At 71.2% G+C, this 56,236-nt stretch carries 53 protein-coding genes and 1 pseudogene (2 of these 54 cut by a window edge); 36 read left to right on the top strand and 18 right to left on the bottom strand.

From position 1 onward, the window contains the following. From FIP57_RS08940 to FIP57_RS08930, 3 genes are all read left to right on the top strand, one after another. On the top strand, positions 1-392 hold the final stretch of the coding sequence (locus FIP57_RS08940) for an amino acid ABC transporter permease (RefSeq protein WP_238993369.1). It extends 466 nt beyond the left edge of the window; only the last 392 of its 858 coding nucleotides appear in the window; the start codon falls outside the window, past its left edge; it ends in the stop codon at positions 390-392. Next, a complete protein-coding gene (locus tag FIP57_RS08935; protein WP_148573190.1) occupies positions 389-1,123 on the top strand; it encodes an amino acid ABC transporter ATP-binding protein in 735 nt (244 codons plus the stop codon). The genes FIP57_RS08940 and FIP57_RS08935 overlap by 4 nt, the downstream gene beginning before the upstream one ends. 159 nt (positions 1,124-1,282) lie before the next feature. Then, positions 1,283-2,722: a calcium-binding protein gene (locus FIP57_RS08930; protein ID WP_162529731.1), complete on the top strand. Its 1,440-nt coding sequence runs from the start codon at positions 1,283-1,285 to the stop codon at positions 2,720-2,722. A 201-nt stretch (positions 2,723-2,923) separates the two neighbouring features. Here the strand turns inward: FIP57_RS08930 and FIP57_RS08925 are convergent, their stop codons facing one another. Continuing rightward, positions 2,924-3,814, bottom strand: a complete 891-nt coding sequence (locus FIP57_RS08925) for an ArgP/LysG family DNA-binding transcriptional regulator (protein ID WP_238993368.1) — start codon at positions 3,812-3,814, stop codon at positions 2,924-2,926. Between the two features lie 78 nt (positions 3,815-3,892). Between FIP57_RS08925 and FIP57_RS08920 the strand changes: the two genes are divergently transcribed. Then, positions 3,893-4,522: a LysE/ArgO family amino acid transporter gene (locus tag FIP57_RS08920; RefSeq protein ID WP_148573187.1), complete on the top strand. Its 630-nt coding sequence runs from the start codon at positions 3,893-3,895 to the stop codon at positions 4,520-4,522. A gap of 36 nt (positions 4,523-4,558) precedes the next feature. On the opposite strand, the gene FIP57_RS08915 is transcribed toward FIP57_RS08920, so the two are convergent. The 3 genes from FIP57_RS08915 to FIP57_RS08905 are packed head-to-tail and all read right to left on the bottom strand — an operon-like array spanning position 4,559 to position 6,267. After that, a complete protein-coding gene (locus tag FIP57_RS08915; RefSeq protein ID WP_148573186.1) occupies positions 4,559-5,182 on the bottom strand; it encodes a hypothetical protein in 624 nt (207 codons plus the stop codon). Further along, positions 5,179-5,616, bottom strand: coding sequence for a MarR family winged helix-turn-helix transcriptional regulator (locus tag FIP57_RS08910; protein WP_148573185.1), 438 nt, complete (start codon positions 5,614-5,616; stop codon positions 5,179-5,181). The genes FIP57_RS08915 and FIP57_RS08910 overlap by 4 nt, the downstream gene beginning before the upstream one ends. Positions 5,617-5,646: 30 nt before the next feature. Continuing rightward, a complete protein-coding gene (locus tag FIP57_RS08905) occupies positions 5,647-6,267 on the bottom strand; it encodes a class I SAM-dependent methyltransferase (RefSeq protein ID WP_148573184.1) in 621 nt (206 codons plus the stop codon). 89 nt (positions 6,268-6,356) lie between these two features. Between FIP57_RS08905 and FIP57_RS08900 the strand changes: the two genes are divergently transcribed. The 3 genes from FIP57_RS08900 (at position 6,357) to FIP57_RS08890 (ending at position 11,166) form a co-directional block, all read left to right on the top strand. After that, positions 6,357-7,529, top strand: a complete 1,173-nt coding sequence (locus FIP57_RS08900) for a CaiB/BaiF CoA transferase family protein (protein WP_148573183.1) — start codon at positions 6,357-6,359, stop codon at positions 7,527-7,529. 177 nt (positions 7,530-7,706) lie between these two features. After that, positions 7,707-8,924, top strand: coding sequence for an acetyl-CoA C-acetyltransferase (locus tag FIP57_RS08895; protein WP_148573182.1), 1,218 nt, complete (start codon positions 7,707-7,709; stop codon positions 8,922-8,924). A gap of 40 nt (positions 8,925-8,964) precedes the next feature. Further along, a complete protein-coding gene (locus FIP57_RS08890) occupies positions 8,965-11,166 on the top strand; it encodes a 3-hydroxyacyl-CoA dehydrogenase NAD-binding domain-containing protein (protein WP_148573181.1) in 2,202 nt (733 codons plus the stop codon). A gap of 437 nt (positions 11,167-11,603) precedes the next feature. On the opposite strand, the gene FIP57_RS08885 is transcribed toward FIP57_RS08890, so the two are convergent. After that, positions 11,604-12,179: a hypothetical protein gene (locus FIP57_RS08885; RefSeq protein WP_148573180.1), complete on the bottom strand. Its 576-nt coding sequence runs from the start codon at positions 12,177-12,179 to the stop codon at positions 11,604-11,606. Positions 12,180-12,320: 141 nt separating this feature from the next. Here FIP57_RS08885 and FIP57_RS08880 point away from each other — a divergent pair, with 141 nt between their 5' ends. Together FIP57_RS08880 and FIP57_RS08875 are read left to right on the top strand one after the other, a co-directional pair. Further along, positions 12,321-13,037 (top strand): ABC transporter ATP-binding protein, encoded by a 717-nt coding sequence (locus tag FIP57_RS08880; RefSeq protein WP_148573179.1) that lies wholly within the window; start codon positions 12,321-12,323, stop codon positions 13,035-13,037. Continuing rightward, positions 13,012-14,562, top strand: a complete 1,551-nt coding sequence (locus FIP57_RS08875) for a hypothetical protein (protein WP_148573178.1) — start codon at positions 13,012-13,014, stop codon at positions 14,560-14,562. The genes FIP57_RS08880 and FIP57_RS08875 overlap by 26 nt, the downstream gene beginning before the upstream one ends. Positions 14,563-14,629: 67 nt before the next feature. On the opposite strand, the gene FIP57_RS08870 is transcribed toward FIP57_RS08875, so the two are convergent. Further along, positions 14,630-15,160 (bottom strand): hypothetical protein, encoded by a 531-nt coding sequence (locus tag FIP57_RS08870; protein ID WP_148573177.1) that lies wholly within the window; start codon positions 15,158-15,160, stop codon positions 14,630-14,632. A gap of 137 nt (positions 15,161-15,297) precedes the next feature. Further along, a complete protein-coding gene (locus FIP57_RS08865; protein ID WP_148573176.1) occupies positions 15,298-16,311 on the bottom strand; it encodes a zinc-dependent alcohol dehydrogenase in 1,014 nt (337 codons plus the stop codon). Between the two features lie 40 nt (positions 16,312-16,351). Between FIP57_RS08865 and araB the strand changes: the two genes are divergently transcribed. The 3 genes from araB to FIP57_RS08850 all read left to right on the top strand — a co-directional run bounded on the left by araB (position 16,352) and on the right by FIP57_RS08850 (position 19,706). Continuing rightward, complete coding sequence (gene araB / locus FIP57_RS08860) at positions 16,352-18,010, top strand: ribulokinase (RefSeq protein ID WP_148573175.1); 1,659 nt, start codon at positions 16,352-16,354, stop codon at positions 18,008-18,010. 131 nt (positions 18,011-18,141) lie between these two features. After that, positions 18,142-18,549, top strand: coding sequence for a YciI family protein (locus FIP57_RS08855; protein ID WP_148573174.1), 408 nt, complete (start codon positions 18,142-18,144; stop codon positions 18,547-18,549). Next, positions 18,546-19,706, top strand: a complete 1,161-nt coding sequence (locus FIP57_RS08850; RefSeq protein ID WP_238993367.1) for an RNA polymerase sigma factor — start codon at positions 18,546-18,548, stop codon at positions 19,704-19,706. The genes FIP57_RS08855 and FIP57_RS08850 overlap by 4 nt, the downstream gene beginning before the upstream one ends. 7 nt (positions 19,707-19,713) lie before the next feature. On the opposite strand, the gene FIP57_RS08845 is transcribed toward FIP57_RS08850, so the two are convergent. Then, positions 19,714-21,081: a GntP family permease gene (locus FIP57_RS08845; RefSeq protein ID WP_148573173.1), complete on the bottom strand. Its 1,368-nt coding sequence runs from the start codon at positions 21,079-21,081 to the stop codon at positions 19,714-19,716. 181 nt (positions 21,082-21,262) lie between these two features. Between FIP57_RS08845 and FIP57_RS08840 the strand changes: the two genes are divergently transcribed. The 4 genes from FIP57_RS08840 to FIP57_RS08825 are packed head-to-tail and all read left to right on the top strand — an operon-like array spanning position 21,263 to position 25,234. Next, positions 21,263-22,309, top strand: a complete 1,047-nt coding sequence (locus FIP57_RS08840) for an iron-siderophore ABC transporter substrate-binding protein (protein WP_148573172.1) — start codon at positions 21,263-21,265, stop codon at positions 22,307-22,309. Further along, the gene (locus tag FIP57_RS08835; protein WP_148573171.1) at positions 22,306-23,370 is read left to right on the top strand and encodes a FecCD family ABC transporter permease; all 1,065 of its coding nucleotides are present in this window, start codon (positions 22,306-22,308) and stop codon (positions 23,368-23,370) included. Before FIP57_RS08840 ends, FIP57_RS08835 begins: the two co-directional genes overlap by 4 nt. Before the next feature lie 29 nt (positions 23,371-23,399). Continuing rightward, positions 23,400-24,437, top strand: coding sequence for a FecCD family ABC transporter permease (locus FIP57_RS08830; protein ID WP_238993366.1), 1,038 nt, complete (start codon positions 23,400-23,402; stop codon positions 24,435-24,437). Then, a complete protein-coding gene (locus FIP57_RS08825; protein WP_148573169.1) occupies positions 24,434-25,234 on the top strand; it encodes an ABC transporter ATP-binding protein in 801 nt (266 codons plus the stop codon). Before FIP57_RS08830 ends, FIP57_RS08825 begins: the two co-directional genes overlap by 4 nt. Before the next feature lie 76 nt (positions 25,235-25,310). Here the strand turns inward: FIP57_RS08825 and FIP57_RS08820 are convergent, their stop codons facing one another. Genes FIP57_RS08820 through FIP57_RS08810 form a run of 3 tightly spaced genes read right to left on the bottom strand, consistent with a single transcriptional unit; the run spans position 25,311 to position 28,060 of the window. Further along, complete coding sequence (locus FIP57_RS08820) at positions 25,311-26,162, bottom strand: CPBP family intramembrane glutamic endopeptidase (RefSeq protein ID WP_148573168.1); 852 nt, start codon at positions 26,160-26,162, stop codon at positions 25,311-25,313. 55 nt (positions 26,163-26,217) lie between these two features. Beyond that, complete coding sequence (locus tag FIP57_RS08815; RefSeq protein ID WP_148573167.1) at positions 26,218-27,390, bottom strand: RtcB family protein; 1,173 nt, start codon at positions 27,388-27,390, stop codon at positions 26,218-26,220. A 19-nt stretch (positions 27,391-27,409) separates the two neighbouring features. Continuing rightward, the gene (locus FIP57_RS08810) at positions 27,410-28,060 is read right to left on the bottom strand and encodes a TetR family transcriptional regulator (protein WP_203231142.1); all 651 of its coding nucleotides are present in this window, start codon (positions 28,058-28,060) and stop codon (positions 27,410-27,412) included. 155 nt (positions 28,061-28,215) lie between these two features. Here FIP57_RS08810 and FIP57_RS08805 point away from each other — a divergent pair, with 155 nt between their 5' ends. The 5 genes from FIP57_RS08805 to FIP57_RS08785 are packed head-to-tail and all read left to right on the top strand — an operon-like array spanning position 28,216 to position 31,590. Beyond that, complete coding sequence (locus tag FIP57_RS08805) at positions 28,216-29,277, top strand: ferredoxin reductase (protein ID WP_203231141.1); 1,062 nt, start codon at positions 28,216-28,218, stop codon at positions 29,275-29,277. 14 nt (positions 29,278-29,291) lie between these two features. Next, positions 29,292-30,473, top strand: coding sequence for a fatty acid desaturase family protein (locus FIP57_RS08800; protein ID WP_148573165.1), 1,182 nt, complete (start codon positions 29,292-29,294; stop codon positions 30,471-30,473). A gap of 40 nt (positions 30,474-30,513) precedes the next feature. Beyond that, positions 30,514-30,768 (top strand): hypothetical protein, encoded by a 255-nt coding sequence (locus FIP57_RS08795; protein WP_148573164.1) that lies wholly within the window; start codon positions 30,514-30,516, stop codon positions 30,766-30,768. Next, a complete protein-coding gene (locus FIP57_RS08790; protein ID WP_148573163.1) occupies positions 30,765-31,115 on the top strand; it encodes a TfoX/Sxy family protein in 351 nt (116 codons plus the stop codon). The genes FIP57_RS08795 and FIP57_RS08790 overlap by 4 nt, the downstream gene beginning before the upstream one ends. Positions 31,116-31,137: 22 nt before the next feature. Then, complete coding sequence (locus tag FIP57_RS08785; protein ID WP_148573162.1) at positions 31,138-31,590, top strand: GNAT family N-acetyltransferase; 453 nt, start codon at positions 31,138-31,140, stop codon at positions 31,588-31,590. On the opposite strand, the gene FIP57_RS08780 is transcribed toward FIP57_RS08785, so the two are convergent. After that, positions 31,587-33,206, bottom strand: coding sequence for a sensor histidine kinase (locus tag FIP57_RS08780; protein ID WP_148573161.1), 1,620 nt, complete (start codon positions 33,204-33,206; stop codon positions 31,587-31,589). The two genes, FIP57_RS08785 and FIP57_RS08780, sit on opposite strands and share 4 nt — an antisense overlap. A gap of 156 nt (positions 33,207-33,362) precedes the next feature. Between FIP57_RS08780 and FIP57_RS08775 the strand changes: the two genes are divergently transcribed. From FIP57_RS08775 to FIP57_RS08740, 8 genes are all read left to right on the top strand, one after another. Then, positions 33,363-33,983 carry a TetR/AcrR family transcriptional regulator gene (locus tag FIP57_RS08775; RefSeq protein ID WP_148573160.1) on the top strand — a complete coding sequence of 207 codons (621 nt, stop codon included), beginning with the start codon at positions 33,363-33,365 and terminating at the stop codon, positions 33,981-33,983. Beyond that, entirely contained in the window at positions 33,980-34,780 is an 801-nt protein-coding gene (locus FIP57_RS08770; protein ID WP_148573159.1) for a TIGR03084 family metal-binding protein, read from the top strand. The genes FIP57_RS08775 and FIP57_RS08770 overlap by 4 nt, the downstream gene beginning before the upstream one ends. After that, positions 34,780-36,585 carry an acyclic terpene utilization AtuA family protein gene (locus FIP57_RS08765; protein ID WP_148573158.1) on the top strand — a complete coding sequence of 602 codons (1,806 nt, stop codon included), beginning with the start codon at positions 34,780-34,782 and terminating at the stop codon, positions 36,583-36,585. Before FIP57_RS08770 ends, FIP57_RS08765 begins: the two co-directional genes overlap by 1 nt. After that, positions 36,582-37,724, top strand: coding sequence for an acyl-CoA dehydrogenase family protein (locus FIP57_RS08760; protein ID WP_148573157.1), 1,143 nt, complete (start codon positions 36,582-36,584; stop codon positions 37,722-37,724). The genes FIP57_RS08765 and FIP57_RS08760 overlap by 4 nt, the downstream gene beginning before the upstream one ends. A 94-nt stretch (positions 37,725-37,818) precedes the next feature. Continuing rightward, positions 37,819-39,390 carry an acyl-CoA carboxylase subunit beta gene (locus FIP57_RS08755; protein WP_420846684.1) on the top strand — a complete coding sequence of 524 codons (1,572 nt, stop codon included), beginning with the start codon at positions 37,819-37,821 and terminating at the stop codon, positions 39,388-39,390. 159 nt (positions 39,391-39,549) lie between these two features. Then, positions 39,550-41,568: an acetyl/propionyl/methylcrotonyl-CoA carboxylase subunit alpha gene (locus FIP57_RS08750; protein ID WP_148573156.1), complete on the top strand. Its 2,019-nt coding sequence runs from the start codon at positions 39,550-39,552 to the stop codon at positions 41,566-41,568. Then, complete coding sequence (locus tag FIP57_RS08745; protein ID WP_203231140.1) at positions 41,565-42,731, top strand: acyl-CoA dehydrogenase family protein; 1,167 nt, start codon at positions 41,565-41,567, stop codon at positions 42,729-42,731. The genes FIP57_RS08750 and FIP57_RS08745 overlap by 4 nt, the downstream gene beginning before the upstream one ends. An 11-nt stretch (positions 42,732-42,742) precedes the next feature. After that, complete coding sequence (locus FIP57_RS08740; RefSeq protein WP_148573155.1) at positions 42,743-43,489, top strand: enoyl-CoA hydratase family protein; 747 nt, start codon at positions 42,743-42,745, stop codon at positions 43,487-43,489. 37 nt (positions 43,490-43,526) lie between these two features. Here the strand turns inward: FIP57_RS08740 and FIP57_RS08735 are convergent, their stop codons facing one another. The 5 genes and pseudogenes from FIP57_RS08735 to FIP57_RS24490 form a co-directional block, all read right to left on the bottom strand. Next, positions 43,527-44,030: a cupin domain-containing protein gene (locus FIP57_RS08735; RefSeq protein WP_148573154.1), complete on the bottom strand. Its 504-nt coding sequence runs from the start codon at positions 44,028-44,030 to the stop codon at positions 43,527-43,529. 70 nt (positions 44,031-44,100) lie between these two features. Then, complete coding sequence (locus FIP57_RS08730; RefSeq protein ID WP_148573153.1) at positions 44,101-44,406, bottom strand: AzlD domain-containing protein; 306 nt, start codon at positions 44,404-44,406, stop codon at positions 44,101-44,103. Further along, on the bottom strand, positions 44,403-45,089 hold the full coding sequence (locus FIP57_RS08725) for an AzlC family ABC transporter permease (RefSeq protein ID WP_148573152.1): 687 nt from the start codon (positions 45,087-45,089) through the stop codon (positions 44,403-44,405). The genes FIP57_RS08730 and FIP57_RS08725 overlap by 4 nt, the downstream gene beginning before the upstream one ends. A 675-nt stretch (positions 45,090-45,764) precedes the next feature. Then, positions 45,765-46,538 (bottom strand): Lrp/AsnC family transcriptional regulator, encoded by a 774-nt coding sequence (locus FIP57_RS08720; RefSeq protein WP_238993365.1) that lies wholly within the window; start codon positions 46,536-46,538, stop codon positions 45,765-45,767. 132 nt (positions 46,539-46,670) lie between these two features. Continuing rightward, positions 46,671-46,790: pseudogene (locus tag FIP57_RS24490) on the bottom strand (AsnC family protein); the annotation flags it as partial. A 101-nt stretch (positions 46,791-46,891) separates the two neighbouring features. On the opposite strand from FIP57_RS24490, the gene FIP57_RS08715 reads away from it, so the two are divergent. Genes FIP57_RS08715 through FIP57_RS08690 form a run of 6 tightly spaced genes read left to right on the top strand, consistent with a single transcriptional unit; the run spans position 46,892 to position 52,958 of the window. Next, positions 46,892-47,641, top strand: a complete 750-nt coding sequence (locus FIP57_RS08715; RefSeq protein ID WP_148573150.1) for an ABC transporter ATP-binding protein — start codon at positions 46,892-46,894, stop codon at positions 47,639-47,641. Continuing rightward, positions 47,586-48,326, top strand: a complete 741-nt coding sequence (locus FIP57_RS08710) for an ABC transporter ATP-binding protein (RefSeq protein WP_238993364.1) — start codon at positions 47,586-47,588, stop codon at positions 48,324-48,326. The genes FIP57_RS08715 and FIP57_RS08710 overlap by 56 nt, the downstream gene beginning before the upstream one ends. A gap of 25 nt (positions 48,327-48,351) precedes the next feature. After that, positions 48,352-49,596: an ABC transporter substrate-binding protein gene (locus FIP57_RS08705; RefSeq protein ID WP_148573149.1), complete on the top strand. Its 1,245-nt coding sequence runs from the start codon at positions 48,352-48,354 to the stop codon at positions 49,594-49,596. Positions 49,597-49,618: 22 nt separating this feature from the next. Then, complete coding sequence (locus tag FIP57_RS08700) at positions 49,619-50,491, top strand: branched-chain amino acid ABC transporter permease (RefSeq protein ID WP_148573148.1); 873 nt, start codon at positions 49,619-49,621, stop codon at positions 50,489-50,491. Then, a complete protein-coding gene (locus tag FIP57_RS08695; RefSeq protein WP_148573147.1) occupies positions 50,488-51,552 on the top strand; it encodes a branched-chain amino acid ABC transporter permease in 1,065 nt (354 codons plus the stop codon). The genes FIP57_RS08700 and FIP57_RS08695 overlap by 4 nt, the downstream gene beginning before the upstream one ends. Beyond that, positions 51,549-52,958, top strand: a complete 1,410-nt coding sequence (locus tag FIP57_RS08690; RefSeq protein WP_203231139.1) for an amidase — start codon at positions 51,549-51,551, stop codon at positions 52,956-52,958. The genes FIP57_RS08695 and FIP57_RS08690 overlap by 4 nt, the downstream gene beginning before the upstream one ends. A gap of 203 nt (positions 52,959-53,161) precedes the next feature. Here FIP57_RS08690 and FIP57_RS08685 read toward each other — a convergent pair whose 3' ends face one another. Then, on the bottom strand, positions 53,162-53,956 hold the full coding sequence (locus tag FIP57_RS08685; RefSeq protein ID WP_203231138.1) for an aldo/keto reductase: 795 nt from the start codon (positions 53,954-53,956) through the stop codon (positions 53,162-53,164). 69 nt (positions 53,957-54,025) lie between these two features. On the opposite strand from FIP57_RS08685, the gene FIP57_RS08680 reads away from it, so the two are divergent. Further along, on the top strand, positions 54,026-56,236 hold the 5' portion of the coding sequence (locus FIP57_RS08680) for a HelD family protein (RefSeq protein ID WP_338039899.1). Its footprint extends 21 nt past the window's final position; only the first 2,211 of its 2,232 coding nucleotides appear in the window; the start codon lies at positions 54,026-54,028; the stop codon falls past the right edge of the window.

Raw genomic sequence — 56,236 nt, 5'->3', positions numbered from 1 at the left:
TCGCACTGGTGCTCTCCTACGGCGCCTACGTCGCCGAGGTGTTCCGCGCCGGCATCGAGTCGGTGCACCCCTCCCAGGTCGCCAGCGCCACGGCGCTCGGGCTCACCCGCGCCCAGGCGCTGCGCCACGTCGTCGTACCGCAGGCCGTGCGGCGCGTCCTGCCGCCGCTGCTCAACGACTTCGTCTCGCTGCAGAAGGACACCGCGCTGGTCGCCGCCGTCGGGCTCCTCGACGCCCTCGGCTCCGCGTCGGACACCGCGAACTTCACCTTCAACTACACGCCGTACGTCGTCGCCGCCGCCCTCTTCGTCGCGCTGACCGTGCCTCTCGCGCGGCTCACCGACTGGGTCGGCCGGCGGATGTACGAGCGCGAACGGGCAGGTGCCCGATGACCGCCCCGGTGCTGCAGGTCGACGGGCTGCGGAAGGCGTACGGCGACCGCGTCGTCCTCGACTCTCTGGACCTCGTCGTCGAGCCGCACGACGTGGTCTGCCTCATCGGCGCCTCGGGGAGCGGCAAGTCCACGCTGCTGCGCTGCATCGACCTGCTCGAGCAGACCGACGACGGCACCATCTGGTTCGAGGGCGAGGACATCTCCGACCCGCGCGTCGACGCCCGCCGGGTCCGGAGCCGGATCGGCGTGGTCTTCCAGGCGTACAACCTCTTCCCGCACCTCACCGTCCTCGACAACATCACGCTGGCCCCGCGGAAGGTGCACGGCGTCGGTGCCGCCGAGGCGCGCGACCGTGCTTTGGGGTTGCTGGCGGAGTTCGGGCTCGCGGACAAGGCGGGGGTCCACCCCGACCGGCTCTCCGGCGGCCAGCAGCAGCGCGTCGCCGTCGTGCGCGCCCTGGCGACCCGGCCGTCGCTGTTGCTCCTCGACGAGGTGACCGCCGCCCTCGACCCCGAGCTCGTCGGCGAGGTCCTCGACATCCTGCGCCGGCTCGCGGAGGAGGGGACCACGATGCTCCTCGCGACCCACGAGATGGCCTTCGCACGGGACGTGGCGACGAAGGTCTGCTTCCTGGACGGCGGGAAGGTGCTCGAGGAGGGTCCGCCGGCCGAGATCTTCACCGCCCCGGCGAGCGAGCGCACCCGCCAGTTCCTCCGCCGCGTCCTCTGACGCCGAGCCGTCGCATCTTCCCGCCGAAATAGCGCCAAGCCGGCTCGGGTCAACCAGGGTCTGGACCGGTCGACCACGGGCCCTCGCCAGTCCTCTGCGTCTCGTGCCAGCATGCCCGACCAGAGGGTGGGTTCAGTGGGATGCAGCACGGGGGCAGCCATGGAGATCGGCATCGGGTCATCTGCCACCTCGCGGTGGGGTCGCAGGGGCGGAACAGGTCGGCTAGGCGCCGGCGGCGCTATCGGCGCGCTCGTGTTGGGTGCGGCGATGCTGGCGCCGGAAGGTGGGGCTACGGCTACCGTCGCCAGCTCAGGCGGCTTGCCGCGTACGTCGACGAGCGAAGCCGCGAAGCCGAAGTGCATGGGCAAGCGCGCCACGGTCATTGGCGACGGTCGTGACAACGTGCTCCGGGGCACCAACCGCTCCGACGTCATCGTGGCCGGTGGTGGGGACGACACGATCTACGGCAAGGGTGGCAACGACCTGGTCTGCGCGGGTGGCGGGAGCGACACGGTCGTCGCAGGCGCCGGCCATGACCGGGTCCGAGCAGGCGCGGGCAGCGACATCGTCATCGGCGCGGCCGGCAACGACATCCTCGCCGGCCAGGGTGGGCCCGACGGGATGATCGGTGACGCTGGCGCTGACCGGATCAATGGGGGCGGCGGGGTCGACCTGCTGGCCTATCTCGGCACTCGCAAGGGCGTGCGCGTCGACATGGCAAAGGGCCGCGCGTCCGGTGGCGCCGGCAAGGACCGGTTCTCGGGATTCGAAGGACTCGTCGACACCCCGCGCGCTGACACGCTCCTGGGCAGCAAGCGCAACGAAGCGTTCTTCCCCAGCGGAGGCGCTGACAGGATCGACGGGCGCGGTGGCCGCGACTACCTCATCCACACGCTGTCCCCACGCGGTGTCACCGTGGACCTCAGCAAGGGAACGGCCACGGGCCGCGTCAAGCTGTCCAGCATCGAGAACGTGTTCGGGTCCCCGCACCGCGACACCATCACCGGTACCCGCGGCTTCAACGAGCTCGACGGTCAGGCCGGCCAGGACACGATCCGCGGGAACGGTGGCGGGGACATGTGCTTCGCGGAGCAGGTCACCGGATGCGACCGGCTGACCTTCGCGGGGACGCCGCCGACGCCGACGCAGCCACCGCCGGGCCAGCGGACCCGCGTCGGAGCCTTGGGCGCCGCGATGCTCCGCTACCAGGGCTCCCCGGATCGCCCGGGAGAGATGACGACCCGACGTGCTGGCGGGCAAGCCGTCCAGTACGGGCGGGTCGAGTGCCCGGCGATGAGTCGAGCCGCATGGGCGACGTCGTTCGTGCGCGGCGTCGGTTTCATCCAGGCTGAGCAGGCGGACGGCAATGTCTGGAACTCGATCTGGATGTACTACAACGGCCTGTCCACGTGGCTGTGGGATGCCGTCAGCGGCCGGTGGATCGGCCCTGTCGTCGGAGAGCAGCCCACCGTTGACGGCATCTTCGTCGGCGAGCGGGGCCGTGCGCGAGCCTGGTGGTGGTCCTCGGAGTGGGGGCAGTGGTACCCGCTCGGCGCCTGTATCGGCAACGGCGTCCCCCTTGGCTTCAACTTCTCCTAGTCCGTGCCACGGGCTTCTGGGAAGGGCCGCGAGCGCCGGACCGGTGTTCCACAGGCGTTCGGTTCGAAGAAGCTCCCCGAGTCCGGCGGCCTCTGCACCGTCGTGGTCACCATCCCACTGCACGTCCTGGAACAAGGGGTGAGTGTCGCGACCCTGTCCACCGGCGGCACCATCAGCGTGGGCGCAGCCCGCCGGCCCCGATCAGCCCCGGTCGATCCGAGGCGGCGGCCGGAGCGACTCCTTCGCGGCATCCCGCACGGCGGTGGTGAGCTCGTGCAGCGCGGGACTCTCCAGCCGCCACCGCTGCCAGTGCAACGCGACGCCGAGCGGCTTCGCGCCGGGCAGGCGAGCGAGCCCGAGCGCCGCCGCCGACGCCAGCTGCGGCTCCGGCACCAGCCCCCAGCCGAGCCCGGCGACGACGGCCGCGAGGAAGTCGTCGCTGCTCGGCACCCGGTGCACCACCGGCGGGCGGCCGACGCCGTGCGCCCCGAGCACCCGGTCCTGGAGCCGGTCCTTCTCGTTGAAGACGACGACCGGCGCCGCAGCCCAGTCGAAGCCACGTCCGCGGCGGTACCGCTCCGCGAATGCCGGCGCCGCGGCCGGGAGGTACCGCAACGTCCCGAGCGGCTCGACCGAGCACCCCTGCACCGGCTGGGGTTCGGCCGTCACGGCGGCCAGCACCTCGCCGCGACGCAACAGGTCGTGCGAGTGCCCCTCGTCCTCGACGTACAACCGCAACGCGACCGCCGGTGTCGCCGCGACCGCCTGCAGCACCGGGCGGAACCACGTCGCCAGCGAGTCGGCGTTCACCGCGACCGCGAGCTCGACGACCGACTCGGTCCCGACCTCGCTCGCCGCCTCCTCGGTCAGCAGCCGCAGCTGGCGACCGAGCCGCAGCAACGGCGCGCCGGCGTCGGTCACCTCGGCGGGGCTCGTACGCCGGACCAGCACCTGCCCGGCCGCGCGTTCGAGCGCCCGCACCCGCTGGCTGACCGCGCTGGGCGTCAACGCCAGCCTTCGTGCGGCCGCGTCGAAGGACCCCTCCTCCGCGATCACGACGAGGGTCTCGAGCTGGTCGGCCGGGAAGCGCACCTCGCCAGTGAAGCACGGCTGAAGAGAGTGAAGAAACATTCGTTGGCCTTCACACGGCGACCGACCTACCGTCGAAGGGTGCTCACCCCTGTCGTCGCCGGGTTCCTGACCGGCGGTTCGCTCATCGTCGCGATCGGCGCCCAGAACGCCTTTGTGCTCCGTCAGGGGCTGGTACGCCACCACGTCGCGGCCGTCGTGGTCGTGTGCGCGCTGTCGGACGTCGTGCTCATCTCGGCCGGTGTCAGCGGGATCGGCGCGATCGTCGACCGGGCCGGCTGGGTCGTCGACGTGGTGCGGTGGCTGGGTGTTGCGTTCCTTCTCTGGTACGCCGCCGGCTCGCTGCGCCGGGCGTTCCGGCCGGAGTCACTGGAGGGCGGGGCCGCCGAGGCGGCGCGGCGCGAGCCCCGCGGCGTCGTCGTCGGGAAGGCCGTCGCGCTGACGTGGCTGAACCCGCACGTGTACCTCGACACCGTCCTGCTCATCGGTTCGATCGCGGCGACGCACAGCCACGTCTCCGACCAGCCGCTCGACGGCCGTTGGTGGTTCGCGATCGGTGCGGTGCTGGCCAGCATCGCCTGGTTCAGCGGACTCGGCTTCGGCGCCCGCGCGCTCGCGCCGGTCTTCGCCCGGCCGCGCGCGTGGCAGCTGCTCGAGCTCTTGATCGCCGCCACGATGGTCGCGATCGCCCTGAAGCTCGCCCTCGGCTGACCCGGGACGGTCAGCCCGACGCGCGCCCCCTGCAGCTCAGCCCCGCGCACCCGACCGGGGCTTGAGCACCGCCGCGACCTCGCGCGGGTCGTCCACCCAGAGCCCGACCCGGCTCACCGTGAGCTCGCCGGCCGAGCTCGGCACGGTCGTCGGGCCGGTCAGCACCAGCTCGAGGTTCGTGCGGCTGCTGACCCCGACGAGCGCGGTGCCGTCCTCGACGTGGAGCGACCGGACGACGCCGGGCAGCTCGTGCTCGACCAGCCGCGTGGCGACGACCGCGTGGAGCGGGACCGCGAGCCGGGTGCGTGCGCCGCTCCGGGCGTGCAGCTCGGTGGGAGTGAGCAGGTGCGGCCGGACCCGGTACGACGCCAGCATCCCGAGCATCCAGAGGACGCCCCAGACGCCGAGCGCCAGCAACGGGAGCCGGATCGCCTCAGCCCAGGGCTGGTCCACCTGGCGGAGCACGACCTCGACGACGACCACCTCCGTGGCCGAGCCGAAGATCCACAGCCACAGCATCGGGCCGGCCAGCCGTGAGTAGCCGATGGCGGTCGCGCCGGCAGGCACGTCGGGACGCCGGGCGACCCACCGGACGAGCGAGCGGTACAACGCCAGCTCCAGCAGCACCGCCTCCCGCAGCAGCCGGACGCCCCGGGTCACGATGCCTCCTCCATCAGCCGCGTGAAGGTCGCGATGGTCTCGTCGAGGACGTCGCTGAACACCGCGAGCCGCTCCTCCGGCAGGTGACCGAAGAGCTGCTGGGCGAGCTTGTCGTGGCCCTCCACCAGCTCCCGGATCGCCGCCTCGCCCTTCGGGGTCGGCGTGACCAGCGTGGCCCGGCGGTCGGTGGGGTGCGGCTCGCGGCTCACGTGGCCGGAGGCGACCAGCCCGTCGACCAGCCCGGTCACGTTGCGCGGCGAGACGTCGAGTGCGGCGGCCAGAGCCTGCTGGGTGCTGGGACCGGCGGAGCCGAGGACCCAGAGCAGGTGGGTGCGGGCGGTCGTCAGCCCTGTCTCCTCCTGGAACCGCGCGAGGTCGGCGTTCACCAGGGTCGCCAGGTGGAGCACCTTGTCGAGCGCGGCGGTCGTGGTCATGTAGTGAAGGTACTGCACAATCTGCCTGCTTCACGAACTGGACGCGACCAGGTGGCAGTCGGCGAACCGGCGCACCGCATCACGCTGGGTGACCAGCCGCCACCGCTCCTGCAGCCCCACCGCCTCCAGCGTCGACGCCATCGCGTCCGGGTGCCACCGCCAGGCCGGGGCAACCTTGTGGTCGAACTCGACCACGGGCGGCTCGCCGTCGTCGGCGCACTGGAACGCGACCAGCACCAAGCCGCCCGGCGCGAGCCGCGCCACCCAGGCCGCCAGGACCACGGGCACCTCGTCGGGCGGCACGTGGATGAGGCTGAAACGAGCGAGGACTCCGCCGAACGACGAGCCGGACAGCGTCGACGGCAGGGCGTCCCCCTGCACCCACCGCAGCGACGGGTAGCGCCGGCGGGCGATCGCCAGCATCCCCTCGGACGGGTCGACGCCGACCACGTCAAGACCGCGCGAAGCCAGGTCGGCGGTGACGTGGCCGGTGCCGCACCCGACGTCGACGACCGGCCCGGACAGGCCCGCCGCGAGGAGCTCGTCGGCGAACGCCCCCACCGCATGACGCTCCACCGCGGACACGTAGCCCGACGGGAACGCCTCGTCGTACGCCTCGGCCAGCGCGTCGTACCCCGGTTGCTCGACCACGCCCGGGATCGTTCCAGGCGGCTCCGACAAGGCACGAGAGACCGACCTGCCCTCGCGACCCTGACAGCATCACTGTCAGAATCCGCGCCATGGCAACCACGGGCAACGCGTACGCGCTGGGGCAGGGCACCGGACCCCTCAAGGGGATCAAGGTCGTCGAGATCGCCGGGATCGGCCCGGGGCCGCACGCGGCCACGATCCTCGCCGACCTCGGCGCCGACGTGATCCGCGTCGAGAAGCCCGGCGGCGCGGCCAGCGCCGGCCCGCGGGAGGCGGACCTCCTCACCCGCGGCCGCCCGAGCGTCGCGATGGACCTGAAGAACCCCGAGGCGCTCCCGGCGCTGCTCGAGCTGATCGACCAGGCGGACGTCCTCATCGAGGGGATGCGGCCCGGCGTCACCGAGCGGCTCGGCATCGGCCCCGACGAGTGCCTCGCCCGCAACCCGCGGCTGGTGTACGGGCGGATGACCGGCTGGGGCCAGGACGGCCCGCTCGCGCGCGCCGCCGGCCACGACATGAACTACATCTCGGTCGCCGGCGTCCTCCACGGGCTCGGCCAGGACGAGGGCCGGCCGCACTTCCCGAGCAACCTCGTCGGCGACTTCGGTGGCGGCTCGACGTACCTCGTCATCGGCGTCCTCGCCGCCCTCCTCGAGGCGCGCACCAGCGGCCGCGGCCAGGTCGTCGACGCCGCGATCGTCGACGGCGCCGCGCACCTCAACCTGATGTGGTCCTCGATGCTCGCCGCCGGGTTCGGGCAGGAGCGGCGGGCGTCGAACCTGCTCGACGGCGGGATGCCGTACTACGACCTCTACGAGACCGCCGACGGCAAGCACATGTCGGTCGGCGCGCTCGAGCCGCAGTTCTACGGCGAGCTCGTCGAGCGGCTCGGGATCGCCGACGTCGCGCCGGACCGCAACGACTTCTCCCGGCTCGGCGAGCTCCGCGAGCTGCTCGCCGCGACGTTCAAGCAGCGCACCCAAGCCGAGTGGACCGAGGTCTTCGGCGACAGCGACGCCTGCTGTGCGCCGGTGCTGCCGGCGACCGAGGCGGCCGAGCACCCGCACATGAAGGCGCGGGAGGTGTACGTCGAGCGCGACGGCCTGCTCCAGCCGGCCCCCGCCCCGCGGTTCTCCCGGACGCAGCCCACCCTGACGACCGGCCCCTCGAAGCCCGGCGACGGCACCCGTGCGGTCCTCGAGGCGTGGGGCGTCGGCGGCGTCGACGCGCTGCTCGAGTCGGGCGCGGTCGTGCAGTCCTGAGTCCAGGATCACAGCCGTTCCACCGTTGACCCCGGACACCGGAACCGTGACAGTGATGGTGTCAACGTCGGGTGGGCGAGCGGTTTCCCACCCGGATGGCAGGATCGATCACGCAGGGATACTCGCAAGTAACCTTCCGCGCGGCCCGCGCGGCACGCTCGTCGAAAGTTGGGACCCATGGCAGACGCGCCACAGGCAATCGTGTACGACGCAATCCGGACCCCGCGGGGGAAGGGCAAGAAGGACGGCTCCCTCCACGAGGTGAAGCCGGTCGACCTCGTGGTCACGCTGCTGGACGAGGTCCGCAAGCGCCACGACAACTTCGACATCGAGCGCGTCGACGACGTGGTCCTCGGCGTGGTCTCGCCGATCGGCGACCAGGGCGGCGACATCGCCAAGACCGCCGCGCTCAAGGCCGGCTACCCCGACACGACCGCCGGCGTGCAGCTCAACCGGTTCTGCGCCTCCGGCCTCGAGGCGGTCAACCAGGCCGCGGCCCGGATCCGCTCCGGCTGGGAGGAGCTGATCCTCGCCGGCGGCGTCGAGTCGATGAGCCGCGTCCCGATGGGCTCCGACGGCGGCGCCTGGGCGGCCGACCCGACGACGGCGTTCGACACCTCGTTCGTCCCGCAGGGGATCGGCGCCGACCTGATCGCCACCATCGAGGGGTTCACCCGCGCCGACGTCGACGCGTTCGCCGCCGAGTCCCAGGCGCGCGCCGCCAAGGCGCAGGCCAACGGCTACTTCGACGGCTCGGTCATCCCGGTCAAGGACCTCAACGGGCTCACGGTGCTGGAGAAGGACGAGTTCATCCGTCCCGGGACCACGGTCGAGAGCCTCGCCGGGCTCAAGCCGTCGTTCGCGATGCATGGTGACATCGGCTTCGACAACGTGGCGCTCGAGAAGTACCACTGGGTCGAGAAGATCGACCACGTCCACCACGCCGGCAACTCCTCCGGCATCGTCGACGGCGCCGCGCTCGTCGCGATCGGCAGCGAACGCGTCGGCCAGGAGCTCGGCCTCCGTCCCCGCGCGCGGATCATCTCCGCCGCGGTCTCCGGCGCCGACCCGACGATCATGCTCACCGGCCCCGCGCCCGCGTCCCGCAAGGCGCTCGCCAAGGCGGGGCTCACCGTCGACGACATCGACCTTTTCGAGATCAACGAGGCGTTCGCCGCGGTGGCGCTCCGCTTCATGCGCGACCTCGACCTCGACCCGGAGAAGGTCAACGTCAACGGCGGCGCGATCGCCATGGGCCACCCCCTCGGCGCGACCGGCGCGATGATCCTCGGCACCCTGCTCGACGAGCTCGAGCGGCGGGACCTCCAGCGCGGCCTCGCCACGCTCTGCGTCGGCGGCGGCATGGGCATCGCCACCATCATCGAGCGCATCTGACCCGCACCGACCGAGAAGCAGCAAAGGGAAACGCGAACACATGACTGACACCAGCCCTGCTACCGAGACGGTGCGCTACGAGAAGGACGCCGACGGCATCGTCACCCTCACGATGGACGACCCGTCGTCGAGCGCGAACACGATGAACGACGCCTACAAGGAGGCGATGGCCGCCGCCATCGACCGCCTCGAGGCCGAGAAGGACGAGATCACCGGCGTCGTGATCGCCTCCGCGAAGAAGACCTTCTTCGCCGGCGGCAACCTGAACATGCTGGTCCAGGCGCGTCCGGAGGACGCCCAGCGGTTGTACGACGAGAGCATGGGCATCAAGAAGGACCTCCGCCGGCTGGAGACCCTCGGCAAGCCCGTCGTCGCCGCGATCAACGGCGCCGCCCTCGGCGGTGGCCTCGAGATCGCGCTGGCCTGCCACCGCCGGATCGCCGCGGAGGGCCGCTACGAGATCGGGCTCCCCGAGGTCACCCTCGGCCTCCTCCCCGGCGGTGGCGGCGTCACCCGCACCGTCCGGATGCTCGGCATCCAGACCGCGCTGACCGAGGTGCTCCTCCAGGGTCAGCGCTACAAGGCGGACAAGGCCAAGGAGAAGGGGCTCGTCGACGAGCTCGTCCCGGCCGACCAGCTCCTCGCCCGCGCGAAGGCGTGGATCAAGGAGAACGCCGGCAACCCCGACGCCGCGTCGCAGCCGTGGGACCGCAAGGGGTACAAGATGCCCGGCGGCACCCCCTCGCACCCCGGCCTCGCCGCGATGCTCCCGGCGTTCCCGGCCACTCTGCGCAAGCAGCTCAAGGGTGCCGACATGCCGGCGCCGAAGGCGATCATGGCCGCCGCGGTCGAGGGCGCCCAGGTCGACTTCGAGGCCGCCCAGCGGATCGAGGGGCGCTACTTCACCAAGCTGGCGACCGGCCAGAACGCCAAGAACATGATCCAGGCGTTCTTCTTCGACCTGCAGACGATCAACAGCGGCTCGCTCCGGCCCGAGGGCGTCCCGGCGTACAAGGCGTCGAAGGTGGGCGTGCTCGGCGCCGGGATGATGGGAGCCGGCATCGCCTACGTCTGCGCCAAGGCCGGCATGGAGGTCGTCCTCAAGGACGTCTCGCTGGAGTCCGCCGAGCGCGGCAAGGGGTACTCCGCCAAGATCAACGAGAAGGCCGTCTCCCGCGGCAGGCTCACCCAGGAGAAGTCCGACGAGCTGCTCGCCCGGATCACTCCGACCGACAACCCGGCCGACCTCAAGGGGTGCGACCTCGTCATCGAGGCGGTCTTCGAGGACCCGTCGCTCAAGCACAAGGTCTTCGGCGAGGTGACCCCGGTCGTCAACGGCGACGCGCTGCTCTGCTCCAACACCTCGACGCTGCCGATCACCGAGCTCGCCGAGGGGGTGGACCGTCCGGAGGACTTCATCGGGCTGCACTTCTTCTCGCCTGTCGACAAGATGCCGCTCGTCGAGATCATCCGCGGCGCGAAGACCTCCGAGGTCGCCGTGGCCAAGGCGATCGACGTCGTCCAGCAGATCCGCAAGACCCCGATCGTGGTCAACGACAGCCGCGGCTTCTACACCTCCCGCGTCATCGGCACCCAGATCAACGAGGGGCTCGCGATGCTCGGCGAGGGCGTGCGTCCGATGACGATCGAGCGTGCGGCGCTGCAGGCCGGCTACCCGGTCGGGCCGCTGCAGATCACCGACGAGCTCAACATGGAGCTGATGCTCAAGATCCGCAACGCCACCAAGGCCGCGGTCGAGCGCGAGGGCGGCACCTACACCCCGCACCCCGCGGAGAAGGTCATCGACCGGATGGTCGAGCTCGGCCGGTCCAGCAAGCTCAAGGGCGCCGGGTTCTACGAGTACGACGAGAGCGGCAAGCGTCAGGGGCTCTGGGCCGGGCTGGCCGAGCAGTTCCCGGCGGCCGACGAGCAGCCGGCGCTCCAGGAGCTCAAGGACCGGATGCTCTTCATCGAGGCGATCGAGACCGCCCGCTGCTTCGACGAAGGGGTCATCGACTCCACCGCCGAGGCGAACATCGGGTCGATCTTCGGCATCGGGTTCCCCCCGGCCCTCGGTGGCGCGGCGCAGTTCATCGACGGCTACGAGGGCAAGGACGGCGTCGGGATCACCGCCTTCGTCGCCCGGGCCCGCGAGCTCGAGGCGAAGTACGGCGAGCGCTTCGCCGTACCGGCGAGCCTCGTGGCCAAGGCGGAGAAGGGCGAGCCCTTCAAGCAGCGCTGACCTTCGGGGGGGTGCGGTTTCCCAGGGCACCATGGGAAACGGGTGCTCCCCACAGGTTGCAGTCGATGGGGAGCACCAGTTTCCTGTGGGGAGAACGGCTTTCTCCCTGATCGATGATCGCGACGAGCCCACCCGACCCCCGGCCGGGTGGGCACGTTCGCGTCCTGGCCGAGCCGCCCCTCGTGGCCGTGCTCGAGCGGTCCCGCCGGCTCCGAGCTTCCGCCCGGGTACGGCGGGCCGGTGCCGCTCCCGTCGTACGCCGAAGCTCGATCATGTGCGCCCAACGGACCCCGCCATCAGGGGCGGTTCAACACCCCTCGCGCGCCATCAGGGGCGGTTCAACACCCCCCACGCGCGCCACAAGGGGCGGTTCAACACCCCCCACGCCCGCCACGAGGGGCGGTTCAACACCCCCCACGCGCGCCACGAGGGGCGGCTCAACACCAGCGGCGGGCCTCGTCGAGGAACTCCTCGATCGTGGTCGCGTCGCTGATCGCCGGGAGGCACTCGGTCACGCCGGCCACCTCGCGGGCGAGGACGTACCAGACCACACCCCGGTGCTGGACCTTCGCCACCCCGGTCCGATCGCCGACGTACCCCGGACCCAGGTCGAGCCCGGTGCGCTGGGCGAGCAGGGTCGCACCACCGTCGGTCACGGCGAGGGTGCCGTCCGCGGCGAAGGTGACGGTCGGGGCGGGCTGCTCCCCGTGGGCGGTCGCGACGCGGAAGTCGAGCCATTGCTCGAACGTCGCGAACCCGCGGCCCGCCGGGTCGTGCAGGACCGTCTCGGGCCCCCCGAACGGCCCCCCGAGCAGCCACCACTGACGGACGCCGTCGCGCTCGAGGACCAGGGCGACCGAGGTCCCCCGGGGCTCGAGCTCAAGCGGGTCCTCGCGCCGGTCGACCTCACGGACCTCCGGCGCGAGGACCACCTCGCCGTGGTGGAAGGCTGCCCACGGCACCCCCTCCAGCAGGTCGTGGGCGACCGCCACCCCGTGCTCCAGCACCTCCACGTCGGCTCCTCTCGGTCGGTCCACGACAGATCCCCACCTGCCTAGACGCAGCAGCCGCCGGTTCGGTTGCACGGGGGGCCAGATCCCGGTGTTTTGTCCGTTCTGCCTGACGTGTCCGGCGGTCGCGGGGACACTGGACCCATGTCGGTTGCCCCTGCCCCCGTGGTCGACGTCCGCTCCCTCTACGTCCGGTTCGGCGAGGTCGACGCGGTCCGCGGCATCGGGTTCAGCGTCCCGGCCGGGTCGGCCACCGCGTTGCTCGGCCGCAACGGCGCCGGCAAGTCGACGACGATGCGGGTGCTCGCCGGGGTGATCCCGCCCACCGGCGGACTGGTCACCGTCGCCGGCCACGACGTCCGCACCGAGCCGCTGGTGGTCAAGCGGCTGACCGGCTACTGCCCCGACGTCGGCGGGCTGGTCCCGCGCGCGACGCCGTGGGAGCACCTCCAGCTCGCCGCCCGGCTCCGCCGGCTGACCGGCTGGGAGGAGCGGGCCCGCGAGCTGCTGGAGCGGTTCGACCTCGGCGCCGCCGCGCACCGGGTCACCGCCGGGTTCAGCCACGGCATGGGCCGTCGGATGTCGGTGGTGCTCGCCGCGTTCCACCAGCCTCAGGTGCTCCTCCTCGACGAGCCGTTCGACGGCGTGGACCCGCTCGGCGTCGAGGCGACGATGGAGGTCATCGCCGACGCCCGTGCGGCCGGCGCCGCGGTCCTCGTCTCCACCCACCTCCGCGAGCTCGCCGTCCAGGCGTGCCAGGACGCGATCGTGCTGCGCGGCGGCTCGGCCGTCGCCGCGCTGCCCGCCGCCCGGATGACGGGGGAGGAGGGCGCCGGTGTCTACCGCGAGCTCCTCGACTGAGGCTCATGCAGGCCGGGTCGCCGAGGCGGTCCGCGCCGCCGCCGACGTCGGCGCGCTGCTGTCGTTCCGCGCCTCCGGCGTCCGGGGCCGCTCCCGCCGCCTCGCGTACGCCGGCCTCGCCACCGTCCTCACCCTGACCGTGCTCGCCGGCTGGCTTCCGGCGTACCTCCCCGGCGGCGACCGGCGCACCGACGTCCTCTCGCTGCTCCCCTCCGCGATGGTCGGCATCCTCGTGATCGCGATCGTCTCCGCAGCGGCCTCCGGCGGCGGCCGCGAGCTGGTGCCGCGCGACCAGGCGGTCGCCTACCCGGTCAGCACCACGACCGACCACCTCGGCGCGCTGCTGATGGCCCCGCTCAACATCGCCTGGCTGCTCCAGGCCTGGACGCTGCTCGCGGCGATGGCCTACGTCGGCGGCGCCTACTGGGGGCTGGTCCTGACCCAGCTGCTGACGCTGCTCTGGCTGGTCACGGCGACCGCGCTCGCGCAGGTCGTCGGCTGGGCCCTGGAGTGGGTACGCCGCGGTCCGCACGGCACCTGGGCGGCCCGCGGCCTGATGGTGCTGGCCGGGCTCGGCGGCGCCTACCTGGTGGCCGCCGACCGGCTCGTCCCGCTGCTGCAGAAGAGCCCCACGCTCCAGGTCTCGATCGCCGCGCTGCAGGGGCGGACCGGGGTCACGCCTCTCTACGCCAAGACCTTCCTGGTGCTGCTCGTCGTCGCGGCGGTGGCCGTCGTCCTCGGCGCGGTCGCTGCCTCGGCGGTGAACCGCCGACCGGCCCGGGACGAGCTGCGGCTCGAGACGTCGACCCACCAGCCGCGGCCGCACCCCGGCTCCGACCTCGTCGCGATGCTCCGCACCGACCGGGTCGGCATCTGGCGTTCGGTCCCGCTCCGGCGCGGGCTGGCCGTGCTCGCGGTGATGCCCGGACTGGTGGCGATCGCCGGCGGGCTCGAGTGGGAGATGCTCCCGATCCTGCCGGGGCTGGTCGCCTCGGGTGGCGCGCTGCTCTTCGGCGTCAACGCCTGGTGCCTCGACGGCCGCGGCGCCCTGTGGCGCGACAGCCTTCCGGTCGCCCCGGGGCTGGTCTTCCTCTCCCGCGTGCTCGTCCTGGTCGAGGTGCTGCTGGTGGCCAGCGCCGCCACCCTCGTGATGGCGTCGCTCCGCGCCGGGCTGCCGACGGTCGACGAGCTGGCCGCGGTGACCGCGGCCGCGCTCGTGGTCGTCCTCCAGGTCGTCTCGGCGTCGCTGCGCTGGTCGGTCCGGCGGCCGTTCGGCGTCGACCTGCGCTCGGCCCGGGCGACCCCGGCCCCGCCGCTGGTGATGGTCGGCTACTCGGCCCGGCTGGCGCTGAGCACGACGATGGTGGGGCTCGTCTTCTCGCTCCTGGTGCGGCTCTCGTGGGAGTGGTCGGTGGCGGTCGCCGTGCCCTTCCTGCTGCTCTCCGCATGGCGGCTCGTGCGCACCGCCAACGCCTGGGGAGTGCCCGAGGTGCGCTCCCGCGTGGTGGCCACCGTCGCCGCCTGACGACATCCGACAAGGGCCGCCCCTCCGTCGGAGGGGCGGCCCTTCTGCAGTCAGGCGAGAGCGAGCGTCACTCGCTGGGCGTCTCCATGTCGCCCATGACGCAGGCCATCAGCTGCCCGGTCATCTCCTCCATCGGGTTGTCGGTCTCACCCTGGAAGCTGGCGGCGAGCCCGGCCTCGATGGCGTCCTCGTCGATGGCGTCGGTGATGCAGCTCTGCTGCTCCTCGGTGAGCTCGGTGTCCGAGGCGGCGAGCTGCTCCTCGATGAGCTCGGTCATGTCGACGCAGTCGGTCATGACCGCGGCCATCGCCTCGGCGTCGTCCTTCGACATGTCGGTGGGCTCGGCGTTCTCGGCGATCTCGAGGTCGTCGTTGAGGAGCTCGTACTCCTGCAGCTTGTCGACGCCGACCTCGTCGACGATCCCGTCGGCGAAGCAGTCGGCCTGCTCCTCGGTGAGCTCCGCACCCCCGGCGACCGAGGATTCCTCCTGCTCGAGCAGGGAGGCCTTGATGTTCTCCTTGGCGTCGTCGTCCTCACCGCCCCCGCAGCCGGTCAGCAGGAACAGGGCCGCGCAGAGCGCGGCGGCGCTTCTCTTCATTGGTCTCTCCTCGTGCGTGGTCCCGCGTACCCTACGGCCTCCGGTCACCGTCCACCGCGTCGAGCGGCGCCGGACCGCGAGCCGTGCCCCAGGTCGCGGTGCGCGAGGACGAAGGGCCCACCGGAGCCGAGCAGGAGTCAGGAACCGGAGACCGTGACCACCGTCTTGTCGCCCGTACGCCGGACCGCGTGCTCGAACGCCTCCGCCGACCGCTCCAGCGGGAACCGGTCGCTGACCAGGGTGTCGAGGTCGATGCCGGTCGTGGCCAGCCGGATCGCGCGCGGGTAGGTCTCGTGCATCCGCCGGACCATCGAGAACGTCAGCCCCTTCCGGCGCGCGGGTGCCGCCGGGAACGCGCTCAGCGGGGTCGACGGGATGCCTCCGAGCGCCACCCGGGCTCCGGGTCGGGCGCAGGCCACCGCGGTCGCGATCGCGTCGTCGCCGCCGGCCATCTCGACGACGACGTCGACGCCGCGGCCGGCGGTCTCCTCCTTCAGCGCCTGCTCGGCGACGTCGGGGGGCCAGGCGGCGTCCGCGCCGTGCCGCAGGGCCGTGGCGCGCCGGTGCTCGAGCGGCTCGCTGACGAAGACCCGCGCGGCGCCGGCCCGGCGGGCGACGGCGGCGACCAAGACCCCGATCGGGCCGGCGCCGACGACGAGCACGTCGTGGCCGAGCCGGACGTGGGCGTGGTGGACCGCGTGGATCGCGACGCCGAGCGGCTCGAGCAGGGCGCCGGCGTCGTCGCTCAGCCCGTCCGGGAGCGGGAAGAGCAGCTCGTCCGGCCACACCAGCCGCTCCTGCAGCCCGCCGTCGAGGCTCTCGTGGCCGGCGAACCGCATGTCGAGGCAGAGGTTGCCGTGGCCCTCCCGGCACGGCTCGCACCGCCCGCACGGGATCGCCGGGTCGACGGCCACCCGCCTGCCGGCGTACGGCCCGTCGAGCGCGACCCCGGCGAACTCGTGTCCCGGCACGACCGGGTCCCCGATCGACACCTCACCGGTGCCGCCCTCGGCGTACCAGTGCAGGTCGGAGCCGCAGAGCCCGACCGAGGTGACCGCGACCGTCGACCACCCCTCGGGCGGCGGCCCGGGCGCCGGGGCCTCCTCGATCCGGAGGTCTCCGACGGCATGGAGCTTCGCGACACGGTGCACGGGCCCATCATCGCCGGACCAGGTGGAGGACCATCACCCCATGGGTCGTGCTCGCTACGTGGTCGGCGTCGACTTCGGGACGCTCTCGGCCCGTGCGGTCGTCGTGGACGCCGGCGACGGCACCGAGCGGGGCGCGGCGGTCCACGAGTACGCCCGCGGCGTGCTGGACACCGCGCTCCCGGGCGGCCGGTCGCTGCCGCCGTCGTGGGCGCTGCAGGACCCGGAGGACTACCGGGAGGCGCTGCGCCGGGCGGTGCCCGCGGCAGTCGCGGCCGCCGGGATCGACCCGGCCGACGTCGTCGGGATCGGCACCGACGCCACCGCGTGCACGGTCCTCCCTTGCCTCGCCGACAGCACGCCGCTCTGCGAGGTCGACGGGCTCGCCGACCGCCCGCACGCGTGGCCGAAGCTGTGGAAGCACCACTCGACCCAGCCGGAGGCCGACCGGATCACCCGGCTCGCCGAGGAGCGGGGCGAGCCGTGGCTGGGGAGGTACGGCGGCCGGGTCTCCGCCGAGGGCGAGCTCGCCAAGGCGCTCGAGCTGCTCGAGGAGGACCACGAGCTGTACGACCGCGCCGAGCTCCTCGTCGAGGCCGCCGACTGGGTCGTGTGGCAGCTCGGAGGTTCGCTGGTGCGGAGCGCGAGCACGGCCGGCTACAAGGGGCTCCACCAGCAGGGGCGCTACCCGTCGGCGGAGCTGCTCGAGGCGGTCGCGCCGGGGCTGGGGAGCTGGGTCGGCAAGGTCGACCAGCCGGTGCTGCCGCTGGGCGCGCGGGCCGGCTCGCTCACCCGTCAGGCCGCCGCGTGGACCGGGCTACCCGAGGGGATCGCGGTGGCGGTCGGCGGCATCGACGCGCACGCCACCGTGCCCGCGGCCCGCGGTGTCGAGCCGGGGCGGCTCACGCTGATCCTGGGCACCTCCGCCTGCCACATGCTCAACGCCGACGAGGTGCGCGAGGTGCCCGGCATCTCCGGTGTCGTCGAGGGCGGGATCGTCGCCGGGCGGTGGGGCTACGAGGCCGGGCAGAGCGGGGTCGGCGACGTGCTCGCCTGGTTCACGAGGACGGGCGTCCCGGCGTCGTACGAGCGAGCCGCGGCCGAGGCAGGGGAGTCCCTCCACGAGCACCTGAGCCGGCTCGCCGCCGCGCAGGAGGTCGGCGAGCACGGCCTGGTCGCCCTCGACTGGCTCAGCGGCAACCGGTCCGTCCTCGGCGACCACGAGCTTTCCGGCGCCGTCCTGGGGCTGACGCTGGCGACCCGTCCCGAGGACGTCTACCGCGCGCTCGTCGAGGCGACCGCATTCGGGACCCGGGTGATCGTGGAGGCGTTCCGCGGCGGCGGGCTCGCGGTCGACGACGTGGTGGTCGCCGGCGGGCTGGTGCGGAACCCCTGGCTCCTCCAGGTGTACGCCGACGTGCTCGGCCTGCCCCTCTCGGTGATCGGGACCGAGCACGGGGCCGCCCTCGGGGCCGCGATCCACGGGGCCGTGGCCGCCGGTGTGCACCCCGACGTGCCGGCGGCGGTGGAGGCGATGACGACCGAGCACCCGGTCCGCCACCACCCGGACCCGGGTCGCGCCGCGGCGTACGACGAGCTCTTCGGTGACTACCTCGCGCTCCACGACCACTTCGGCCGCACCGTGCCGCTGATGCACCGGCTCCGGGCGAGGCGCCGGGAGGCCCACGCTCGGAGGGGCTGACCCCGCCACCTGCAAGGAATCGAGGAATTTCGTGCAGGATTTCTCCGAGGGCAATGTCGAGGACGCGGCACCGGCTCCGTCCCTGGAGCGAACGCGGCCACCAGAGCCGCACCGCAACGAGGAGGAACCCCATGGCCAAGTACCTGCTTCTCAAGCACTACCGCGGCGCCCCCGCCGCCGTGAACAACGTGCCGATGGACCGGTGGAGCGAGGGCGAGATCTCCGCCCACGTGCAGTACATGCGCGACTTCGCCGCCCGGCTCGAGAGCACCGGCGAGTTCGTCGACGCGCAGGCGCTCGCTCCGGAGGGCACCTTCGTCCGGTACGACGGTGAGGGCCGGCCGCCCGTCACCGACGGCCCGTTCGCGGAGACGAAGGACCTGATCGCCGGGTGGATGGTGATCGACGTCGACAGCCACGAGCGGGCGCTCGAGCTGGCCGCTGAGCTGTCGGCCGCGCCCGGCGCCGGGGGCGAGCCGATCCACGAGTGGCTCGAGGTGCGGCCGTTCCTCACCGAGCCCCCGACCGTCACCGAGTGACCGCCGGTCCCGTGGACGAGCAGGGGCTCCGTGCCCTCATCCCGTCGGTGATCGCCGTCCTCGTCCGCCGCGGAGCCGACTTCGCGGCGGCCGAGGACGCGGTCCAGGAGGCGCTGGTCGAGGCGGTGCGCAGCTGGGAGACCGACCCGCCGCGTGACCCGAAGGGGTGGCTGGTCACGGTCTCCTGGCGGAAGTTCCTCGACGCCGCCCGCTCCGACGCCTCGCGCCGGCGCCGCGAGGAGGTGGTCGAGGAGCAGCCACCACCGCCGCCCGGCTCGTCGACCGACGACACGCTCCAGCTCTACTTCCTCTGCGCCCACCCGTCACTCACCCCCGCCTCCGCGGTCGCCCTCACGCTGCGGGCGGTCGGCGGGCTCACGACGCGACAGATCGCGGAGGCGTACCTGGTGCCGGAGGCGACGATGGCCCAGCGGATCAGCCGGGCCAAGAAGACCGTCTCGTCGGTCCGGCTCGACCAGCCCGGCGACGTCGCGACGGTGCTGCGGGTGCTCTACCTCGTCTTCAACGAGGGGTACTCCGGCGACGTCGACCTCGCCGCCGAGGCGATCCGGCTCACCCGCCAGCTCGCCACGGCGATCGACCACGAGGAGGTCTCCGGGCTGCTCGCGCTGATGCTGCTGCACCACGCGCGGCGCGCCGCCCGCACCCGCGCCGACGGCAGCCTCGTGCCGCTCGCCCAGCAGGACCGCGGCCTCTGGGACACCGGGCTGATCGCCGAGGGGATCGAGGTCCTCCAGGCCGCGCTCGCGCGGGACCGGCTCGGCGAGTTCCAGGCGCAGGCCGCGATCGCCGCGCTGCACGCCGACGCCCTCACCGCCGAGGGGACCGACTGGGTGCAGATCGTGGAGTGGTACGACGAGCTCGTCCGGCTCACCGACAACCCGGTCGTCCGGCTCAACCGCGCCGTGGCGGTCGGGGAGGCCGACGGCCCCCGGGCAGGGCTCGCCGCGCTGGCACCACTCGACCCCGGCCTGCCCCGGCACGCTGCTGTGTCGGCGTACCTCCACGAGCGAGACGGCGACCTCACCACCGCCGCGAAGCTCTACGTCGAGGCCGCTTCCAAGGCGACCAACGCCGCCGAGCGGGACCACCTGACCCGGCAGGCCGCCCGGCTCAACGGGCGCCTGCGCGGGTGACCGGCGCTCAGACGACGGCGGCCACCACGGCGGCCAGCAGGACCAGCGGCAGCGAGACCACGGCGCCGAGCGAGGTCGCCACGGTCAGGGTCTTCAGGCTGCCCTTGGTCGACAGGTCGAGCAGCGTGCTGAACATCCAGAAGAAGTTGCTGTTGACGTGGAGGGCGAACATCGCGCCCGAGGCGATCGCCAGCGCGATGACGACCGGGTCGACGCCGAGCGAGTCGACGATCGGCGAGATGATGCCGGCGGCGGTGATGGCTCCCACCGACACCGAGCCGATCGCGAAGTGCAGCACCGCGGCGATCAGCCAGGCGAGCAGGATGCTCACGATGATCGGCGCCCCCTCGTCGACGGAGAAGAGCTCCTCGAGCGTCTTGTCCATCCCGCTCTCGGCGATGACGGCGCCCAGGGACCCGCCGACCCCGGTGATCAGCAGGATCTCCCCGGTGGTGCGGAAGCCGGTGGTCAGCACCGTGCCCACGCCGTCCGCTCCGAGCGAGGGGCGGATCATGACGTAGGCGATCAGCAGCCCGACGAACAGGGCGATGTTGGCGTCGCCGAGGAAGGCGAGCACCGGGTTCGAGAACCCCGCCACGCCGGCGATCGCGCCGGTCGCGATCAGCACCAGGGGGACCAGGATGGGGAGCAGCCGCACCGCCAGCGGGCGCCTCGCGGTCCCTTCGGCGCGCGGCACGTCCTCCGCCGCGTCGTGCGGGCGTCCCTCCTCGAGCACCGCGTCCTGGTCGAAGTCGCTCTCGTCCTTCCAGTAGCCGCGGCCCAGCAGGAGCCGGAACAGGAACGTCGTCACCAACGCGGTCGCGAGCCCGATCGGGAGGCCGTAGAGCAGGTAGAGGCCCAGCCGCACGTCCATGAGCCCCGCGATCGCCACCGCCGCGAGGCCGGGGACGACGAAGACGTAGCCGGAGAAGATGCCGATCGCCATCGCCCCGGCGAGCCAGGGCAGGCCGTGGTGGCGGTGGACGGCGGGTGCCGACTCCTTCGCCATCGGCGCGGCGAGCACCACCTGCACGTCGACGTAGATGGACGGGAAGATCGTCGAGAGGGTTCCCGCCATGGCGTAGGGCAGCCGGCGCCCGACCTTCCGCGCGAGGATCTCCACCAGGTCGCTGAAGGTGCCCATCGCGTGCAGCGCGGCTCCGATGAGCACGCCGAAGCCGATGAGCAGCCCGACCTCGGCCATGATGTCGCCGAAGCCGCCGGTGATCGTCTCGACGGTCCCTTCGGCGCCCTGGCCGGTCGCCAGCCCCAGGTAGACGCAGGCGAGCAGCAGCGAGATGACCGGGTCGAGCTTGAACCTGATGATGAGGAGGATCGCGCCGAGGATCGCGATCGCGGAGTGCAGGATCTCCATGGACGGCTCCGATCACTCGGGCGGCTGGCGGCCCACGTTAGGCGACGCCGACCACGGACGGGGAGACCGAGCGTCGGCGTCCGGCGGCGAGCCGTCCCCACGGTCAGGCCCCCATGGGGACCAGCGGTCGTCTGCGACTAAGGTTAGGCTGCACTAAGTCGCTACCACCGAAGAGGTTCCCGTGATCCGTACCAGGAAGGTCGCGGCCCCTGCCGCCGCGTTCGTGCTCGCCCTCGGACTCGCCGCCTGCGGCGAGGACGAGCCGAGCGGCAGCAACGACACCGCCTCAGGGGGAGGCGGGTCCAGCGAGTGGGAGCCGGTCACCATCCAGCACGCCTTCGGCGAGACGGTGCTCGAGGAGAAGCCCGAGCGGGTGGCCACGGTCGACTTCGCCAACCAGGAGGTGCCCCTCGCGCTCGGCATCGTGCCGGTCGGGATGTCCGAGATGACGTGGGGCGACGACGACGGCGACGGGGTCCAGCAGTGGACCGAGGACCGGCTCGCGGAGCTCGACGCCGAGACCCCGGTCCTCTTCGACGAGACCGACGGCTACGACTTCGAGGCGGTCGCGGGCACCGAGCCCGACGTCATCCTCGCCGGCTACTCCGGACTGACCGAGGACGACTACAACACGCTGAGCGAGATCGCCCCGGTCGTCGCCTACCCGGACGAGCCGTGGGCGACCGAGTGGCGCGACTCGATCATGCAGAACGCCAAGGGGCTCGGCATGGAGGCGGAGGGCGAGCAGCTCGTCGCCGATCTCGAGCAGACCATCGAGGACGCGGTCGCCGAGCACCCCGAGCTCGAAGGCACCACCGGGATGTTCCTCACCCACGTCGATCCGGCCGACCTGAGCGAGATCAACTTCTACAGCGCGGCCGACACGCGCTCGAAGTACCTCCTCGACCTCGGCATGGAGATCGCCCCGAGCATCGTCGAGGCGACCGGCGACAGCGGCGACTACGCAGGCTCGATCAGCGGGGAGCGGGCCGATGAGCTCGCCGACGTCGACGTGATCATCACCTACGGCGGCCAGGAGCTCATCGACGCCCTGAAGGGTGACCCGGTCCTCTCCCAGCTGCCGGCGGTCGAGAACGACGCGATCGTCGTCCTCGACGGAGCCAAGGCGATCGGGACGGCCGCCAACCCGACCGCCCTGTCGGTGCCCTACCTCGTCGAGGAGTACGTCGGCCTGCTCGCCGACGCCGCCGCCTACACCGCCGAGTGACACCGACCGGCCCGGTCACCAGTGCCGCCACCGACGCGCCCGACGCACCCGCTGCTCCCCTGCGTCGGTCGCGTCGGGCGCGCGGTGCGTGGCTGGTCGCGCTCATCGGCGTCCTCGCGGTCGCGTGCGCGACGTCGATCGTGCTGGGCTCGCGCGACGTCGGCTGGTCCGACATCTGGGCCGGCCTGAGCGGGCAGAGCGAGGGTTTCGCGCAGGCCGCGGTCGCCAAGCGGGTGCCTCGTACGGCGCTCGCGGCCCTGGCCGGAGCCGCGCTCGCGGTCTCGGGGCTGGTCCTCCAGGGGATCACCCGCAACCCGCTCGCCGATCCCGGTATCCTCGGCCTCAACACCGGCGCATCGCTGGCCGTCGTGACCGGCATCGCGTGGTTCGGGCTGTCATCGGCCACCAGCTACATCTGGGTCGCCATCCTCGGAGGCGCGCTCACCGCGGCGTTCGTCTGGGGCGTGGGCTCGCTCGGCCGGGGCGGCGCGACCCCGCTGAAGCTCACGCTGGCCGGCGCCGCGAGCGCCGCCGCGCTCTCCTCCTTCGTGGTCGCCGTGGTGCTCCCGCGTCCCGACATCTCCGAGAACGCCGTCTCCTGGCAGATCGGCGGCGTCGGCGGCGCCAGCGACGACAAGCTCTGGCAGGTGGTGCCCTTCCTCGCCGTCGGCGGTCTGGTGTGCGCCTGGAGCGCCCGCGGCCTCAACATGCTGGGGCTGGGCGACGAGCTGGCCTCCGGCCTGGGCGAGCGGGTCGTGCGCACCCGGCTGCTGGCCGCCGCCGGGGCGGTGACCCTCGCCTGCGCCACGACCGCGATCACGGGCCCGATCGCCTTCATGGGGCTGGTCGTCCCGCACTTCTGCAGGCTCCTCGTGGGCGTCGACCACCGCTGGCTCGTGCCCTTCAGCGCGGTCGGCGGCGCCATCCTCCTGATCGTTGCCGACGTCGTCGGAAGGGTCGTCGCGCCCCCGTCCGAGGTTGACGTCGGCATCATCACCGCCCTGATCGGCGCCCCGATCTTCATCGCCGTGGCGCGCCGGCGACGGGTCCGCGAGCTGTGACCGCGATCGTCCCGTCCCCTCGAGGCGGCGTGGAGGACCGTGACGTCGCACGCGTCCGCGGCGGCCGCCGCGCGCGCAGCCGACGGCGGCGGGTCGTCATCGCGGTGCTGTGCGTGCTCGTCGTGGTGGCGTACGCCGGGAGCCTGATGCTCGGCTCGACCTCCTACACGCTGCGGGAGGTGCTCGCCGTCATCGTGGGCGACGACGCACCGGGCGCCCAGTTCGTCGTCGGCCGGCTGCGGCTGCCCCGTGCCACCCTCGCGGTCGTGGTCGGGCTGAGCTTCGGGCTCGCCGGCGTCACGTTCCAGACCCTGCTCCGCAACCCGCTCGCCAGCCCCGACATCATCGGGGTCACCGAGGGAGCCAGTGCTGCCGCCGCGGTCGCGATCGTGACGTTCTCGCTCAGCGGGCTGGTCGTCTCCGGGGTCGCGGTTGCCGCCGGGCTCGGCATCGCGCTCGCGATCTACCTGCTCGCCTACCGCCGTGGCGTCGCCGCCGGCACCCGGCTGATCCTCATCGGCATCGGAGTCGCCGCGATGATGCAGAGCGTCATCTCCTGGCAGCTCGAACGCGCCACCAACTTCCAGCTCGCCGAGGCCTTGAGGTGGCTGACCGGCAGCCTCAACGGGGCCTTGTGGCGCGACGTCGTCGTGGTGCTCGTCGCCCTGGTCGTGCTGGGCACGCTCGTCCTGGTCCAGACCCGCGACCTCGCCGCGTCGCAGCTGGGGGACGACGCGGCATCGGCGCTCGGCGTCCGCGTGGAGCGGCTGCGCCTGCTCACGATCGTCGCTGCGGTGGGGCTGGTCTGCTTCGCCACCGCGGCTTCCGGCCCGATCGCGTTCCTGGCCTTCCTCTGCGGTCCCATCGCCGCGCGCATCGTCGGGCCACGCGGTTCGCTGCTGGTCCCCTCGGCGCTGGTCGGTGCGCTGCTGACCCTGCTCGCCGACTTCGCGGGCCAGCACGCCTTCGGCACGCGGCTCCCGGTCGGGGTCGTCACCGGCATCCTCGGGGCGCCGTACCTGCTCTACCTCATCGTCCGCATCAACCGGGTCGGAGGCACCCTGTGAACCCGCGCCTGGAGATCGAACGGCTCACGCTCGGCTACGGCGACCGCGACGTCGTCCACGGGCTCGACCTGGTGATCCCGCCGGGCGAGGTGACGGCGATCGTCGGGCCCAACGCCTGCGGCAAGTCCACGCTGCTGCGGTCGATGACCCGGCTGCTGCCGCCCCGGACCGGCCGCGTGCTCCTCGACGGCAAGGCGGTGCACTCCATGCCCGCCAAGCAGCTGGCCCGCCGGCTGGGGCTGCTGCCCCAATCACCCATCGCGCCCGAGGGCATCACCGTCGGCGACCTCGTCGGGCGGGGTCGCCACCCCCACCAGCGCACCTTGGCCAGGTGGTCGCTTGCCGACGACCGGGCCGTGACCTCGGCTCTCAAGGCCACCGACACCCTCGAGCTGGTCGACCGCGCGGTCGACGAGCTCTCCGGAGGTCAACGGCAGCGGGTGTGGATCGCGATGGCACTGGCGCAGCAGTCCGAGATCCTGCTGCTGGACGAGCCGACGACCTTCCTCGACGTCAGCCACCAGGTCGAGGTGCTCGACCTGCTCACGGAGCTCAACCGGTCCAAAGGCACCACGATCGTCATGGTGCTCCACGACCTCAACCTGGCAGCGCGGTACGCCGACCACCTCATCGCGCTGCGAGAAGGGCGGCTGTACGCCTCGGGTCGCCCCAGCGAGATCCTGGAGCCCGGGCTGGTCGAGCACGTCTTCGGCATGCCGAGCAGGGTCATCCCCGACCCGGTCTCCGGCAAGCCGCTGATGATCCCCATCGGCCGGTTCCACGTCACCGAGGGCTGAGCCGGGCGCCGCTCGCCAGGCTGGTCGGTCGAGGGCGCACCTGAACGAGCTCTGACGGAATTCGCCGAGGATCGTTTCAAAGCTCGTTCACGTGCGCGGGGTCCGTCGCCGAGCCCGGCTTCGCGGACGCGACCAGCGGAACCAGCACCACCGCCGCCGTGAACGGCACCGGGCCGAGGGCGACCATCGCGAGCCGCTCGGCGCCCGTGAGCTCGACGACGTCGTGGGTGAGGACGAGCTGCGAGCCGGTCTGGAACGCGGTGTGCAAGCCGATGGTCGTCCACACGCTCCCGGTGACCACCCGGAGGTGGCCGAGGACGACGCCCATGGCGACGAAGAGCGAGAGGTCGAGCGCGCCGACCCCGCCGCGGAGCAGCACTGCGACACCGCTGAAGAGTGCGGCCTGCAGGACCACGGTCGTCCATGCGCCCAGCCGCTCGGCGAGGACCGCCGTCACGTACCCCCGGAAGACGAGCTCCTCGGGGATCGCCTCGGACGCGAGCACGGCAAGGAACAGCAGCGCGAGGATCACCCAGGTCCGACCGCCGGGAGCGACCACCGTCAGCGGCTGGCCGGCGAGTGCCAGGGCCCCGAACGCCAGGGCCGCGGGCAGGAGCCACGCGGCTGCGCCGGTCAGGAAGGCGCGCCAGGCGTCGGCGGGTGCGCCCAGGCCGATGTCGCGCAACCGGCGGCGCTCGTAGCAGCGGGTCAGCAGGAGCAGGAGCAGGACCAGGAGGATCACGGTCGACGCGACGGCCCCGCCCGCGGCCCGCGCCGCGAGCGTCGCCACGTCCGTGGGGCTGCCGCGGACCGCGACGGCGAGGAGGAGCAGTACGCCGGCGCCTGTCCCGGTCGCCACCACGACCCGCGCGAGCACCGTCCAGCCCGGCATCGGCCGTCCGGTGGCCGCGTCGGTCGCCAGTGTCATCGTCCAGGCCTCCCCGCTGGACGGCGAGGCTACCGTCACGGCTGCTGGAGCCTGGTTAGTCGCCCTTGACGTTGACGACCTGGCGGAGCACGTGGCGGACCTCGACGAGATCGCGGGCGTCCTCCATGACGACGTCGATGTCCTTGTACGCGGCCGGGATCTCGTCGATGAACGCCGCGGTGTCGCGGTACTCGATGGTGCCCATGGCCGCGCGCAGGTCTTCTCGGGTGAAGGCCTTCCGGGCTGCGGTCCGGCTGTACTCGCGGCCCGCGCCGTGCGGCGAGGAGTTCAGGGCCTGGGCGTTCCCCTTGCCCACGACGACGTACGACCGGGTGCCCATCGATCCCGGGATGAGCCCGGGAACCCCGTGGCCGGCGTGGATGGCGCCCTTGCGGGACAGCCACACGCTCGTGCCGTAGTGCTCCTCCTTCGCCGTGTAGTTGTGGTGGCAGTTGATCTCCTCGACCCGCTCCACGGCGTCGATCTCGGCCCACTCGGCGAAGCAGGCGGCGACCCGGTCCATCATCTCCTCACGGTTGAGGAGCGCGAACCGTTGCGCCCACCGGAGCTCCCTGACGTAGGCGTCGAACTCGTCGGTGCCCTCCACGAGGTAGGCCAGGTCGCGGTCGGGCAGCCGGACCGAGCGCCGCTTGCAGTCGCGCTGGGCGACGCCGATGTGGTGCTGGGCGATCTTGTTGCCCACGCCGCGGCTGCCCGAGTGCAGGAAGAGCCACACCCGGTCTTCCTCGTCGAGGGAGACCTCGATGAAGTGGTTCCCCGAGCCGAGGCTGCCCAGCTGCAGCCGCCAGTTGTCGGCGTACGTCGACGGGTCGAGCCCCGCGTCCCGGGCCGCCTTCTCGAGGTCGGCGATCCGGGCCTCGGTGTGGTCGCGCGTGACGGCGCGGTTGTACCCGCCGGCGGAGAGCGGTACGGCGTCCTCGACCGCCTGCCGGAGCGGCCGCCGGTCCTCCGGCACGTCGTCGACGCCGAGCTGGGTGCGGACCGCGATCATGCCGCAGCCGATGTCGACGCCGACCGCCGCCGGGATGATCGCCTCCAGCGTGGGGATGACCGACCCGACGGTGGCTCCCTTGCCGAGGTGCGCGTCGGGCATCAGGGCGACGTGCGGGTGGATGAACGGCAGCCGGCTGGTGGTGACGGCCTGCTGGCGGGTCTTCTCCTCGAGGATCGACGCCCAGCTCAGGAGCCGCTCGCTGATCTGCTGCATGCTCCCTGGCGTACCCGGCTCAGTCGGGATCGATCCCCGGCTCCGGGTCGGAGACCCAGTTCGCGGCGCCGACGACGACCATCCGCAGCTGGCGCTCGGCGGTGCGGACGATCTCCCGCTCGAGGTCCGGACGGCCCGGCGGGGCGGTGATGATCGCCTCGGCGGTGGAGACCATCGAGCCGACGATGAGGTTGGCGAGGACGCGGAGGTCCTCCGGGCTCCACTTCTCGACGCCGGGCAGCCGTGCGACGTCCATCGCGAGCTCCCGCTCGAAGAGGCCGAGCTCGTGGCGGACCGCGTCCTGCACGGCGGTGATCCCGCCGACACGCTCCCGGGCGATGAAGAGGAAGTGCGCGCGCCGTTCCCGCACGTTGCGGACCAGGATCGTGACCGAGTCGTCGATCACCCGGGTGATGTCCATCTCCCGGCGGATGTCGCGGAGCACCTGGCGCAGCGACGCGAACGCCTCGTCGACCAGCGCGACGCCGAGCTCCTCGATCGAGTCGAAGTGGCGGTAGAACGCGGTCGGCACGATCCCCACGGCCTTCGCCACGGAGCGCAGCGACAGCCCCGCCAGCCCGGTCTGTGCGCTCAGGGTGAGCGCCGCGTCGAGGATCGCCTGGCGGGTGGCCTCCTTGCGCTCGCTCCGCGTGACGACGCGTTGCTCCATGCCGGTCATCGTATCGGCCGGCGCGGTCCACTCCTGTGGATACGGATGTGCACTCAGGGGCACGGGTGTTGGGCATCACGTGCGCCAGCGGTTGCAGAGCAGAGGAGCCGCCACCAGACTTTGGGTGAACAGTCGTTCACTGAAAGGAGAGCCCCGTGACCCTCGTCCGGAGCATCCTGCGCTCCCCGCTCGTCGGTGCGCTCACCACGCCGCACGGCGTCGACCGCTACCTCGAGCTGGTCGACCCGATGTGGGTGGTCGGCGAGGTCCGCGCGCGGATCGTGGACCGCCGCGTCGAGACCCGCGCCGGCGTCCCGGTCGCCACGCTGACCCTCGAGCCCTCGTCCGCCTGGCGTGGTCACGAGGCCGGGCAGTTCGTGCAGGTCGGCGTGGAGGTCGACGGTGCCCGTCGTACCCGCTGCTTCTCGGTCTCCTCGCCGGAGTCCAAGCCCGGCGACCTGATCACGATCACCATGCGCGCCAACCCCGAGGGCACGGTGTCGAAGCACCTCGTGCACGACGCCCGCATCGGCGACGTCGTCCACCTCTCGCAGGCCGACGGGCAGTTCACGCTGCCGAGCCCGCTGCCGCAGGAGCTGCTGCTGCTCTCCGGCGGCTCCGGCATCACGCCGGTGATGTCGATGCTGCGGACCCTGCTCCGCCGGGGGTACGGCGGCACGATCACGTTCCTGCACTACGCGCAGTCGCCCGACCACCAGATCTTCGCCGACGAGCTCGCCGACCTCCCGCCGAACGTGCACGTCCGGCTGGTCTACCCCGAGTGCGGCGACCCGGTCTTCTCGACCGAGGAGCTCGCCCGGATCCTGCCGCACCACGCCGAGGTGGACGCCTGGGCGTGCGGCCCGGCCGGGCTGGTCGAGCGGGTGCAGGAGACGTTCCGCGACAACCCGCGGCTGCGGGTCGAGTACTTCAAGACCTCCACCCTCGGTGCCGTGGAAGGCGCCGTCGGCCGCACCCGGTTCGCCGGCGCGGGGGTCGAGGCCGAGAACACCGGCGCCACCCTGCTCGAGCAGGCCGAGGACGCGGGGCTCACCCCGGCGTACGGCTGCCGCATGGGGATCTGCTTCACCTGCACCACCCGCAAGACCGAAGGACGCGTCCGCAACGTCGTCACCGGCGTCGAGTCGGACCAGCCGGACGAGGACGTCCAGCTCTGCGTCTCCGCCCCGGTCGGCGACTGCGTCGTCGACCTCTGACGGAAGGAGCCACGATGACCACCCCCACGAAGCCCAGCGCCCGCCTGACCCCCGAACAGCTCGAGGAGTTCGGCAAGGAGATGGACGCGATCCGCCAGAAGGTGGTCGCCCGGCTCGGCCAGGAGGACGCCGACTACATCCGCGGCGTGATCCGGGCCCAGCGCGCCTTCGAGGGCGCGGGGCGCGCGCTCTTCTACCTGCCGCCGGCCTGGCCGCTCGCCGTCGCGAGCCTCAGCATCTCCAAGATCCTCGACAACATGGAGATCGGCCACAACGTCATGCACGGGCAGTACGACTGGATGGGCGACCCCGGCATCAACTCGCGGATGTACGAGTGGGACACCGTCTGCCCGAGCGAGCAGTGGAAGTACTCCCACAACTACATCCACCACACCTACACCAACGTCCTCGGCAAGGACCGCGACATCGGCTACGGGATCCTCCGGATGGACGAGGACCAGAAGTGGCACCCGTACTACCTGGGCAACCCGGTCTACGCGACGCTGCTGATGCTGTTCTTCCAGTGGGGCGTGCTCCTCCACGACCTCGAGGTCGAGAACATCGTGCAGGGCAAGCGGTCCTGGAAGGACACCAAGCACCTGCACCGCGGGATGATCCGCAAGGTCCGCAACCAGACGCTCAAGGACTACCTGCTGTTCCCGCTGCTGACCGGGCCGCTCTTCCCGCTCACGCTGGCGGGCAACGCGACGGCGAACCTGGTCCGCAACATCTGGGCGTTCAACATCATCTTCTGCGGCCACTTCCCGTCCGGCGTCGAGTCGTTCGAGGAGGAGGCGGCGGAGAACGAGACCCGCGGCGCCTGGTACTACCGCCAGCTCCTCGGGTCGGCGAACATCACCGGCGGCCCGCTGTTCCACGTCCTCACCGGCAACCTCTCGCACCAGATCGAGCACCACCTCTTCCCGGACATCCCGGCGCGCCGCTACCCGGAGATCGCGCCGGAGGTGCAGGCGCTGTGCGAGAAGTACGGGCTGAACTACAACACCGGCCCGCTCTGGAAGCAGCTCGGCAGCGTCGCGGCGAAGATCGTCAAGCTCGCCCTGCCCGGCGGCCGGGACGGCACGCGTCGTACGAGCGCGCCGGAGCCGGTGCTTCCCGACCTGCCGAAGGTGAACGTCTCCCACCTGGTGGACGATCCCGAGCCCCAGGTCGAGCGCGAGCTGGCCAGCGCCTGACACACTGGCCCGGGAGCGAGCGGACCCGTCAGGAGAGCCCATGAAGGACCGACTGAGCAAGGGCGAGATCCGCAAGGACGCCTTGCAGAGCACCGTCGAGGCCGGCGCGGAGACCGTCGGCACGGTGACGACGATCCTCACCGGCGCGCTGCGCGACGTGGCCCGGGCGCTCGGCACCTTCGCCACGGAGGTGTTCGAGATCCGCGAGGCGAGCCGCCGGGCCCGGGCTGAGTCCGAGCCCGTGGCCGAGGCGGTGGACGTGCGGGTGGACGAGCCGACGGACACCCCGTCATGACGTACGACGAGGAGCTGGCCGGCCGGATCCGGGCCGCCGTCGAGGCGGCCGCCGGGCCGGACGGCTACCGCGAGATCAAGATGTTCGGCGGGCTCTGCTGGACGGTGAACACGCACATGGCCGTCGGCACCGGGGAGTCCGACCTGATGGTCCACGTCGGCACCGACGGCGTCGACGCGGCGCTCGAGCGCGGCGCCGTCCGGGCGACGATGGGGGAGCGGACGATGGGTGGCGTGGTCCTCGTCCCCGCTGACCAGCTCCCGGACGCCGCCAGCCTCGACGCCTGGGTCGCCCCGGCGGTCGAGCGGGCACGGGCGAAGCCGCCCAAGAAACCGAAGAAGAAGTAGTCCTCCTGCCACACTGGCGCGCGTGATCCGGGTCCGGAGGGCCACCGTGGCGGACGCGCCCGCCATGGCCGACGTCGCCGAGCAGGCCTACGCGCCGTACGTCGAGCGCATGCACGGCGTCCGCCCCGCCCCGATGGACGCCGACTACGCGGGGCTCGTCCGGGACGGTGACGCGTGGGTGGCCGAGGACGAGGGCGAGGTCGTCGGGTTCCTCACGCTCGTGCCGGAGCGCGCGGCGATGCACCTGGACGGGGTCGCCGTGCGCCCGTCGTACCACGGAGCCGGGGCCGGGCGGCTCCTGCTCACCCTCGCCGAGGAGCGGGCGCGGGCCGCGGGTCACGGGCGGATCTGGCTCTACACCAACGAGGCGATGGTGGAGAGCCAGCGGCTGTACGAGCGGATCGGCTACGTCGAGACCCACCGGGCGGAGCAGGACGGCTACCGCCGGATCTTCTACGAGAAGGAGCTCGGCTAGGCGGAGCGGGTGGGGAGCGGGATGTGCCAGGTGAGCTGGGTCCCGCCGCCGTCGGGGGCGCCGATCTCCATCGTGCCGCCGTGGGCCTGCGCGCGCTTGCCGAGGTTGTCCAGCCCGCTGCGCCGGTTGCTGCGGATGCCGATGCCGTCGTCGACCAGCACGAGGTGGAGCCGGCCGCCGTCGATCCAGCCGCGGATCTCCACGGCCTCCGCACGGGCGTGGCGCACGATGTTCGACAGCCCTTCGCGGATGCAGGCCGAGAGGTCGTTGGCGATCGCGCCGCCCACCTCGGCAGCCGGCGGCTCGAGCGCGACCAGCGGCTGGAACCCGAGCAGCGGCGTGGCCTCGCGGGCGATGTTCGCGACCAGCGTGCCGAGGTCGTGGCCGATCTCCTCGGGCGCGCGCAGCGTGAGGATCGTGTTGCGGATCTGCCGGATCGTGTCGTCGAGGGTCTGGATCCCCATCTCGATGCGCGGGCGGATCTCCTCGCCGACCTTGGGGAGCACGAGCTGCAGCGACATCCCGGTGGCGTAGAGCCGCTGGATCACGTTGTCGTGCAGGTCGCGGGCGATCCGGTTGCGCTCCTCGAGCAGCCGCAGCTTCTCGCCGACCTGCCGGGCGGCGGCGAGCTCGAGCGAGACCGCGGCCTGGTCGGCGAAGCTGCTCGCGGGCTCGAGGTCTGCGGCGGTGAACCGCGGCGCCCCGACCTCGCGGCCGAGGAACAGTGCGCCGAGCACGTCGGTCGCGCCGTGCAGCGGGAGCAGCATCGCCGGGCCGAGCCGGGCGCCGCCGAGCTCCTCGAGCACCGGGTCGTCGATGTCCCTCAGCGAGGGGACGACCTGTGCCTGCCCCTCGTGGAGCACCCGGCTGAGCCAGGTCTCGGTGGCGTCGAAGGAGCGGCCGCGCAGCGAGGTCTCGGACTTCAGCCCGCGGGCGTAGCGGATCTCGGCCTGTTCTCCGTCGATGAGCACCATCGCGACCACGTCGGCCTCGGCGAGCTCGCGGGTCCGGTCGCAGATCAGCCGCAGCGGCTCGTTGGCGTCCTCGGAGAAGAGCTCGCGCATCATCGTGTTGGCTGCCCGCATCCACCGCCGGTCGTGCAGGGCGTCGCGGAGCAGGTGGTTGCTCGAGAGCGCGGCGGCGAGGGCCCGCCCCAACGAGGCCGCGAGCGCCTCGTCCTCGTCGGAGAACGGCTTGCCGTCGAGCCGGTCTGCGACGTAGAGCAGCCCCCACGTGCGGCGGCGGCCGATCCGGAGCGCGACCCCGAGGATCGACCCGGCCGGCGTGCCGGGCGCCGCGTCGGGGTGGCTGGACAGGTCGTCGATGCGGAGCAGCCCGCGCTCGCGGAGCGTCTGGGAGATCTGCCCCTTCTCGACCGACAGCCGGGAGAGGGTCGCCCGCTCGGCGGCACCGAGCCCGGAGTAGATCATCGGGCCGAACGAGCCGTCGTGGTCGAGGAAGGTCACCCCGGCCGAGCGCGCGTCGAAGAGCTCGCGGGCCAGGTCGGCGATGCGTGGCAGCGCGGCGGAGGGCGGCCGGTCGGAGCGCAGCAGCTCCGGCAGCTCGTCGAGGACGCGGCAGAGCCGCACGTCGACACCTGTTGACGGCGTGGCCATCGCCGCACCCCGTTCCGCGTCCCCGCAGGTGGCGCCCCCGTGCGCCGCCTCACCCGTTGACGAGGGTACGTGGCGGCTCCGACACCGTCGACGGCTGGAAGCAAAGAGAAACAATCAGGCTTGACTGTTTGTGTTCGAGCCGGTTCGATGAGGGCCATGTCCGCCACCCCCACCCGTGCGCCGCGGGTCCCGCAGGGGGAGCGGAGCCGGGCGATGCGCCAGCGGCTCCTCGAGGCGACGATCGACTGCCTGGTCGAGCACGGCTGGAGCGGCACGTCGACCACGCTGGTGTCCCGCCGGGCCGGCGTCAGCCGGGGTGCCCAGCTGCACCACTTCCCGACCAAGGCCGACCTGGTCCTCGCCGCCGTCGACCACCTCTCCGAGACCCGCCGCGACGACGTGCTGGCCCGGATCGAGGGGCTCCCGCAGGGCACCCGGCGGACGCGGGCCGTCCTCGAGGTGCTCGCCGAGCTGTTCACCGGGCCGCTCTTCGCCGCCGCGCTCGAGCTCTGGGTGGCCGCGCGCACCGACGAGACGCTCAAGCCCGCGGTCTCCGACCTCGAGGCCCGGGTCGGCCGGGCCGCCCACCGGCAGGCCGTCGAGGCGCTCGGGGTCGACGAGTCGCTGCCAGGCAACCGCGAGCTGGTGCAGGCCACCCTCGACCTGGTGCGCGGCCTCGGGCTCGCCAACACCCTCACCGACGACGCTGCCCGCCGCGCGCGGGTGCTGGACCAGTGGGCGGAGACCCTCGACGCCTCCCTGAGGAGGTCTTCGTGACCCCCGACCCCCGGCTCCTCGCCGTCCTCGACGACCTGCAGGCGCAGGGCGGCTGGCTCGAGCGGCTCGTCAGCGGTCTCGACGAGCGCGGGTGGCGACGCCCGACCCCCGCCGAGGGGTGGGACGTGGCGACGACCATCGCCCACCTGGCCTGGACCGACGAGGTGGCGGTGGTCGCCGCGACCGACGACGCCGGCTGGGCGCGGATCGTCGAGGAGGCCGTCGCCGACCCGCAGGGGTTCGTCGACCGGGCCGCGCTCGACGGCGGACGCTCGACGTCCGAGGAGCTCCTCGACCGGTGGCGGCGCTCGCGGCCCCGGCTCGCCGAGGTGCTCCGGGATCGCGACCCCGCGCGCAAGATCCCCTGGTTCGGCCCGCCGATGGGACCCACCTCGATGGCGACCGCCCGGTTCATGGAGACCTGGGCGCACGGCCTCGACGTGGCCGAGGCCCTCGGTGCCCCCGTCCAGCCCGACGACCGGGTCCGGCACGTCGTCCACCTCGGCGTGCGGACCCGTGGGTTCTCGTTCGCCGCGCGCGGGACCGCCGTACCCGAGGGTGAGGTGCGGGTCGAGCTGACCGCACCCAGCGGGGCCCGGTGGACGTACGGGCCCGAGGACGCACCCGAGCGGGTCACCGGCTCGGCATGGGACTTCGCGCTGCTCGTCACCCAGCGCGCCCACCGCTCCGACCTCGACCTGAAGGCCGAGGGGCCGGGCGCCGACGCGTGGCTCGACGTCGCCCAGGCCTTCGCCGGCCCGCCCGGTGCGGGACGCCGGCCGAGGAAGGTGGTCTGATGAGCGACGTGCTGAGAATCGGGAACTGTTCAGGCTTCTACGGCGACCGCGTCTCCGCGATGCGGGAGATGCTCGAGGGCGGCGAGCTCGACGTCCTCACCGGCGACTACCTCGCCGAGCTCACGATGCTGATCCTCGGTCGTGACCGGATGAAGGACGAGGCGCTCGGCTACGCGCGCACCTTCGTGCGCCAGGTCGAGGACTGCCTCGCCCTCGCGCTCGAGAAGGGGGTGCGCATCGTCACCAACGCCGGCGGCGTCAACCCCGCCGGGCTCGCGGAGCGGATCCGCAAGATCGCCGCCGAGCAGGGGCTCGAGTGCAAGGTGGCGTACGTCGACGGCGACAACCTGCTCGACCGGGCCGAGGAGCTCGGGTTCACCGAGGACGGCGCACCGCTGACGGCCAACGCCTACCTGGGTGCCTTCGGCATCGCCGCCGCCCTCGACCGGGGCGCCGACGTCGTGGTCACCGGCCGGGTGACCGACGCGTCGGTCGTCGTCGGGCCGGCGATCTCCGCCTTCGGCTGGGGCCGGACGACGTACGACGAGCTGGCCGGCGCGGTCGTCGCGGGTCACGTCATCGAGTGCGGGACGCAGGCCACCGGCGGCAACTTCAGCGGGTTCCGGGCGCTCGCCCGGGCCGGCCACCTCGACCGCCCGCTCGGCTTCCCGATCGCGGAGATGGCCGCCGACGGCAGCTGCGTGATCACCAAGCACGCCGGCACCGGCGGGCTGGTCACGGTCGACACCGTCACCGCGCAGCTGCTCTACGAGATCCAGTCGACGGTCTACCTCAACCCCGACGTGACCACCCACCTCGACACCGTGCGGCTCACGCCGGACGGCGACGACCGGGTGCGGATCTCCGGCGTCCGTGGCTCCGCCCCGCCGCCGACCACGAAGGTCTGCCTCAACCACCTGGGCGGGTTCCGCAACCAGATGGAGCTGATCCTCACCGGGCTCGACATCGAGGCGAAGGCCGACTGGGTGCGGACGCAGGTCGAACAGGGGTGGGGCGACGCCCGCGCCGCGGAGGTCGACTGGACGCTGGCCCGCACGGATCACCAGGACGCGGGATCGGAGGAGGCCGCGAGCGCACGGCTGCGCGTCGTGATCCGCGACCCGTCGTCCGAGCGCGCCGGGAAGGCGTTCACCGCGCCGCTGGTCGAGCAGGTGCTCGCCTCCTACCCGGGGCTCGCGATGACCACGCCCCCGACGCCGGGCGGCCCCTACGGGGTCTACACGCCGGCGTACGTGCCGCAGGAGACCGTGCCGCACCGCGTCCACCACCACGACGGCACGACGCAGGAGATCGAGCCGCCGACCGAGACCGTCGAGCCGCCCCTCGTGGCGAGCGAGAAGGCTGTCGAGCCGCCCCTCGTGGCGAGCGAGAAGGCTGTCGAGCCGCCCCTCGTGGCGAGCGAGAAGGCTGTCGAGCCGCCCCTCGTGGCGGGGGAGGCGACGCGTCGGGTGGCGCTGGGGACGATCGTGCACGCCCGCTCCGGCGACAAGGGCGGCGACGCCAACGTCGGGCTCTGGGTCTCCGCTCTCGACGAGAAGGCGGAGCAGCGCGCCGCGTGGCTGCTCTCCACCGTCACGCCTGACTGGGTGCGCGACCTGCTCCCCGAGGCGCAGGGGCTCGACGTCGAGGTCTACCCGCTGCCGAACCTCGGCGGCGTCAACGTCCTCATCAAGGGGCTGCTGGGCAAGGGCGTCGCCGCCAGCAGCCGGTTCGACCCTCAGGCGAAGGGGTTGGGCGAGTGGGCCCGGTCCCGGCACGTCCCCATCCCCGAGGAGCTGTTGTGAGTTATTGGTCGGAGGAACAAGAAGCGCTGCGTGCGAGTGCGCGCACCTTCGTCGAGCGCGAGGTCGCGCCGTACCTCCAGCAGTGGGAGGACGACAACTCCATCCCGCGCGAGCTCCACGTCAAGGCCGCCAAGCAGGGGTTCATCGGAGTCTCGTTCCCCGAGGAGATGGGCGGCAGCGGCGGCGGGCTCCTCGAGACCGTGGCGATGACCGAGGCGTTCATCGAGGCCGGCGCTTCGGGCGGGCTGGTCGCCGGGCTCTTCACCAACGGGATCGCGCTGCCGCACATCGCAGCCAGCGGCAACGCCGACCTGGTCGACCGGTTCGTGCGGCCGACCCTCGCCGGTGAGCTGATCGGCTCGCTGGCGATCACCGAGCCCGACGGCGGCTCTGACGTGGCGAACATCCGGACGCGGGCGGTGCGCGACGGCGACCACTACGTGGTCAACGGCGCCAAGACGTTCATCACCTCCGGCGTCCGCGCCGACTACGTCACCACCGCGGTCCGCACCGGCGATGCGGGCCACAAGGGGATCAGCCTCCTGGTCGTCGAGAAGGGCACGCCGGGGTTCGAGGTGTCTCGTCAGCTCGACAAGATGGGGTGGCACTGCTCCGACACTGCCGAGCTCTCGTTCAGCGCCGCGCGGGTGCCGGTCGAGAACCTCGTCGGCGAGGAGAACTCCGGCTTCGTCCGCATCGCGATGGCGTTCGTGACCGAGCGGGTCGGGCTCGCCGTGCAGGGCTACGCCACCGCCCAGCGCTGCCTCGACCTGACGGTGGAGTACGTGCGGCAGCGGCAGACCTTCAAGCGCCCCGTCATCAGCAACCAGGTCGTCCAGCACACCCTCGTCGAGATGCACCGGCGCGTGGAGGCGGCCCGGGTCTACACCCGCGAGGTCGCCCGCCGCTACGACGCCGGCGAGCAGCCGCTGGTGGAGGCGCTGCACGCGAAGAAGCTCGGGGTGGAGGCGGCGTCGTACTGCGTGGACCGGGCGGTCCAGCTCCACGGCGGCACCGGCTACATGCACGGCACCGAGGTCGAGCGCCACTACCGCGACGCCCGGATCCTCGGCATCGGCGGGGGCGCGAACGAGGTCCTCGACGACCTGGCCGCCAAGCTCCTGGGCTTCACCTCATGACCGCCGACCCGTCGCATCTTCACGGCCCTGAGCGGTCGACCCGTCGCATCTTCACTGAAGTTGCGACGACTCGGCGTGGAAAGGGCGTGAAGACGTGACGACTCGGCGGGAGGCGATGCTGGAGAAGCTCGACCAGCTCCGGGCCGCCCAGGCCGAGGCGGTCGCCGGAGGCGGTGAGAAGTACGCCGCCCGGCACAAGAAGCGCGGCAAGCTGCTGGCCCGGGAGCGGATCGAGCTGCTCGTCGACGAGGGGTCGGCGTTCCTCGAGCTGATGCCGCTGGCCGGCTGGGGCTCGGACTTCGCGACCGGCGCGAGCATGGTCACCGGCATCGGGGTCGTCGAGGGCGTCGAGTGCATGATCGTCGCCAACGACCCGACCGTGAAGGGCGGCGCGAGCAACCCCTGGACGCTGAAGAAGGCGTTCCGGGCCGCGCAGATCGCCCAGGAGAACCGGCTGCCGACGATCAACCTCGTCGAGTCCGGCGGCGCCGACCTCCCGACGCAGAAGGAGATCTTCATCCCCGGCGGGAAGCTGTTCCGCGACCTGACCCGGGCCAGCGCCGACCGGCGGCCGACGATCGCGCTGGTGTTCGGCAACTCCACCGCCGGCGGCGCCTACGTCCCCGGGATGAGCGACTACGTCGTGATGGTCAAGGAGGGCGCGAAGGTCTTCCTCGGCGGCCCGCCGCTGGTGAAGATGGCGACCGGCGAGGAGTCCGACGACGAGTCGCTCGGCGGCGCGGAGATGCACGCGCGGACCTCCGGGCTGGCTGACTACCTCGCCGTCGACGAGGAGGACGCGATCCGGATCGGCCGGCGGATCGTGGCGCGGCTCAACTGGCGCAAGGGCGGTTCGACGCCGGCACCGTTCGCCGAGCCGGAGCTCGACCCCGACGGGCTGCTCGACCTGGTCCCGAGCGACCTCAAGGAGCCGTTCGACCCTCGCGAGGTGATCCGCCGGGTCGTCGACGGACCGGGGCCGGGCAACGAGGTCGCGTTCGACGAGTTCAAGCCGTTGTACGGCTCCTCGCTGGTGACCGGGTGGGCGCGGATCCACGGCTGGCCGGTCGGGATCCTCGCCAACGCGCAGGGGATCCTGTTCTCGCAGGAGGCGCAGAAGGCGGCGCAGTTCATCCAGCTCGCCAACCAGGTCGACACCCCGCTGCTGTTCCTGCACAACACCACCGGCTACATGGTCGGCAAGGAGTACGAGCAGGGCGGGATCATCAAGCACGGCGCCCAGATGATCAACGCGGTCAGCAACAGCACCGTCCCGCACGTCAGCGTGATCATGGGAGCGTCGTACGGCGCCGGGAACTACGGGATGAACGGCCGCGCGTACGACCCACGCTTCCTGTTCACCTGGCCTTCCGCCAAGTCCGCGGTCATGGGGCCGCAGCAGCTCGCCGGCGTCATGTCGATCGTCGCCCGCGCCGCCGCCGAGGCGAAGGGGCAGCCGTACGACGAGGAGGGCGACGCCGCCATGCGGGCCTTCGTGGAGGCGCAGATCGAGGAGCAGAGCCTGCCGCTCTTCCTCTCCGGGATGGTGTACGACGACGGGGTCATCGACCCGCGGGACACCCGCACCGTCCTGGGCATCTGTCTCTCCGTCATCGCCAACCAGCCCGTCGAAGGCACGTCGAAGTTCGGGGTGTTTCGACTGTGAGTGTGGTGAGGGCGGCCCGCCCCGCGCGTCCGCTCGACGCGCGCCGATGCTGCAGCGGCGCGTCGGCTTCGCCGCCGCGGCCAGGCTGCTTGATGCATCGCCGCACGCCGACCTACCGCGCGGCAGGCGGTGGCCTCCTCGTGCCGGCCAGGAGGCGCAATGTCGATTCGTAGGTTGCTGGTGGCGAACCGGGGGGAGATCGCCCGGCGGGTGTTCCGGACGTGCCGGGAGCTGGGGATCGAGACGGTGGCGGTGCACTCGGACGCCGACGCGGGGCTGGCGTTCGTGGCCGAGGCCGACTCGTCGGTGCGGCTGCCGGGAAACAACCCGGCGGAGACGTACCTCCGCGCCGACCTCGTCGTCGAGGCCGCGCTCAAGGCCGGGGCCGACGCCGTCCATCCCGGGTACGGATTTCTCTCGGAGAGCGCCGAGTTCGCCCGCGCCGTACGCGATGCCGGGCTGACCTGGGTCGGCCCGGACCCCGAGTCGATCGAGGCGATGGGCTCCAAGGTCGCGGCGAAGAAGCTGATGGCCGACGCCGGCGTACCCGTGCTGGCCGAGCTCGCTCCCGCCGAGGTCGGCGAGGGTGACCTGCCGGTGCTGGTCAAGGCGAGCGCGGGCGGCGGCGGCCGGGGCATGCGTGTCGTCCGGGAGCTCGACGCGCTCGCGGACGAGGTGGCCCGCGCGGAGGCCGAGGCGGCGTCCGCCTTCGGCGACGGCACCGTCTTCCTCGAGCCGTACGTCGAGCACGGGCGCCACGTCGAGGTGCAGCTGTTCGGCGACGCCTCCGGGCGGGTGCTGGTCCTCGGCGACCGGGACTGCTCGGTGCAGCGGCGCCACCAGAAGGTCGTCGAGGAGGCGCCGGCCCCCGGGCTGCCCGACGACGTGCGGACCGCGATGCACGACGCCGCGCGGCGGGCCGGCGAGGCGATCGGCTACCGCGGCGCCGGGACCGTCGAGTTCCTGTACGACGAGGCGCGCGCCCGGTTCTGGTTCCTCGAGATGAACACCCGGCTCCAGGTCGAGCACCCGGTCACCGAGTGCGTGACCGGGCTCGACCTCGTGGCGCTCCAGATCGCCGCTGCCGAGGGCACCCCGGTGGACGTCGAGGAGGGCGCTCCGAGCGGCCACGCCGTCGAGGTCCGGCTCTACGCCGAGGACCCCGCCGCCGGCTGGCAGCCGCAGTCGGGACCGCTGCACCGGTTCGTGGTGCCGGGGGTCGACGCGGAGCTGTCCGTCCCGGCGCGGCACGGGCTCCGGCTCGACACCGGGTTCCGCTCCGGCGACGAGGTGTCGACCCACTACGACGCGATGCTCGCCAAGGTCGTGGCGTGGGGGCCGACCCGGGACGCGGCGCTGCGCAGGCTCGCCGGCGCGCTGCGGCGTACCGAGCTGCACGGGATCCGCACCAACCGCGACCTGCTGGTCGACGTCCTCGAGCACCCCGCCTTCGTGTCCGCCGAGCTGCGGACCGACTTCCTCGTGCGCCACGACCTGCCGCGGGCCGCGACCAGCGACTGCGACCCGGTGGCGCTGTTCGCCGCGGCGGTCGCGGTCACCGAGGAGGCCGCCGCCGCGCGGCCGGTGCAGCGGGCGGTGCCGGCGGGGTGGCGCAACGTGGTGTCCGCGCCGCAGGTCACCGTCTTCGACCGCGCCGGCGTCGAGGAGCGGGTGGGCTGGTTCGGGGGCCGCGACGGCTACCGGTCCGCGGAGCTCGACGCCCGCGTCGTCGAGGTGAGGCAAGGTGACGGCTGGCGGGTCGTCGTCGAGCACGGCGGCGTGCGGCTGCCACACACCGTCCACGTGCACGGCTCCTCGGTCGACGTCCAGACGCCGCGTGATCATGTCAGCCTGACCAGAACACCTCGCTTCACCGACCCCGCCGACCAGCTGGCCGAGGGCTCGCTGGTCGCGCCAATGCCCGGCTCGGTGGTCTCGGTGCGAGCCGCCCAGGGTGACCACGTAGAGGCCGGGGCCACGGTCCTGGTGCTCGAGGCGATGAAGATGCAGCACACCATCACGGCGCCGCACGACGGGATCGTGGAGTCCCTCGGGGTCTCCGCCGGCGACCAGGTGTCCGCCGGCGACGTCCTCGCCGTCATCCACTCCGACCCCGTCCAGCCCGACGACCCCGTCCAGCCCGACGACGTCACCCAGCCCGGCCAGGAGAGCGCATGACCCAGATCCCCTTCGTCGAGTCCCCCGAGCGGCAGTCGCTGCGCCAGGAGGTGCGCAAGCTCGCGTCGTCGTACGGCCGGGAGTACTTCGTCCGCCAGGCTCGCAACGGCGAGAAGACCACCGAGCTGTGGCAGGACATCGCCAAGCACGGCTACCTCGGCGTCTCGATCCCCGAGGAGTACGGCGGCGGTGGCGGCGGGATCGGCGACCTCGCCGCGGTCCTCGAGGAGCTCGCCGCGGCCGGCTCCCCGCTGCTGATGATGGTGGTGTCGCCGGCGATCTGCGGGACGGTGATCACCCGGTTCGGCACCGACGAGCAGAAGCGCCGGTGGCTGCCTGGGATCGCCGACGGCAGCTTCACGATGGCGTTCGCGATCACCGAGCCCGACGCCGGGTCGAACTCGCACCGGATCACCACGACCGCGCGCCGCGACGCCGACGGGTGGGTGCTGAAGGGGCGCAAGATCTACATCTCCGGGGTCGACGAGGCGCAGGCCGTGCTGGTCGTCGCCCGCACCGAGGACGCGAAGACCGGCTCGCTGAAGCCGTGCCTGTTCGTGGTGCCGACCGACGCCGCCGGGTTCGAGTACCAGCCGATCGAGATGGAGATCCTCAGCCCCGAGAAGCAGTTCTCGGTCTTCATCGACGACGTGCACCTGCCCGCCGACGCGCTGGTCGGTGACGAGGATGCCGGGCTGCTGCAGCTGTTCGCGGGGCTCAACCCCGAGCGGATCATGGCGTCCGCGTTCGCGACGGGGATGGCGCGGCTGGCGCTGGAGCAGGCGGTCGAGTACGCGAAGACCCGCCAGGTGTTCAAGACGCCGATCGGCGCGCACCAGGCGATCGCGCACCCGCTGGCCGAGTCGCACGTCGAGGTCGAGCTGGCCCGACTGATGACACAGAAGGCGGCGGCGCTGTACGACGCCGGCGAGGACATGGCGGCGGGGGAGGCGGCCAACATGGCGAAATTCGCCTCCGCCGACGCGGTGTGCAAGGCGGCGGACCGGGCGGTGCAGACTCTGGGCGGCAACGGCCTGACGGTGGAGTACGGCGTCGCGTCGCTGCTCACCGCGTCGCGGCTGAGCCGGATCGCCCCGGTCTCCCGCGAGATGATCCTGAACTTCGTGAGCTCGTTCAGCCTCGGGCTGCCGAAGTCCTACTGAGGGGAGCACCCATGGCCGAGGTCGTCCACTACGAGGTCGAGCGTCCCGTCGCGACGCTGACGCTCGACGCCCCGCACAACCGCAACGCTCTCAGCCGGCAGCTGGTCACCGAGCTGTTCGCGGGGGTGGACCGCGCGGAGGCCGACGACGAGGTCAAGGTTGTCGTGCTGACCTCGAAGGGCTCGGTCTTCTGCTCGGGCGCCGACCTCTCCGAGGCCGCCGGCGGCGGGATGGAGGAGGGAACCCGGCGGATCGTCGAGCTCCAGCGCCGGCTGGTCGCGTCGCCCAAGCCGTTCGTCAGCCGGGTTACCGGCGCCGTACGAGCGGGCGGCATCGGCATCGTGGCCGCGACCGACCTCGCCGTGGCATCCACGACCAGCTCGTTCGCGCTGACCGAGGTCCGGCTCGGGCTGGCCGCCGCGACCATCTCGCTGACCGTCCTGCCGCGGATGACGAGCCGGGCGGCGTCGCGGACGTTCCTCACCGGGGAGACCTTCGACGGTCGCGCGGCCGCGAACATCGGCCTCGTGACGATGGCGGTCCCCGAGAACGAGGTGGACGCCGAGGTCTCCCGGATCGTGACCGACCTCTGCAAGGGGCACCCCCAGGGGCTGCGGGAGACGAAGCGGATCGTCAACCGGGCCATGCTCGAGGGGATCGAGCGGGACGGCGAGGCGGTGGCGGAGCTGTCGAGCCGGCTGTTCGCCTCGGACGCTGCGCGCGAGACGATGCTGGCTTTCCTGAACCGCCAGAAGTAGGTGTCGCCCGGGCCGGGCCGGGCCGGGCCGGGGCGGCTCAGGCGTCGAGGTTGAAGCGGCGTACGACGTCGGCCAGCCAGGGGGTGTCGACGAACGACAGCCCGTGCTGGGCGGCGAGGCGATCACCCTGCTCGGGGTCGTCGTCGCCGGCCTCGAGCAGGTCCACGACGGCACGGAAGAACAGCTCGAACCCGGCCGGGGTGATCACCTCGATCATCCGCGCCGGCTCAGGGCTGGCGTTCCACATCGCGTGGGCCTCTCCGCGAGGCTTGGTGATGTAGCCGCCTGGACCGAGCACGACCTCGCGGTCCCCCGACCGGAAACCGATCTCACCTTCGGTGACGATCGAGTACTCGTCCTCGAGGGTGTGGACGTGCGGGGGCACGAGTGCGCCGGGCGGGAACCCGTGCTCCACGATCGCCAGCGCGCCGCCGGTGTCGGAGCCCATGAGCTTGAAGTCGACGGTGATCGACCCCAGGTCGCCCGTGCGGCCCTCCCCGGGTCGGACGACGGTCAGCGGCGGAGGTCCAGACTTGAGCATCCGGTCAGTGTGCACCCGACCCGACCGCGGGCGCACCCGCCGGAGCGCGCGGACATCCACATCGCGCGCGTCAGAGCACCAGCCGCAGCCCGGCGGTGACGGCCACGGCGACGAGGACGACGGCGAGCATCGACCCGCCGCGCCACGCGACGACGAGGGCCGCGGCGACGCCCGCAGTGTCCGCGCCGATCTCGATGCGGCGGCCGTCGGCGAGGGCGGCGGTGACCACCAGGCCGGCGAGCAGCGCGGGCACCATCGCGGTCACCAGTGACGGGAACCAGCCGGGAAGCTCCCGGCCGCCAAGAGCCCACGGGCCGATCCCTTTGACCACCGCGGTCATGAGCGCGCACGCCCCGATGAGAATCCACAACGTCATGCGGTCCGCCTCCCGCGCAGCCCTACGACGGCCGCGGCGGTCGCGGCGAGCACCGGCACGCCGGCCGGGGCGACCGGTACCAGGGCCAAGGCGATGAGGCCGCCGAGCACCGCCGCAGTCGCGCCGGTGGAGCTCCGCACCTCGGTCACCAGCAACGCGACGAAGAACGCGGGGAAAACCGCGTCGAGGCCCCAGCGCTCGATGTCGCCGAGGAGGTCACCGGAGACGGTGCCGAGCGCGGTGCCGGCCACCCACCCGACGTACTGAGGGGCGGTGGACCCGAAGAGCGCCCACCGGTCGAAGGTCCCGTCCCCGCGGTTGGCGAGCGCCCACGACGCGTCGATCACGGCCTGGCCTTGGAGCGCGCGCCGCACCGGGCCGCCGGGCAAGGACGGTGCGAGCGCGATGCCCATCGCCAGGAACCGCGAGTTCATCAGCGTGGCTGCGGAGAACGCTGCCGGCAGCCCGCCCCCCGCGGCGATGACCGCGATCGACGCGAACTGCGCCGAGCCCGCGAAGACGATCGCCGACATGAGGACCGCCTGCCACGGCGTCATCCCGGCATCGGTGGCCACGACGCCGAAGGAGAGGGACACCAGGAACCCGGGACCGGTGTATCCCCAGCCCGCGCGCAGACCGCGGCGGAACGAATCCTCGTCGAAGTGGTGGTGGGCGACGGTCATGGCGCGAGTTCATCAGACCCGCGAACCACCGATCGGCCGAGCCCACCCATCGAGCAGTGGCGGGCCCGTGTGGACGACGTCGAGCGGCGATCGAGTCGGTGTCGGCCGCCCTGGCACCGAGGGTCGTCCCGTCACACGCGCACGTGACCATCGGAGCTGGAAAAAGGCGGCCGTGGACACCCAGCGGTCGCTTCGGATGGTGGAGCCACCCGCCGGTCTACTACTGGCTCAGTGAAGCCGTCGCGCCCGGCCCACTCCGGCTGGGTTCTGGACGACGTGGGGTGATTCGACGGGTCCGCGTCCTGCTTCGACGTGGACTTCGGCGTTAGGGCGGGCCCGCTCCACTTTGTATGGTCGAGGCGCAGGTGTCGATCTGAGGTATCTCCGCTTCGGAAGCCCCGAGCGGGAGCCGGGTCGCGTCGTCACTGGTTGGTTCCCTAGGTGCCGAGGCCGATCAGCGGCATCTTGCGCCCGAGGGCGTCCACACTCTCGTCAGTTGAGAGATGCGGGACCGAGGAAGAGAAGAGGCCGTCCGCCGACAGATGGGCGCCGAAGGGCTGGCTCTGGGCCAGATCGCCGCGAAGCGGAAACTCGTGGACGTCATCCCACCAATTTGGTGGCGTCCCCTCAAGACCCCGGTGCACGGGTCCGCAGTCAGTGGTGACTGCCAAACCCTCAACGGAGACTGCGGTCAGGGGTCGCCCAGGAAACCGGTGGTCCCTGGTCGAGCAAAATGTCGCTCTGCTTCAAGGCAGACAAGATCATTGACGCCTCGGCCGCCTCGGCCAGTGGCGCCCAGTCGGACGCATTGAGGAAGTCATAAAGAGTGCGTCGATCGGGAACCCGCACGTCAACGACGACGTTCTCGGAACCCAGTACGATCGCGCCGTAGCGCACGTACGGGGACGCCTGGAGGCTACTCACCACCGTGTCGATGTTCCCCGGCTTTACCTTCAACCAGATCAAGGCCCCGATCGGGAAGCCCAGAAGCGCTGGTTCAAGGACCGCCCGGATGCTCAGGATGCCCGCGGCCTGGAGCGCCGCGATCCTTCGCCGGACGGTCTGCACCGACACACCAGCTGCTCGAGCAAGTTCCTCAGCCGACCTTCGCCCGTTCTCGGCGAGTCCGCGGAGGACGGCATCTTCGACGTGATTGAGCGGATACGGTGCGACAGTAGATGGCCACTCCTGCGGAGGACCGTCATCACGGAGCGCATCGATCTGTTGGTCCGAGAGGATTTCCGGCTGCCACTCTCCGAGGGTTCGGAAGTACCGAAGGACCGGATACAGGGTGTAGTCAACGATCCCTGGAGTTCCGGCGAGCTCCTGCAAGAACACCGGACCGAGCCGTTCATCGCTGCAAGCGAGGTCGGCGTAGCAGTCACTCGCTCCGGTGACAACGTAAGTGACCACAGTTTCGACGCGGCGAGCGAGGTAGCTAGCCGACATCCAACTCATCCCCGGAGCCGACTTGGCTCGAAGGACGTACTGTTCTCCGCGACCGGTGCGCCGCGGCTCGCCCAAGCCGCGGATCTGAACGATTCGCTCTTCCAGAAGATGTGTGCCATGTCGGGCTACCGTCCGCTCCGGTAGCTCGAGCACTTCGCCGATGCGTCGCCACGATGCGCGACCGTTCACCTGGAGGCAGGCCACGACCAGTCGGTCGAGATCATCGAGCCTGGCGTTCCCTCGTGATCGCATTTCGCCACATGATCGGCCACTTCCGCCAAACCTGCAAGTCGCCATTGTGGGGTGGCGACCGGCCACAAGAGGCTGTCGCCACTCACCGAAAGGCTCATGGGATGCTGAGGACGGAACGGCTCGTCAAGGAGTTCAGGGGCTTTCGCGCCGTCGGCGGAAAGGACGGGGTGGACCTCGCCGTACGGGAAGGTGAGACCCACGCCCTGGTCGGGCCCAACGGAGCCGGCAAGACGACTCTGTTCAACCTGCTCAGCGGCGCTCTCGCCCCGTCGTCCGGTCGGATATACCTAAGGGAGCGCGAGGTCACTGGACTGCCGGCGCACACGATCGCACGCCTGGGTGTGGCGCGATCCTTCCAAGTGAGCAGCGTCTTCGACGATCGCACCGTCCGCTCGCACGTTGACCTCACGCTGCTCGCACACTCTTCCCTACGCACGCGCTTCCTCACGAGCGTCCGCTCCTTGGGAGCTTTCGCCGAGCGAACGACCGAGGTTCTCGAACTTGTCGGGCTAGGTCATCTCGGTGATCGCCGAGCTGGCGACCTCGCATATGGCCAGAAGCGTGCCCTCGAGCTCGCCATGGTCGTCGCAGCGGATCCAGCCGTCCTGCTCCTCGACGAGCCGACGGCGGGGATGGGGACGGAAGACATCGAGCGAACCATTGATCTCATACAACGGATCAAGGGAGGCCGCACGATCGTTCTGGTCGAGCACAACATGAAGGTCGTCGGCATGCTGGCTGACACCGTCTCCGTCCTGCAGGCGGGCGAACTGATCGCATCAGGGACGTACTCCGATGTCCGTAGTGATCCGCGTGTCGTCGATGCCTACCTGGGGGCGCACCGTGCTTGAACTGAGGCACGTATCCGCGGGGTACGGCGAAGCCACCGTGCTTCATGAAGTGTCCCTCCAGGTTGGCCAGGGCGACGTGGTCACTCTGATCGGACGCAATGGGGCCGGGAAGTCCACCCTTCTGCGCAGCATCATGGGCCTTCACCCCATCTCCAGCGGCTCGATCAAGTTCCTGGGACGCGACATCACGCGCCTGCGCCCGCACCGTCGGGCGCGCATGGGTTTGGGCTGGGTCCAGGACGATCGGGGGATCTACTCGTCGCTGACCGTCGAAGAGAATCTCCGCCTCCCTCGGGTCATCGGCGCCAATGCCTGGGCCGAGGAGCGACTGTTTGGGACCTTCCCCGTCCTGGGGCAACGGCGCCGTCAGATGGCCGGTTCCCTGTCAGGAGGCGAGCAGCAGATGCTGGCGCTGGCACGTGTCCTGCGGATGGGCGCGGACGTTGTGCTCTGCGATGAGCCGACCGAAGGGCTCGCGCCCGTCATCGTCGATCAGATTGCCGAGATTCTGCGGGAAGTCGCCAGTTCCGGAGCGACCATCCTGCTCGTCGAGCAGAACCTTCGCTTCGCGACCACGGTTGCACATAAACACTTCCTCATCGCGGAAGGCCACATCGTTGACCATCTCGACAACTCCGACGTCATCGCGCGCGAGAACGACCTGCTCGCCCATCTGGGCATTTAGTACCTCCATCAACAGGAAGGCTCCCATGAACCGCCGAAAGACCGCCGTGTCCATCGCTGCCACAACTGCACTCGGAGTGAGCGCTTGCGGGGGCGGTCCGACTGCGCTAGGTGACGATCAGGCGATCTCCAATGGAAAACTGACGCTGGCAGTGGTCACGGATATGTCAGGGACATACTCGGCGTTGACCGGAAAGGGCTCGCTGGAGGCCGTCAAGATGGCGGTCGACGACTACCAGGAGAAGTACGGCTCAGACGCCGTGGCTCAAGAGATCGAGGTCTTGTCCGCCGATCACCAGAATGAGCCGGACATCGCAAACACCAAGGCTCGTGAGCTCTTCGACAGGCAAGGTGCGGACGCGATCTTCGATGTCCCATCCTCTGCAGCCGCCCTCGCGGTGGCTGACCTCGCCGAGGAGTTCCAGCGCATCTACATCAACGTCGCCGCAGGTAGCACCGACCTGACCGGTAGCGCCTGCAACGAGTACACATACCACTGGGCTTACGACACTGAGATGCTCGCGCGCGGAAGCGCTGCCACGTTGACCCAGCGGGGTGAGAAGAACTGGTACATCGTCTATCCCGACTACCAGTTCGGGCAGGACATGACGGCAGCGTTCACGACTCACATCGAGGCAAACGGAGGGAAGGTTCTCGGGACGGACGCAACTCCCTTCCCGAACGACAACTTCGCCGCGTCGATGACGAAGGCGCTGGAGATCAAGCCGGACGTCATCGCCACCATGGCAGCTGGCAGTGACCTGACGAACTTCGTCAAGCAGTACAACGAGTTCGGGCTCGCCGAAGCTGGTATCGAGCTCGCGGTCGGCGCGATGTTCGACACCGATGTGGAGTCGATCGGCGCGACTCAAATGTCTGGAACCCTCTACACCACGGACTGGTTCTGGAATCAGGACGACGAAGCGCGCGAATGGGCGGATGACTTCAAGGCGCGGCTAGATGTGCGTCCTACAGCAGTCCACGCCGGTGACTACTCGGCCGCGACGCAGTACCTAGAAGCGGTTCAGCGCGCTGGAACCGACGACGCGGACGCTGTTGCCGAGGAGCTGGACGGACATGAGTTCGAGGACATGTTTGCCCGCAATGCCCGCGTCAGGTCGGAAGACCACCGGATGATCCACGACTCGTACCTGACGGTGGTCAAGGAGGCCAAGGACGTCCAGGAAGCCTTCGACTACACCGAACTTGTCGAGACGATTCCCGCCGACGAAGCGTTCGGGCCGCCAAGCTCGTCGTGCGACCTCGGCTGACTCGCGGTTCATTGAAACGCAGATGACCACATTCCTTCAGGCTTCCCTCAACGGGCTCGTTTCGGGCGGGTTCTACGCCTTACTGGCAATCGGCCTCGCGGTGATCTACGGAATGCTCAGGGTCGCGAACTTCGCCCACGGAGCGGTGTACATGTTGGGCGCTTTCGGGGCGGTGATCCTGTACGACATGTTCGGTACGCCGTTCTGGGCAGCGCTCGTTGTCGTACCCGTCGTCATTGCCGCGGGGGGAGTTGTCGTCGAGCGGACGCTGATTCGACGTTTGGTTCCTCTCGACCCCGTCTACAACTTCTTGCTGACCTTCGGGTTGGCCCTCATCATCCAGGACCTGGTTCGCCTGAATTACGGAGTGGTCGGTCAACCGTATGCAAAACCTGCCGCCTTGGAAGGCCGCATCAATTTCGGTCCCCTGGAGTACCCGACCTATCAGTTCGTCGTCCTGATCGCTTCCATCGCACTAACTTGTGGGGTCTGGCTGGCGTTGAACAAGACCAAGGTAGGGATGGTGGTGCGCGCTGCGACCGAGCGCCCTTCACTCACCGAGGCCTTCGGCGTCAATGTGAATGTCTGGATGATTCCGGTGTTCGCGTTCGGAGTGGCGCTCGCGGCACTGGCGGGTGTCATGGCCGCACCGATGCGGTCGGTCAACTCTGCAATGGGAGCCGACATTGTAATCATCTTGTTTGCGGTAATCATTATCGGCGGGATGGGATCCGTTCTCGGAGCGGTGTTGGCCGCCTATCTCGTCGGTTTCCTTCAAGAGCTCGCACAGATGTACGTCCCGGCCGCGGCGGGGGCGACGACTTTCATACTCATGGCAGTCGTTCTCGCGGTTCGCCCGTCTGGCTTGCTAGGGCGACAGGAGGCCGCCCGATGATCACCGTCCGACTCGTTCAGTCGGCGCGGCGCAACCAGACGGCCGGTTGGGCCCTCTTGGGGGCAGGCGCGTTGCTTGCGTTGATGTTGCCGTGGCTGGTGTACCCGCCGATCGCGGTAGACATCCTCGCTTGGGCACTGTTCGCCATGTCGATCGACATCCTCTTCGGATATGCCGGCATGCTGTCCTTCGGCCATGCTGCCTTCTGGGGGGTCTCCGCCTATGCCACGGGCTTGGCCGCCATCGAGCTCGGAGTTCCCTTCCCCCTCGCTATCCTTGTTGGCGCCGTCTCAGCGGCGCTGGTGGCCGTTCCAATCGGGCTGGTGGCGGTGCGCACGCATGGCATCTATTTCACGATGGTGACGCTGGCGTTTGCGCAGCTCATCTATTACATCGCCAATCGGTGGAGCTCATTGACGGGAGGCGAGAACGGGCTCCAAGGGATTCCCCGAGACTTCGTCGGACTCGAGTGGTCGGATCCCTTCGTCTACTATCACGCAGCGCTCCTTATAGTGGCGATCGGTTTCTGGGTCGCCTGGCGGTCCGTGAACTCACCGACGGGACAGGTTCTCGTGGCGCTGAGGGCAAATCCGGCGCGCGTGCGAGCCCTTGGCTTCTCCGTGGAGCGTTACCGAGTGTTCGCCTTCGTGCTCTCGGCCTTCCTCGCGGGCATCGCGGGCGGTGTTTATGCGATCGGTCATCGCATGGTGACGCTGCAGGACCTCTACTGGACGACCTCCGGTGAAGGCATCGCTATGGCGGTTCTCGGAGGCACCGCGACACTTTTCGGGTCGATCGTGGGCGCCGCGTTGCTCGTGCTGCTCGAGGACTTCCTTGCGACCTCCGGAATCGAAGCAACCGGCTCTGTTACGGGGGCCGTCTTCGTTCTGATCCTCCTCTTTTTCCGAGGCGGCATCTGGGGCGCTGTGTCTGCCGCGCTCGCGCGCCTGCGCGGCACCTCGCAGGACGACGTCCTGGAACGTCCTCCGCCCACAGGCCCTGCCGTGCCGCCAAGCAACGCCGCCGAAGAGGCAACAACTCAAGGAAGTGATGTGAAGTGACCAACTTGCACCAGCTGTCGGCGACAGAGGTCGTCGCTCTTCTGAAGAGCCAGAAGGTGTCTCCCCTCGAGGTGACGGAGGCCGCGATCTCGCGGATTCAAGACGCGGACGCCGAAATCAATGCTGTTCCCGTGCGCGACTTCGAACGGGCACGCAGTATCGCGAAGGAGTTCCGGTTCGTAGCGGAGAGGCGCGATGATCCGACATATCTCGCCGGGCTGCCGTTCGTCGCCAAGGAGTACAACGACATCGAGGGTCTTCCCACGACCTATGGGTCGACGCTGTACAGGGACAGGACAGCCACGAGCACAGACGTTCCCGTGTCTCGGATCATCTCGAACGGCGGCATCCCGCTCGGGAAAACGAACGTGCCAGAGTTCGCTGGCGCCAACACCTTCAACGCGGTCTACGGTGCCACTCGCAATCCCTGGTGCCTTGACCGCACGGCCGGCGGTTCCTCTGGTGGTGCCGCGGCGTCTCTCGCGAGTCGTACGAGCTGGCTTGCCATGGGTTCCGACCTCGGTGGGAGCCTCCGAATCCCGGCCAGCTTCTGTGGTGTCGTCGGCATGCGTCCGTCGCCGGGTCGGATCGCTCGCGGCGACGCGTGGCCGCGGTACGACGCGTTGTTGGTCGAAGGACCCATGGCGCGCAACGTCACCGACGTTGCCCTGATGTTCGGCGCCCAGGTAGGGCGTAGCGTCGCCGACCCGCTGTCGTGGCCAGCTCCGAGCGACGCGGTCACAGACCGGCTGAGCCGGCTGCTGCCGCCGACACGGGTTGGATTCAGTAGTGACCTCGGGATCGCGCCGGTCGACCCCGAAGTCGCCAGCATCTGTCGATCAGCAGCAGGTCGCCTGGCTGACGTCGGTATTCAGGTGACGGAGGAAGATGTCGACTTCCGCCTCGCGCTCGACGTCTTTGACACGCTGCGCGCGCAACTGCTCTCAGTCGTGCATGGCGACACGGTGCGTCGACACGCTGACCACATTCTTCCCGCGATCGTCAAAAACGTCGAGCAGGGGTTCAACCTCACCGCCGACGACTACCTCGCGGCTGAGACTGGGCGGACACGGGTGTACGAGTACATGCTTCGTATGTTCGACGAGATCGACATCCTTCTATGTCCGACAGTCGCGGTTCCGCCGTTCCCGGTCGACCTAGAATTCCCGACGTCAGTAGCAGGACGCGAGTGCCAGACCTACATCGACTGGATGTTCATGACGTCGTCGCTCACGGTGACCGGTTGCCCGATCGTTTCGATTCCCTGCGGCTTCACGCATGATGGCCTGCCCGTCGGTATCCAGGTCGTGGGGCGGCCCGGCGAAGACGAGCGGGTGATCGGTGCTGCTGCCGTCTTGGAGCGCGAACTCGACCTGACGGGTTCCCTGGCCAGCGTCGCTAGTTGAGCTCGAGAGGATCTCGGATCCTTATACTAGGCGCCGGTCGAGCTAGTGGCAGCAGGCCGACTCGACCTTCGTCGTACCCGGGTCGGCCGGTGTACGCCATGAGGGCCGCTCGCTCACCACCTTCGTGCCGCGGAGTGGTCGGCAGGTCCCGCTGACGCGTTCTCCGCCGCGGGCACGCCTCGCCCAATGTTGCGTTAGGGCGCTCAAGCGCGCCCCAGCGCGTCGATGGCGGCCATTTCTGCATCGCTCAGGCTGAAGTCCGCCACGTCCGCGTTGGACCGGATCCGCTCCTCCTTCGTCGACTTCGGGATGACGACCACCCCGTGCTGGAGGTGCCACCGGATGATCACCTGCGCCGGGGTCCGGCCGTGCGAGGAAGCGATCTCGCCGATCACCGGGTGGTCCAGGGTCCCGCCCCGGAGCGCGCTGTACCCCTCCAGCACGATGTCCCGCGAGCGATGCTCGGATAAAACGGACGAGTCGAACAGCAGCGGGCTCCACTCCACCTGGTTCACCGACGGCTTCTCGCCGGTCGCAGCGGTCACCTCGTCCACGAGCGAGATCGGGAAGTTCGAGACCCCGATGTCCCGGGTCAGCCCCGAGTCCCGGGCCTCGACGAACCGGCGCCACATCTCGACGTCGGCCCCGGCTGAGTCGGCGGGCCAGTGGATCAGCCACAGGTCGACGTGGTCGACCCCCAGGAGCGAGAGGCTCTCCTCCAGCACCGCGAGGCAGGACTCCGCCTTGTGCGGCGGGCACTTGGTCGTGAGGAACAGCTCCTCCCGCGGCACTCCCGCCGAGCGAAGGGCCTGGCCGATCTCGCCCTCGTTGCCGTAGACGTGCGCGGTGTCGATGTGCCGGTAGCCGGCCGACAGGGCGGCAGCGGTCGACCGGGTGGCGTCGTCGCCGGTGATCTGCCAGGTGCCGAAGCCGAGCAGCGGCATCTGCGCACCGCTGGCGAAGGTGGCGACGTCGTCGGGGAGGTGGAGGTCCGTCATGCATCCGAACCTAACCGCGTGGACCCAACGAGAGGTCGGTAGAGTTGGACGCTCGGTTCCCGCGGGAGGGTGCGGGACCACGACGAGGGGATCGGCCGTCCGTTGACCGACCAGATGACCGCCGAAGAGCTGGCGCAGCGCGAGGTCGCCGCGGAGCAGGAGTTCGTCGACGTCGTCTACCGCCAGCTCGAGTCGTCGACCCGGGCTGCCGAGGCGTTGGCGAAGGAGGGGCACGGCCGCGCCCGGCTCGGCCACGAGGGCGGGCTGGTCGAGCGCGACGCCATGGTCTTCCAGGCCGCCAAGCGCATCGCCACGCTCAACGCCGCCCACGAGGGGCTGGTCTTCGGCCGCATCGACCTCAAGGACCCCACCGAGGCCCCCCGCTACATCGGCCGCATCGGGCTCCGCGACGAGAACCGTGACTCGCTGCTGATCGACTGGCGCGCCCCGGCCGCCGCGGTGTTCTACCAGGCCACCCCCGCCGAGCCGCAGGGCGTCGTACGCCGTCGGGTGCTCCGGTGCTCCGGCCGGCGCGTCGTCGGCATCGAGGACGACCTGCTCGACGCCGAGGCCGGCGACGACCTGCCGATCGTCGGCGAGGGCGCCCTGCTCGCCCAGCTCTCCCGCGCCCGCGACCGGTCGATGCACTCGATCGTCGCCACCATCCAGGCCGAGCAGGACAAGGCGATCCGCGCGCCCGCCAAGGGCGTCGTGGAGATCTCCGGCGGCCCAGGCACCGGCAAGACCGTGGTCGCGCTGCACCGCGCGGCCTTCCTGCTCTACACCGACCGGGCGAGGTACGAGCGCGGCGGCGTGCTCGTCGTCGGCCCCTCCGGCGTCTTCATGCGCTACATCGAGCGGGTCCTGCCCTCGCTCGGCGAGACCGCGGTGGCGCTCCGCTCGCTCGGCGAGGTCGTCGACGGGATCCGCGGCACCCGTCACGACGCCCCCGACGTCGCTGCCGTGAAGGGTTCGCGGCGGATGGCCGAGCTGCTCCGGCGTACGGCGCGGCAGGCGGTGCCCGGCGCCCCGCGGGAGTTCCGCACGTTCTACCGCGACGACTCGCTCGTCCTCTCCGGCCGCGACCTCGCCCGGGTCCGCCGCAGCCTGCTGTCGCAGGGCAAGCGCAACCGCCAGGTCGACCGTGTCGCCACCGCGCTCGTCGACGCCCTGTGGCGCCAGGTGCGCGGCGAGCGGGCGCTCGAGCGCGGCCGCGAGGACTTCGTCGACACGATGCTCTCCGACGACAAGTTCCTGCTCTTCGTGCGCGAGTGGTGGCCGGCGCTCGACGCCACCGAGGTGCTCCGCTGGCTCCGCGACCCCGAGCTCCTCGGCCGCGTCGCCGAAGGCGTCCTGTCGCCGGACGACGTGCGGGTGCTGAGCCGCCCCGACGCCTGGCACGACGACTGGTCGGTCGAGGACGTGCCGCTGCTCGACGAGCTCCGCTACCAGCTCGGCGACCCGCCGGAGCGCAACGACCCCGACGAGGAGCGCGACCCGCTCGCCCACCTCGTCGACGCGAACATGCCGGAGCTCACCACGATCACCGACCGCGAGTTCTCCGGCCCGCGCACCGCGAACCGCACCGAGGACGACACCTACGCCCACGTGCTCGTCGACGAGGCGCAGGACCTCTCCCCGATGCAGTGGCGGATGGTCGGCCGGCGCGGCCCCACCGCCACCTGGACCGTCGTCGGCGACCCCGCCCAGTCGTCCTGGCCGTTCCCCGAGGAGGCCGCGGCGGCCCGCGAGGAGGCGCTCTTCGGGGGCGCTGGCGAAGGTGAGCGGTCAGGCCGACGCAACCAATGGTCGTGGACACGCCGACCACGACACACATTCCACCTGGGCACGAACTACCGCAACAGCGCGGAGATCTACCAGCACGCCGCGGAGTACGCCGCCCGCGTCGGCCTCGACGTCGACCTCCCCGATGCCGTACGCCGGACCGGCGTCGCCCCTGCCGAGCTGGTCGTGGACGACCTCGAAGCCGGTGTCCGCAAGGCCGTCGGCGAGCTGCTCGACGAGCTCGACGGCACCGTCGGCATCGTCGTGCCCGTCGCCATGCGCGAGGAGGTCGCCCGCTGGACCGAGGGGTGGCCCGAGGTCGCGGAGGCGCGCACGGGTGGCGACGAGGCGCGGCTGCCGGTGCTGACCGGGCTCGACACCAAGGGGCTCGAGTTCGACGGCATCGTCGTGGTCGACCCGCAGGCGATCGAGGAGGAGTCGGCGACCGGGCGAGCGACGCTCTACGTCGTGCTCACCCGCGCCACCCAGCGGCTG

It is taken from the genome of Nocardioides caldifontis, assembly GCF_008087345.1.
Lineage (GTDB): Bacteria > Actinomycetota > Actinomycetes > Propionibacteriales > Nocardioidaceae > Marmoricola_A > Marmoricola_A caldifontis.
Note: the sequence above shows the minus strand (reverse complement) of the source record. Positions and strands in the feature narration are given on the sequence as shown.

What these genes read in the sequence shown, in the direction of transcription:
- FIP57_RS08765 (WP_148573158.1), top strand. Translation starts at nt 34,780, where the DNA reads ATGAGCGACGTGCTGAGAATCGGGAACTGTTCAGGCTTCTACGGCGAC.
- FIP57_RS08745 (WP_203231140.1), top strand. Translation starts at nt 41,565, where the DNA reads ATGACCCAGATCCCCTTCGTCGAGTCCCCCGAGCGGCAGTCGCTGCGC.
- FIP57_RS08890 (WP_148573181.1), top strand. Translation starts at nt 8,965, where the DNA reads ATGACTGACACCAGCCCTGCTACCGAGACGGTGCGCTACGAGAAGGAC.
- FIP57_RS08900 (WP_148573183.1), top strand. Translation starts at nt 6,357, where the DNA reads ATGGCAACCACGGGCAACGCGTACGCGCTGGGGCAGGGCACCGGACCC.
- FIP57_RS08720 (WP_238993365.1), bottom strand. Translation starts at nt 46,538, where the DNA reads ATGTCGGCTAGCTACCTCGCTCGCCGCGTCGAAACTGTGGTCACTTAC.
- FIP57_RS08700 (WP_148573148.1), top strand. Translation starts at nt 49,619, where the DNA reads ATGACCACATTCCTTCAGGCTTCCCTCAACGGGCTCGTTTCGGGCGGG.
- FIP57_RS08845 (WP_148573173.1), bottom strand. Translation starts at nt 21,081, where the DNA reads ATGGAGATCCTGCACTCCGCGATCGCGATCCTCGGCGCGATCCTCCTC.
- FIP57_RS08810 (WP_203231142.1), bottom strand. Translation starts at nt 28,060, where the DNA reads ATGGAGCAACGCGTCGTCACGCGGAGCGAGCGCAAGGAGGCCACCCGC.
- FIP57_RS08730 (WP_148573153.1), bottom strand. Translation starts at nt 44,406, where the DNA reads ATGACGTTGTGGATTCTCATCGGGGCGTGCGCGCTCATGACCGCGGTG.
- FIP57_RS08815 (WP_148573167.1), bottom strand. Translation starts at nt 27,390, where the DNA reads ATGCAGCAGATCAGCGAGCGGCTCCTGAGCTGGGCGTCGATCCTCGAG.
- FIP57_RS08790 (WP_148573163.1), top strand. Translation starts at nt 30,765, where the DNA reads ATGACGTACGACGAGGAGCTGGCCGGCCGGATCCGGGCCGCCGTCGAG.
- FIP57_RS08685 (WP_203231138.1), bottom strand. Translation starts at nt 53,956, where the DNA reads ATGACGGACCTCCACCTCCCCGACGACGTCGCCACCTTCGCCAGCGGT.
- FIP57_RS08740 (WP_148573155.1), top strand. Translation starts at nt 42,743, where the DNA reads ATGGCCGAGGTCGTCCACTACGAGGTCGAGCGTCCCGTCGCGACGCTG.
- FIP57_RS08880 (WP_148573179.1), top strand. Translation starts at nt 12,321, where the DNA reads ATGTCGGTTGCCCCTGCCCCCGTGGTCGACGTCCGCTCCCTCTACGTC.
- FIP57_RS08715 (WP_148573150.1), top strand. Translation starts at nt 46,892, where the DNA reads ATGCTGAGGACGGAACGGCTCGTCAAGGAGTTCAGGGGCTTTCGCGCC.
- FIP57_RS08855 (WP_148573174.1), top strand. Translation starts at nt 18,142, where the DNA reads ATGGCCAAGTACCTGCTTCTCAAGCACTACCGCGGCGCCCCCGCCGCC.
- FIP57_RS08795 (WP_148573164.1), top strand. Translation starts at nt 30,514, where the DNA reads ATGAAGGACCGACTGAGCAAGGGCGAGATCCGCAAGGACGCCTTGCAG.
- FIP57_RS08695 (WP_148573147.1), top strand. Translation starts at nt 50,488, where the DNA reads ATGATCACCGTCCGACTCGTTCAGTCGGCGCGGCGCAACCAGACGGCC.
- FIP57_RS08870 (WP_148573177.1), bottom strand. Translation starts at nt 15,160, where the DNA reads ATGAAGAGAAGCGCCGCCGCGCTCTGCGCGGCCCTGTTCCTGCTGACC.
- FIP57_RS08800 (WP_148573165.1), top strand. Translation starts at nt 29,292, where the DNA reads ATGACCACCCCCACGAAGCCCAGCGCCCGCCTGACCCCCGAACAGCTC.
- araB (WP_148573175.1), top strand. Translation starts at nt 16,352, where the DNA reads ATGGGTCGTGCTCGCTACGTGGTCGGCGTCGACTTCGGGACGCTCTCG.
- FIP57_RS08705 (WP_148573149.1), top strand. Translation starts at nt 48,352, where the DNA reads ATGAACCGCCGAAAGACCGCCGTGTCCATCGCTGCCACAACTGCACTC.
- FIP57_RS08750 (WP_148573156.1), top strand. Translation starts at nt 39,550, where the DNA reads ATGTCGATTCGTAGGTTGCTGGTGGCGAACCGGGGGGAGATCGCCCGG.
- FIP57_RS08725 (WP_148573152.1), bottom strand. Translation starts at nt 45,089, where the DNA reads ATGACCGTCGCCCACCACCACTTCGACGAGGATTCGTTCCGCCGCGGT.
- FIP57_RS08910 (WP_148573185.1), bottom strand. Translation starts at nt 5,616, where the DNA reads ATGACCACGACCGCCGCGCTCGACAAGGTGCTCCACCTGGCGACCCTG.
- FIP57_RS08775 (WP_148573160.1), top strand. Translation starts at nt 33,363, where the DNA reads ATGTCCGCCACCCCCACCCGTGCGCCGCGGGTCCCGCAGGGGGAGCGG.
- FIP57_RS08930 (WP_162529731.1), top strand. Translation starts at nt 1,283, where the DNA reads ATGGAGATCGGCATCGGGTCATCTGCCACCTCGCGGTGGGGTCGCAGG.
- FIP57_RS08735 (WP_148573154.1), bottom strand. Translation starts at nt 44,030, where the DNA reads ATGCTCAAGTCTGGACCTCCGCCGCTGACCGTCGTCCGACCCGGGGAG.
- FIP57_RS08935 (WP_148573190.1), top strand. Translation starts at nt 389, where the DNA reads ATGACCGCCCCGGTGCTGCAGGTCGACGGGCTGCGGAAGGCGTACGGC.
- FIP57_RS08710 (WP_238993364.1), top strand. Translation starts at nt 47,586, where the DNA reads ATGTCCGTAGTGATCCGCGTGTCGTCGATGCCTACCTGGGGGCGCACC.
- FIP57_RS08780 (WP_148573161.1), bottom strand. Translation starts at nt 33,206, where the DNA reads ATGGCCACGCCGTCAACAGGTGTCGACGTGCGGCTCTGCCGCGTCCTC.
- FIP57_RS08895 (WP_148573182.1), top strand. Translation starts at nt 7,707, where the DNA reads ATGGCAGACGCGCCACAGGCAATCGTGTACGACGCAATCCGGACCCCG.
- FIP57_RS08820 (WP_148573168.1), bottom strand. Translation starts at nt 26,162, where the DNA reads ATGACACTGGCGACCGACGCGGCCACCGGACGGCCGATGCCGGGCTGG.